This is a genomic window from Zoogloea sp., from assembly GCF_028689785.1.
GTDB lineage: Bacteria > Pseudomonadota > Gammaproteobacteria > Burkholderiales > Rhodocyclaceae > Zoogloea.
In genome coordinates this window covers 1-43,120 of record NZ_JAQVCN010000042.1, presented here as the reverse complement: position 1 = coordinate 43,120, position 43,120 = coordinate 1, and the positions used below count along the sequence as shown (strand labels likewise).

33 protein-coding genes and 1 pseudogene are annotated in these 43,120 nt (G+C 67.5%); 20 read left to right on the top strand and 14 right to left on the bottom strand.

Features of this window, described 5'->3' with window-relative positions; genetic code table 11:
- Both PHI64_RS16410 and groES read right to left on the bottom strand, forming a co-directional pair.
- Window positions 1–225, bottom strand: a 225-nt coding sequence (locus tag PHI64_RS16410; RefSeq protein ID WP_299884889.1) for a TCP-1/cpn60 chaperonin family protein, incomplete at its 3' end; no start/stop codon positions are given.
- A gap of 58 nt (window positions 226–283) precedes the next feature.
- Window positions 284–574 carry a co-chaperone GroES gene (gene groES, locus PHI64_RS16405; protein WP_296568564.1) on the bottom strand — a complete coding sequence of 97 codons (291 nt, stop codon included), beginning with the start codon at window positions 572–574 and terminating at the stop codon, window positions 284–286.
- A 432-nt stretch (window positions 575–1,006) separates the two neighbouring features.
- Between groES and PHI64_RS16400 the strand changes: the two genes are divergently transcribed.
- The 15 genes from PHI64_RS16400 to PHI64_RS16330 all read left to right on the top strand — a co-directional run bounded on the left by PHI64_RS16400 (window position 1,007) and on the right by PHI64_RS16330 (window position 22,984).
- A complete protein-coding gene (locus tag PHI64_RS16400) occupies window positions 1,007–2,203 on the top strand; it encodes a hypothetical protein (RefSeq protein WP_299884884.1) in 1,197 nt (398 codons plus the stop codon).
- A gap of 166 nt (window positions 2,204–2,369) precedes the next feature.
- Window positions 2,370–3,614 (top strand): TolC family protein, encoded by a 1,245-nt coding sequence (locus tag PHI64_RS16395; RefSeq protein ID WP_299884883.1) that lies wholly within the window; start codon window positions 2,370–2,372, stop codon window positions 3,612–3,614.
- Window positions 3,611–4,765: an efflux RND transporter periplasmic adaptor subunit gene (locus PHI64_RS16390; RefSeq protein WP_299884879.1), complete on the top strand. Its 1,155-nt coding sequence runs from the start codon at window positions 3,611–3,613 to the stop codon at window positions 4,763–4,765. The genes PHI64_RS16395 and PHI64_RS16390 overlap by 4 nt, the downstream gene beginning before the upstream one ends.
- Before the next feature lie 9 nt (window positions 4,766–4,774).
- Window positions 4,775–7,876, top strand: coding sequence for a CusA/CzcA family heavy metal efflux RND transporter (locus tag PHI64_RS16385; protein WP_299884876.1), 3,102 nt, complete (start codon window positions 4,775–4,777; stop codon window positions 7,874–7,876).
- A gap of 22 nt (window positions 7,877–7,898) precedes the next feature.
- Window positions 7,899–8,570 carry a response regulator transcription factor gene (locus PHI64_RS16380; protein ID WP_299884873.1) on the top strand — a complete coding sequence of 224 codons (672 nt, stop codon included), beginning with the start codon at window positions 7,899–7,901 and terminating at the stop codon, window positions 8,568–8,570.
- Window positions 8,567–9,943, top strand: a complete 1,377-nt coding sequence (locus tag PHI64_RS16375; protein ID WP_299884870.1) for a sensor histidine kinase — start codon at window positions 8,567–8,569, stop codon at window positions 9,941–9,943. Before PHI64_RS16380 ends, PHI64_RS16375 begins: the two co-directional genes overlap by 4 nt.
- Window positions 9,944–10,036: 93 nt before the next feature.
- Complete coding sequence (locus PHI64_RS16370) at window positions 10,037–13,717, top strand: PAS domain S-box protein (RefSeq protein WP_299884867.1); 3,681 nt, start codon at window positions 10,037–10,039, stop codon at window positions 13,715–13,717.
- Window positions 13,714–14,727 carry a two-component system response regulator gene (locus PHI64_RS16365; RefSeq protein ID WP_299884865.1) on the top strand — a complete coding sequence of 338 codons (1,014 nt, stop codon included), beginning with the start codon at window positions 13,714–13,716 and terminating at the stop codon, window positions 14,725–14,727. Before PHI64_RS16370 ends, PHI64_RS16365 begins: the two co-directional genes overlap by 4 nt.
- A 98-nt stretch (window positions 14,728–14,825) precedes the next feature.
- Window positions 14,826–15,626 (top strand): TIGR00266 family protein, encoded by an 801-nt coding sequence (locus PHI64_RS16360; RefSeq protein WP_299884862.1) that lies wholly within the window; start codon window positions 14,826–14,828, stop codon window positions 15,624–15,626.
- Window positions 15,623–16,771 (top strand): M48 family metallopeptidase, encoded by a 1,149-nt coding sequence (locus PHI64_RS16355; protein ID WP_299884859.1) that lies wholly within the window; start codon window positions 15,623–15,625, stop codon window positions 16,769–16,771. Before PHI64_RS16360 ends, PHI64_RS16355 begins: the two co-directional genes overlap by 4 nt.
- Before the next feature lie 48 nt (window positions 16,772–16,819).
- Entirely contained in the window at window positions 16,820–18,640 is a 1,821-nt protein-coding gene (locus PHI64_RS16350) for a PAS domain-containing sensor histidine kinase (RefSeq protein WP_299884856.1), read from the top strand.
- Window positions 18,637–19,017 (top strand): response regulator, encoded by a 381-nt coding sequence (locus PHI64_RS16345; RefSeq protein ID WP_299884853.1) that lies wholly within the window; start codon window positions 18,637–18,639, stop codon window positions 19,015–19,017. The genes PHI64_RS16350 and PHI64_RS16345 overlap by 4 nt, the downstream gene beginning before the upstream one ends.
- Window positions 19,010–20,512 carry an HD domain-containing phosphohydrolase gene (locus PHI64_RS16340; RefSeq protein WP_299884850.1) on the top strand — a complete coding sequence of 501 codons (1,503 nt, stop codon included), beginning with the start codon at window positions 19,010–19,012 and terminating at the stop codon, window positions 20,510–20,512. Before PHI64_RS16345 ends, PHI64_RS16340 begins: the two co-directional genes overlap by 8 nt.
- A 73-nt stretch (window positions 20,513–20,585) precedes the next feature.
- Entirely contained in the window at window positions 20,586–22,466 is a 1,881-nt protein-coding gene (locus PHI64_RS16335; protein WP_299884847.1) for an ATPase, T2SS/T4P/T4SS family, read from the top strand.
- Window positions 22,467–22,483: 17 nt separating this feature from the next.
- The gene (locus tag PHI64_RS16330; protein ID WP_299884844.1) at window positions 22,484–22,984 is read left to right on the top strand and encodes a response regulator; all 501 of its coding nucleotides are present in this window, start codon (window positions 22,484–22,486) and stop codon (window positions 22,982–22,984) included.
- A gap of 10 nt (window positions 22,985–22,994) precedes the next feature.
- On the opposite strand, the gene PHI64_RS16325 is transcribed toward PHI64_RS16330, so the two are convergent.
- The 4 genes from PHI64_RS16325 to PHI64_RS16310 form a co-directional block, all read right to left on the bottom strand.
- Complete coding sequence (locus PHI64_RS16325; RefSeq protein WP_299884841.1) at window positions 22,995–23,567, bottom strand: nucleotidyltransferase family protein; 573 nt, start codon at window positions 23,565–23,567, stop codon at window positions 22,995–22,997.
- Between the two features lie 3 nt (window positions 23,568–23,570).
- A complete protein-coding gene (locus tag PHI64_RS16320; RefSeq protein WP_299884838.1) occupies window positions 23,571–24,569 on the bottom strand; it encodes an XdhC family protein in 999 nt (332 codons plus the stop codon).
- 84 nt (window positions 24,570–24,653) lie between these two features.
- On the bottom strand, window positions 24,654–26,849 hold the full coding sequence (locus PHI64_RS16315) for a xanthine dehydrogenase family protein molybdopterin-binding subunit (RefSeq protein ID WP_299884835.1): 2,196 nt from the start codon (window positions 26,847–26,849) through the stop codon (window positions 24,654–24,656).
- Between the two features lie 13 nt (window positions 26,850–26,862).
- Window positions 26,863–27,321, bottom strand: a complete 459-nt coding sequence (locus PHI64_RS16310; protein ID WP_299884832.1) for a (2Fe-2S)-binding protein — start codon at window positions 27,319–27,321, stop codon at window positions 26,863–26,865.
- A gap of 209 nt (window positions 27,322–27,530) precedes the next feature.
- Here PHI64_RS16310 and PHI64_RS16305 point away from each other — a divergent pair, with 209 nt between their 5' ends.
- Complete coding sequence (locus PHI64_RS16305; RefSeq protein ID WP_299884829.1) at window positions 27,531–28,451, top strand: AraC family transcriptional regulator; 921 nt, start codon at window positions 27,531–27,533, stop codon at window positions 28,449–28,451.
- Here PHI64_RS16305 and PHI64_RS16300 read toward each other — a convergent pair whose 3' ends face one another.
- The 3 genes from PHI64_RS16300 to PHI64_RS16290 form a co-directional block, all read right to left on the bottom strand.
- Complete coding sequence (locus PHI64_RS16300) at window positions 28,452–29,651, bottom strand: DUF2252 family protein (RefSeq protein ID WP_299884826.1); 1,200 nt, start codon at window positions 29,649–29,651, stop codon at window positions 28,452–28,454.
- Window positions 29,652–29,756: 105 nt separating this feature from the next.
- Complete coding sequence (locus tag PHI64_RS16295; protein ID WP_299884824.1) at window positions 29,757–31,616, bottom strand: 5'-nucleotidase C-terminal domain-containing protein; 1,860 nt, start codon at window positions 31,614–31,616, stop codon at window positions 29,757–29,759.
- Window positions 31,617–31,706: 90 nt separating this feature from the next.
- Entirely contained in the window at window positions 31,707–32,351 is a 645-nt protein-coding gene (locus tag PHI64_RS16290; RefSeq protein ID WP_299884821.1) for a response regulator transcription factor, read from the bottom strand.
- A gap of 112 nt (window positions 32,352–32,463) precedes the next feature.
- On the opposite strand from PHI64_RS16290, the gene PHI64_RS16285 reads away from it, so the two are divergent.
- The 4 genes from PHI64_RS16285 to PHI64_RS16270 all read left to right on the top strand — a co-directional run bounded on the left by PHI64_RS16285 (window position 32,464) and on the right by PHI64_RS16270 (window position 37,852).
- On the top strand, window positions 32,464–34,551 hold the full coding sequence (locus PHI64_RS16285; protein WP_299884818.1) for a TonB-dependent siderophore receptor: 2,088 nt from the start codon (window positions 32,464–32,466) through the stop codon (window positions 34,549–34,551).
- A gap of 14 nt (window positions 34,552–34,565) precedes the next feature.
- Complete coding sequence (locus PHI64_RS16280) at window positions 34,566–35,474, top strand: ABC transporter substrate binding protein (RefSeq protein ID WP_299884815.1); 909 nt, start codon at window positions 34,566–34,568, stop codon at window positions 35,472–35,474.
- Window positions 35,471–37,363 (top strand): ATP-binding protein, encoded by a 1,893-nt coding sequence (locus tag PHI64_RS16275; protein WP_299884812.1) that lies wholly within the window; start codon window positions 35,471–35,473, stop codon window positions 37,361–37,363. Before PHI64_RS16280 ends, PHI64_RS16275 begins: the two co-directional genes overlap by 4 nt.
- A gap of 66 nt (window positions 37,364–37,429) precedes the next feature.
- The gene (locus PHI64_RS16270; protein ID WP_299884809.1) at window positions 37,430–37,852 is read left to right on the top strand and encodes a PhaM family polyhydroxyalkanoate granule multifunctional regulatory protein; all 423 of its coding nucleotides are present in this window, start codon (window positions 37,430–37,432) and stop codon (window positions 37,850–37,852) included.
- Window positions 37,853–37,878: 26 nt separating this feature from the next.
- Here the strand turns inward: PHI64_RS16270 and PHI64_RS16265 are convergent, their stop codons facing one another.
- The 5 genes and pseudogenes from PHI64_RS16265 to PHI64_RS16245 form a co-directional block, all read right to left on the bottom strand.
- The gene (locus tag PHI64_RS16265; protein WP_299884806.1) at window positions 37,879–38,799 is read right to left on the bottom strand and encodes an AEC family transporter; all 921 of its coding nucleotides are present in this window, start codon (window positions 38,797–38,799) and stop codon (window positions 37,879–37,881) included.
- A 158-nt stretch (window positions 38,800–38,957) separates the two neighbouring features.
- Window positions 38,958–40,193, bottom strand: a complete 1,236-nt coding sequence (locus tag PHI64_RS16260) for an AMP-binding protein (RefSeq protein ID WP_299884803.1) — start codon at window positions 40,191–40,193, stop codon at window positions 38,958–38,960.
- Window positions 40,194–40,500: 307 nt separating this feature from the next.
- Window positions 40,501–41,301 (bottom strand): ABC transporter ATP-binding protein, encoded by an 801-nt coding sequence (locus PHI64_RS16255; RefSeq protein ID WP_299884800.1) that lies wholly within the window; start codon window positions 41,299–41,301, stop codon window positions 40,501–40,503.
- 205 nt (window positions 41,302–41,506) lie between these two features.
- Window positions 41,507–42,832 carry an ABC transporter substrate-binding protein gene (locus PHI64_RS16250; RefSeq protein WP_299884798.1) on the bottom strand — a complete coding sequence of 442 codons (1,326 nt, stop codon included), beginning with the start codon at window positions 42,830–42,832 and terminating at the stop codon, window positions 41,507–41,509.
- Window positions 42,833–43,003: 171 nt separating this feature from the next.
- Window positions 43,004–43,120 (bottom strand): annotated as a pseudogene (locus tag PHI64_RS16245) (branched-chain amino acid ABC transporter permease); the annotation flags it as partial.

Sequence of the window (43,120 nt, the reverse complement as noted above, 5' to 3'; positions counted from 1 at the left end):
CTTGACCATCTGGGCGCCCATGTTGGCGAACTTGTCCTTCAGCTCGATTTCCTTGGCCACGGACACACCGTCCTTGGTCACGGTCGGGGCGCCGAAGGAGCGCTCGAGCACCACGTTGCGGCCCTTGGGGCCCAGGGTCACCTTGACCGCATCGGCCAGGACGTTGATGCCTTCGACCATGCGGGCACGGGCGGAATCGCCAAACTTGACTTCTTTAGCTGCCATTCTGTGTTTCTCCGGAATTCTTTAAAGCGGATTGGGGAAGTTCAGGGGGAACGGAGGCTCAGGCCTCGACCACGCCCATGATGTCTTCTTCACGCATGACCAGCAGTTCCTGGCCGTCGACCTTGACGGTCTGGCCGGCGTACTTGCCGAACAGGACGCGGTCGCCCACCTTCACATCCATCTTGCGGACTTCGCCGTTCTCAAGAATCTTGCCGTTGCCGACAGCCAGGATCTCGCCCTGATCGGGCTTCTCGCCGGCGGAGTCGGGGATGACGATGCCGCTGGAAGTGGTGCGCTCGGCTTCAACACGCTTGACGATCACGCGATCATGCAAGGGACGGATTTTCATGTAGTGCTCTCCTACTCGGTTCAAACCGGGCAAAACTGCCCGACCATGTCAAAAACGTTGGCCAGCCAAACACTGGCCTGGAGTGGCGGGGCGTCTGTTAGCACTCACCGCCAACGAGTGCTAATAATAGGGGCGAGCCGTGACCTTTTCAAGTGCGCCCGAGCCGATTCTTTTTTGCCCTCTCCGGCACTGCGCATTGCACTCACCGTCTCCGACATCTCCCCACGCACTTTGTCAAAATCCGTACAAACATCGAAAATATCCAAATCAACACCCACATTTAGGTCATACGGCATAAAATGGGCCCTGACAGACTGCAATGCACCCACTGGCCCGGCGGGCCCGCCCGGGCAGAGCAGATCGCCCACTACCGTCCAGGGTCTGGCCGGGCACTGCGCCTCGCCGCCCACGCCCCCAGGGAGAATGCCCGTCATGGCTGCCACCACGCTCCGCCTGTGCCACTCCGGCATGGACAACCGGGCGCTCTATGCCTTCGAAATTTTCCTGTCGCGCGTGGGTCCGGGGGCCTGCCGGATCGCTGCGGAAGACGCTGCCGATGTGGCCTTCATTGACGTGGACAACGACCTCGGCCCCTACCTGCTGGCCGGGCATCGCATGCTCTACCCGACCCGGCCGCTGATCGTCACCACCCAGACACCAGGCCGGCAGCCAGACCCGCTAACCGTGGAAGTCACCAAGCCGGTCGGCCTTGCGGCCTTCTCCGCAGCCCTGGAAAAAGTCCGCAGCCTGCTGCCCGCCAGGCTCCCCGAAGGAGGCGAGTTGCCCGACGCCGCCGACGAGCGGGCCGGCACCGTGGACAGCATCCCTGACGAGAGCGCCCTCGACGCCCTGCGCGACCCGGCCCCCAACCCGACCAATCTCCTGCGCTGCATCGAAGCCCGCATGGCGACGCTGCATGTCGGCTCACTTCCCGATGCCGACCTGGACGACCCGGTATCGCGAGCCACCGTTTTCTACGCCCCCGAGCACTTCCTGCAAGGCCTGGTGGCCCGTGCCATCGCCCATGCCCGGGAGATCGGCCGGCCTGTCCGCATCGACGACGCTGACGGCGCTGCCCTTGTACTGGACCCCCGCGCCGGCCAGGCCTGGACGGCGCGCAGCCCCAACGCCCTGCGTGCCCTGGCCCAGCTGCCCACCCGCGGCACCCTGCGCATGGCCAGCCAGACACCCGACGCGGCCCTGCCGGAAGGCGCCCACCCCCGCCAGCTGGAAGGGCTCGAGTGGGACCTGGCCCTGTGGGCCTCCCGCGGGCGTCTGCCCCGGGGCACCAGCCTGGAGCACCCCATCCGCCTCAAGAGCTGGCCCAATCTGACCCGCTTCGCGGCGCCCCCGGAAGCCATGCGCATCGCCGGCCTGTGGTCCCGCAGTAGCCTGAGCCTGCGCGACACGGTGCGCAGCCTGGGGGTTCCCCAGCGCTACGTCTTCGCCTTTTACAGCGCCTGCTCAGCCCTCGGGCATGTGGAGCAGATCGCGCCCGCGCCCGGCGAACCACGCGCCGCCCTCGCTCCCCCCGCGGCCGTGCCCATGGCGCCCCCCTCGCGCGGACGCATCAAGCGCCTGTTCGGCAAGCTCCTCGGGCCCCGTCAGGACGAACCCGGCCCGAACTGACGACATCGCGTGGTGGCCAGGCACCCCACTCCCCTCGTCGGCAGCCCCTCGAAGACGACAGCCACCTCTACGGCCCTCGGTCTGCAAGCTTGGCGCAAGAAAATATTCAGGTAATCGACAGGAAGCCTTCCTAGACTGCAGGCCTGTTCAACCGGGTCCGCATGGCATGCGCACATCCTTCCGACTGTTGCTGGCCAGCTGGCTTGTGCCTGCAGCCTGCCTGGCACAGACCAGCACCTCCCTCGGCCTGTCCGAGGCCGACACCCTGCTCCTTGAAGCGAACCCGGCCATCCTCCAGGCCCGTGCCGCGGTCGCCGGGGCCCGGGCCGGCATCGACATGGCCGGCGCCCGCCCCAACCCCCAGCTCAGCCTGGGTGTCACCAGCACCGACCCCGGCCGCCAGGGAAGCGGCAGCTTCTGGCGTCAGCCCACCGACAACACCATCGGCATCAGTCAGCTCGTCGAACGTGGCGACAAGCGTGCGCTCCGCCTGCGCGCCGCCGATCACGACCTGTCGGCCACCCGCCTCGATCTCGACAACACCATCCGCGTGGCACGCATGGAACTGGCCAGCCGCTGGATCGACCTGCGGGCAGCCCGGGAGACCAGCCGGATCGCCGCCGAGAACGCCACCCTGGCCCAGCGGGCCGCCAGTGCCGCCGAGCTGCGTGGCCGGGCCGGCGACCTCCCCGGCATGGACGTAGCCCGCTTCGCCGCCGACGCCGCCCGGGTCGCCAACGATGCGGCCCAGGCCGGGCTGGCCCTCGATCATGCCCGCATCGCCCTGGCCGAGCTCCTCGGCAACCGGGTGCCCGCCGCCAGCCTGAACACCTCCGACGACTGGCCGGGAGACGAGCCGGCCCCCGCCCCCGGCGAAGGTGAGCGCCCCGACGTGGCATCGGCCCGCAGTCGGCTCGCCCAGGCCGACGCCCTGCGCGACCTGGCCCGCGCCCAGCGCACCCGCGATGTGGCGATCGGCGCCCAGTACGAGCGCACCCCGGCCAGCGGCAACAACGCCTACACCACCAACGCCATCGGTCTCAGCATCTCGGTACCCTTGTTCATCGGCAACGATTACCGGGGCGACATCGCCCGCAGCGAGGCCGACTACCTCTCCGCCGAAGCGCAGCTCAAGGCCACCCGCAGCGCGGCCGATAGCGAATCAGCCAGGCTGCAGGCCAGCCGCGACGCCGCGGCGGCCCGCCTCACCCGCATCCGCGACGTGGTGCTGCCCGCCGCTGAACGGGCCGGCCGTGGCGCCGACATCGCCATCCAGAAGGGCGGCATGAGCCTCACCGACTACCTCGACACACAACGCAACCTGCGCGCGGCCCGGATCGAAACGATTCAGGCCCGCGCCGATCTCGCCCGCGCCGCCCTCATGCTGCGCCTGGCCGGAGCCGCCCAATGAAACGCCCCCTGCTCATCGCCCTGATCGCTGCCGTCATCGCCGGAGGCACCTGGTACACCCAGCGCCCGGCCGCCCCCGACAAACCCGAGGAGCCGGCCATTCAGCGCCCCTCCGCCGAGCCCGGCGTACTGCGCTTCCCCACCGCAGCCCCCCAACTGGCCCAGCTCAAGGTGGAGCGCACCGAGATTGCGCCGGTGCCCATGGACGAACCCCTGGCCGCCCGTGTGGCCTATGACGAGAACGCCACCGCCCGCCTCTTCGCGCCCATCGCCGGACGGGTAGTGGAAATCCGCGCCAATCTGGGCGATGCGGTGAAGGCTGGCGAGGTGCTCGCCGTGCTCGACGCCCCCGAGCTGGGCACCGCCGCCGCCGACCTGGCCAAGGCCCAGGCCGAGGCCCGCCAGAAGCAGTCCGCCCTGACCCGGGCGCACAGCCTGTTCGAAGCCGAAGTCATCGCCCGGCGTGATCTGGAAACCGCCGAGGCCGAGTCCCGCCAGGCCCAGGCCGAGGCCGAACGCGCCCGCCTGCGCCTCGCCAACCTGACCCCCGGTGGCAAAGCCGATAGCGGCAGCCAGCACTACGCCCTGCGCAGCCCCATCGCCGGCATCGTCGCCACCCGCCAGATCAACCCGGGCATGGAGATCCGCACCGACCGGGACGAACCCCTCTTCGTGGTCACCGACATGAGCCGTCTGTCGGTGCTGGTGGACGTGCCCGAGCGCGACCTGCCCGTCGTCACCGTGGGCAAATCGGCCAGCGTGGAAGTCTCCGCCTATCCCCACCGCAGCTTCGAGGGCAAGATCGTCCGCGTGGCCCCGACCCTCGACCCCCAGACCCGCCGCGTCCAGGCCCGGGTGGCGGTGGACAACCGGGAAGGACTGCTCAAGCCCGAGATGTACGCCAAGGTCGGCATCCTGGCCGACGCCAAGCAGGAGCTACCGCGCATCCCCACCACCGCCCTGCTGGTCGAAGGGGTCAAGAACTACGTCTTCGTGGAGCGGGAGCCCGGCGTCTTCGAGAAGCGCGAGGTCAGCCTCGCCGTGCAGACCCGCAACGACGCCTATGTGTGGAGCGGCGTGAAGCCTGGTGACAAGGTGGTGAGCGTTGGCGCCCTGCTGCTCAACGCCGAGCTGGCCAGCAACTCCCGCTGAGGACGCCCCATGTTCGACACCCTCATCACCCTGGCCCTGCGCCAGCGCGCCTTTGTCCTGATCGCTGCCCTGGTCCTCCTCGGCTACGGCCTCTACGCGGTCAACGAAATCTCCATCGAGGCCTTCCCCGACGTACAGGACGTCCAGGTCCAGGTGGTCACCCAGGCCATCGGCGTGGCGCCGGAGGAAGTGGAGCGCACCATCTCCCTGCCCATCGAGCGTGAGATGAGCGGCGTGCCGGGCATGACCCAGCTGCGCTCGGTATCCATCACCGGCCTGTCGGTGGTCACACTCACCTTCAACGACAAGACCGGCGACTACTTTGCCCGCCAGCAGGTGCTGGAGCGCCTGCAGAACATCAGCCTGCCCCCCGGCGCCCAGCCGGTGCTTGCCCCCCTGACCACCGCGGTGGGCGAGATCTACCGCTATGTACTCGAAGCCCCGCCCACCGCCGAACGCGAGGAGACCCGCGCCATCCAGGACTGGACGGTGCGCCCGGCCCTGCGCATGGTGCCCGGCATTGCCGACGTGGTGAGCTTTGGCGGCGCGATCCGCGAAGTCCAGGTACGCATCGAGCCCGAGCTGCTGCGCAAGTATTCGGTGAGCCTGGACGACGTAAACCAGGCCCTCGCCAGCGCCAGCGCCAACGGCAGCGGCGGCCTGCTGCGCCGGGGCGACGAAGCCCTGGTGATCCGAACCCTGGGCCTGTTCCAAAATCTGGACGACGTGCGCGACGTGGTGGTGGTGGCCCGGGAAGGCAAGCCGGTGCGCATCAGCGACGTGGCCGAGGTGGCCTACGGCTTCCGACCCCGCTCGGGCATCGTCGCCTTCAACGACCGGGACGACGTGATCGAGGGCATCGTACAAATGACCAAGGGCGGCAACGCCGCCAAGATCGTCGAAGCCCTTCGTGCCAAGGTGGATGAGGTTAACGCCCGCCTGCCCGAGGGCTACCGGATCGTCCCCATTTACCAGCGCACCGAGCTGATCGGCCACACCGTCGCCACCGTTGGAGAAAACCTGCTGGTCGGCGCGGTGCTTGTCACCGCCATCCTGCTGGTGTTCCTGCGCAACCTGCGGGCGGCGATCATCGTCGCCGCAGTCATCCCGCTGTCGCTGCTGTTCGCCTTCATCCTGATGCACGCCATGGGCGTCTCGGCCAACCTGATTTCCCTCGGCGCGGTGGACTTCGGCGTCATCATTGACAGCGCGGTGGTGATGGTCGAAGCGCTGATGGTGCGCCTCGCGGCGGACGCCCACGCCGAATACCACGGCATCAGCTCTCCGGTCGGGCGGCGAATCCACGCCCTGAAGCAGACCTGCGTCGAGCTGGGCTCACCGATCATGTTCTCGAAGGCCATCATCATCGTCGCCTTCCTGCCCATCTTCACCTTCCAGCGGGTCGAGGGGCGCATCTTCACTCCGGTGGCCCTGACCCTCTCCTTCGCCCTGCTGGGTGGTCTGATCCTGACCCTGACCCTGGTGCCCACCCTGCTCTCCTACGCCCTCAACAAAGACATGGCGGAGAAGGAGTCCCCCTGGCTGCACAAGCTTCAGGAAAGCTACCGGAATCTGCTGCTACGACTGCAGGCCCGCCGCCGCCTGGTGGTGGCTGCCTCGGTGGGCAGCCTGGTGGTGGCCCTGGGCCTGGCCCCGCTGCTGGGCTCCGAGTTCCTGCCCAAGCTCGACGAAGGCAACATCTGGCTCACCATCAGCCTGCCCCAGTCCTCCGGCCTGACCAACACCAAGGAGATCGAGCGCAAGGTCCGCGAGGTGGTGTCCTCCTACCCCGAGGTCAAGGCCGTGATCACACACGTCGGCCGCCCCGACGACGGCACCGACCCCAAGGGCCCCAATAACATCGAGATCCTGGTAGACCTGAAACCCCGCGGCGAGTGGCGCTTTGCCACCAAGGATGCCCTGGTGGACAGCATGTCCGGGCGCCTGGAGGCAATCCCCGGACTACCGACCAACTTCTCCCAGGTGATCCAGGACAGCGTCGAGGAATCCCTCTCCGGCGCAAAGGGAGAGATCGCGGTGAAAGTCTTCGGCCCCGACTTGAGCGTGCTGGAAGCCAAGGGGCGCCAGATCGCCAGCGTGCTCAACCGCATCGAAGGCTCCGCCGACGTGGCCGCCCTGCCCGTGGGTGGTCAGAGCGAAGTGGACATCCGCCTGCGCCGGGAAGCCCTGGCCCGCTATGACATCAACGTCACCGACGTTAACGCCATGATCCAGACCGCTCTGGGCGGCAGCACCGTCAATACCTTCTACGCCGGCGAACGCCGCTATGACGTCACCCTGCGCTTCGGCCCCCAGTTCCGCGACCAGGTGGACGACATCGCCAACCTGCCCGTGGCCCTGCCCGGTGGCCACGGCAGCATCCCCCTGGGCGATCTGGCCGACGTGGAACTGCGCCAGGGCGCCTCTCGCATCCAGCGCGAGGCCGGCAGCCGCAACGTGATCGTCAAGGCCAACCTCCGCGGCCGCGACCAGGGCAGCTTCGTCGCCGAAGCTCGCGCCAAGGTCGCCGCCGAGGTAGCCCTGCCGGCGGGCTACAGCATCACCTGGGGTGGCCAGTTCGAGAACCAGCAACGCGCCATGGGCCGCCTCAAGCTCATCGTACCGATCACCCTGGGCCTGATCTTCTCCCTGCTGTTCTGGGCCTTCCGCGACGTCCGCCCGGCCGTGCTGGTGCTGTCCATGGTGCCCTTCACCCTGATCGGCGGCTTTGCCGGCCTGGGCCTGGCCGGCCTGCATCTGTCGGTGTCGGCAGCGGTGGGTTTCATCGCGGTAGCCGGCATCTCGGTGCAGAACGGGGTGATCATGGTTGAGCAGGTCATGGAGATCGCCCGCCGTGGCGCCCCCCGCTCCGAGGCCATTCTCGACGGTGCCATGCTGCGCCTGCGCCCCATCGTGATGACTGCCCTGATGGCCGGCCTCGGCCTGCTGCCTGCAGCCCTGTCCCACGGCATCGGCTCCGAAACCCAGCGCCCCTTCGCTGTGGTGATCGTCGGCGGCATCGTCAGCGCGACGATCTTCACCCTGCTGCTGCTGCCCGTACTGCTCAGCTACGGCGGCAAAGACACCCCCACGCCGGACCCGGCCCCCTGACCCATACCCCCAGGCCCTTACCATGCGCATCCTCATCGTCGAAGACGACCCCCTGCTCGCCGACGGCCTGGCCCAGCTGCTGCGCGGCGCCGGCTTCACCGCCGACTACGTGGGCAGCGCCGAGCTGGCCGAGGCTGCGCTGGCCGCCGAGAAATTCGACCTGCTGGTCCTGGACATCGGCCTGCCCGGCATGGATGGTCTGGAGCTGCTGACCCGCCTGCGCGCCCGCCACAACGCCATCCACGTGCTCATGCTCACCGCCCGGGACGCCCTCAACGAGCGGGTGCGTGGCCTTAATCTGGGGGCCGATGATTACCTCACCAAACCCTTCGCTGCGGTGGAGCTGCTGGCCCGCATCAACGCCCTGGTGCGGCGCAGCCGCGGCCAGGGCAAGCTGCGCCGGGAATACGGCCCCCTGATCCTCGACGATGAGGCCCACCGGGCCTGGCTGGGAAACCAGCCCCTGGAACTACCCCAGCGGGAGTGGGCAATCCTGCAGTTCCTCCTCGATAATCCGGGCCGGGTGCTCAGCAAGGAGCGGATCGTCGCCGCCGTATGCACCTGGGACAAGGACATGAGCGAGAACGCCGTGGAAGTTTACGTATCGAGACTGCGCACCAAACTGGAGCCCGCCGGCCTGCGCATTCGCACCGTGCGTGGCCTGGGCTACATGCTTGAGGACCCGCCCACGTGACGCGCAGCCTGCGCAAGGCGCTGCTGCTGTGGCTGCTGCTGCCTGCCAGTCTGGTTTTTCTGACCTTCCTGCCCCTGGCCTACCATTTGGTTCATCAACCGGCCATGGAGGCCCTTGATCAGGCCCTGGCCGACGCCAGCCTGGCCCTCGTCCCGCACCTCGAAGTCATCGACGGCGAACCGAGCTTCGTCTTTCCCGCCGCCGCCGAGCAGGTGCTGCGCACCGACCGGGTGGACGACATCTACTTTCTGGTGCTCGGCCCCAACGGCCGCTTCGTGGCCGGCGACATGGGCCTGCCCCATGACCCACCCGACGGCGAGGTGGCCCATGGCGAACGGGTCAGCTTCAACTCCCACTTCCGTGGGCACCGCATCCGGGTCAGCGCCATCCACCGCAACATCGCCGGGGAACCCTTTGTCTTCATCACCGCCGAGACCACCCGCAAGCGCGACCAGCTGCGAGTCGACCTGGCCGTGGCCCTGGCCCTGCCCTTGCTGTTCTTCGCCGGCTTCACCGGGCTGACCATCTGGTTCGGCATCCGCCACGCCCTGCTCCCCCTTGAGGACATTCGCCGCGCCCTGCACGGCATGCAGCACCAGGCCCTGACACCGCTGGACTCCAGCTCGGCCCCGGGCGAAATCCGCCCTCTGGTGAGTGAATTCAACCAGCTCCTGAAGCGCCTCGAACAGGCCGCCAACGCCCAGCAGCGCTTCGTCGCCAATGCGGCCCACCAGCTGCGCACGCCGCTGGCCGGCATCCGCACCCAGCTCGAACTGATCCAGCGCGACCCCGACCCCGACCAGCGCAGCACCCGGACAGCCCAGTGCGTCGGTGCCATCGAGCGCCTGGGCCACCTGATCAACCAGATGCTGGTACTGCTGTCCGCCGAACCTGGCGGCCGCCAGGCCGACCTGGCTGAACACATTGACCTGCCGGAGCTGATACGGGACCGCAGCCCTGAGTGGATCCGCCTGGCCGAAAGCCAGGGGCTCGATCTGGGTTTCGAGCTGGAGAGCTGCCAAGTGACCGGCGACCGCCTGCTACTGGGCGAGATGATCAGCAATCTGGTCAGCAACGCCCTGATCTACACCCCGCCTGCCGGCGAGGTCACCCTGCGCTGCCGCAAGACCGGTGATCAGGCCATCATCGAGGTGGAGGACTCCGGCCCCGGCATCCCGCCCGAATTTCGTGAGCGGGTCTTCGAGCGCTTCTTCCGCCTGCCCACCGCCACCAGCCCGGGCGGCGGCCTCGGCCTTCCCATCGTGCGCGAGATCGCCCGGGGCTTCGGCGGGCAGGTCGTCGTGCTCACACCCGCCAGCGGGTGCGGAACCCTGCTCCAGGTCAGCCTGCCCTGCCACAATCCGGCGCCCTGACCCATTTCGGGCTCAAGTACGCCCATCTGCGTCCGTGAATAGCGAGACTCCCGCCGTGCAGGCGGTCCGCCCCTCCGTTTCCGACCCAGACCCGTGTTGCTCGACTCCTTCTTCATTCGCGATGGCGACCCAACGCTGCTCCTCTACGGCACCTACGATCCGGCCCTGGTCGCCCTATCACTGCTGATCGCGGTGCTCGGCTCGGCCATGAGCCTGCAACTCGCCGGCATGGCCCGCGCCGCAGCCCACGCTGCATACCGTCAGATGGCCCTCATCACGGGTGCCATCGCCATCGGCGTAGCCACCTGGGCAATGCACTTCATCGGCATGCTGGCCTTGTCCCTGTGCAACGAGATCCACTACGCGCCCGGCCTGACCACCTTGTCCATGGTTCCATCCATGCTGGCCTCCTGGGTTGCCCTGTCACTCCTGGCGCGTGAGGAGATCCATCCGTGGCAGCTGGTCCTCGGCGGCACCCTGGTCGGTGCCGGCATCGGCAGCATGCACTACGTGGGCATGGCCGCCATGGAGATGGACGCCCAGTTGCGCTACAACCCGGTCTGGTTCCTCGCCTCCATCCTGGTGGCCGTCATCCTCGCCGTACTGGCCCTGTGGATCCGCTTCGGGCTGGCCCGCAACCCGCGCTTCGGCGGTTTGCCCGGCGTACTCGCCGGCGGTGTGGTGATGGGCCTGGCGATCGCCGGCATGCACTACGTGGCCATGGCCGCCGCCCGCTTCATTGGCCTGCCCGACCCTGGATGCATCGGTAACGACGAGGGCAACACCCGCCTCGCCCTGGGCATCGCCGCAGTCACAGTGATCACCAGCCTGGTGGTGGTGGCCGCCAACGGTTTCATGCGCTACCGCTACCTCTACCAACGCCTGCTACAGGGCGAATCGCGACTGCGCGCCATGGTGGACACCGCTGTCGAGGGCATCATCACCATCGACGGCCGGGGCAGCATCCTGTCCTTCAATCTGGCTGCCGAACGCCTGTTCGGCTGGCAGGCCAGCGAGGTGATCGGGCGCAACGTGAGCATGCTGATGCCCGAGCCCGAGCGCTCCCGCCACGACGGCTACCTGGCCCATCACCTGCAAACCGGCGAGGCCCGCATCATCGGCACCGGCCGCGACGTGACCGCCATGCGCAAGGACGGAAGCCCGCTGCCCATGCGTCTGGCGATTGGACGCGTGCCCATCGACGGTGAGGATCTTTTCGTCGGCTTCGTCTCCGACATGAGCGAGCGCCAGCGCATGGAGAATGCCCTGCGGGAGCGGGAGCAACAGCTGCGCGGCCTGATCGACAACATGCCCGGCGTGTGCTTCCGCTCATGCCTGGACGAGCACTGGAGCATCCTCTTCATCAGCGACGCGGTCGAGCGGGTCACGGGCTGGCGCGCCGCCGACTTCGTTGCAGGACGGATCACCTTCGGCGAACTGATCCACCCGGACGACCGGATGCAGGTCTGGAACATGGTCAATGAGGCCCTCGCTGCCGACCGCCCCTACATGACCGAGTATCGCCTGCGCACCCGGAGGGAGGAAGAAATCTGGGTGTCGGAAACCGGGAGTGGAAAGCGGGACGCCCATGGTCAGCTGCAGTGGATTGACGGCGTACTGATGGACATCACCGACTCCAGACGCCGGGCAGCCGAGTTCGAAGGGCTGGCCAACGCCGTCAACCGGGCCCTGGCTGTGCTGGAGATCGACACCAACAGGCACATCATCACCGCCACCCCCCCCTTCCTCGAACTCACCGGCTACACCCTCGAAGACCTCTGCGGCCAGCCCCATGACATGCTGTGCCCACCCTCCGAACTGAGCAGCGAGGCCTACCGGCGCAATATCGACGAAGGGCTGCGCAACGGCCATTTCGTCACCAGCGACGTGCTGCGCCTGGGCAAGGATGGCCGACGCGTATGGATGCATGCCACCTACAACCCGGTCTTTGACGCGAACGGCGAGATCTGCAAGATCACCATGCTGGCCCAGGACATGACCGAACGCCGCGCCATGGAGCTGGCCCTGGTGGAAGCCAAGGAGCGGGCCGAACAGGCCGCCGCCGCCCGGGCTGCCTTTCTGGCCAACATGAGCCACGAGATCCGCACCCCCATGAATGCCATCCTCGGTTTCACCGAGCTGCTCATGGACACGCCCCTCGACGACGCCCAGCGCCGCCACCTGGGCACCGTGCGGGCCTCCGCCCGCTCCCTGCTCGGCCTGCTCAACGACATCCTGGACACGGCCAAGCTCGACAAGGGCGCCATGGAGCTGGAGCTGGCCGACTTCTCCCTGCGCGCGGTATGCGACCAGACCCTCGCCTCCCTGCGCCTGGGCGCCACCCGCAAGGGGCTGGAGCTGCGCCTCGACTACCCCGACACCCTGCCCGAACACTTCATCGGCGACGCCCTGCGCGTCCAGCAGGTCCTGCTCAACCTCCTCGGCAATGCCATCAAGTTTACCGAGCAGGGCGGGGTCACCTTGCAGGTGGGTCACGCCCAGGGGCAATTGCACCTGTGCATCTCGGACACCGGCATTGGCATCCCGGCGGACCGTCTGGACAGCATATTCGCCCCCTTCGCCCAGGCCGACGCAAGCACCTCCCGACGCTTCGGCGGCACCGGCCTCGGCACCACCATCTCACGCCAGCTGGTCGAGCTGATGGGCGGCCACATCCGCGTGGAGAGCGAACCCGGGGTGGGCAGCCGCTTCCACGTGCAGCTCCCCCTGGCCCCGGGCAAGCCCCAGGCCCCCCCTGAGCAGACCGATCAGGGCCTGCCGCCCCTCAGCATCCTGGTCGCCGACGACGTGGCCCAGAACAGCGAGCTGCTGACCCTGCTGCTGGGTCGGGAAGGTCACCGCATCGTCGTCGCCAGCGACGGCATGGAAGCAGTCAGCTGCTTCGGGCAGCAGGATTTCGACGTGATCCTGATGGACGTGCACATGCCTGGCATGGATGGCCTTACCGCCGCCCGAGCCATCCGCCAACGCGAAAGCCACGACAACCGGGCACCGACCCCCATCATTGCCCTCACCGCCAGCGTGCTCGAACAAGACCGGGTCGCCGCCCTCGCTGCCGGCATGAACGGGTTTGCCGTCAAACCCATCGAGCTCCCCCGCCTCAAGGCCGAGATCGCCCGGGTCTGCGGTATCGAGACCCTGCCGGCCAGCCCGCGAGCCAGTGCCATGGTCACCCCGGCCGACGGCGCCATCGACTGGCTCGCCGGCACCAATCGCTGGGGCAGTCAGAGCGCCCTCGAAGCCGCCATCCGCCAGTTTCTGGCAAACCGCGCCGAGCAGGCCGCAGCCCTCTCCGCGGCTAGCGCAAAGGACACGCTGCGCGCCCTCGGCCACCGCATCGCCGGCGCCGCCGCCAACCTGTCGCTGCCAGACGTGACGGCGCGGGCCCGCCAGCTCGAAACCTGGGCCAGCGGAAACGAAGGCGACGCCGAAGCCGGCAGCGCCCTGGCGGCCCGGTTGTGCCAGGCCCTCGACGCGGCCTGGGCCGCCCTGCCGGAGACCACCGCCACCAGCCATCAGCCGGCCGACATCGACATGGCCCGGCTCAGCGCCCCCCTGGAGCAGCTCGCTGCCCGCCTGGCCCACGGTGAGCTCGACGACGCAGCCCTGGCGGCCGTGGTGGCGGGGCTGCCTGCCGCCCTCACCGCCCGCCTCCAGGCTGCAGTGGATGACTTCGACTTCGACCAGGCCTGCGCCGAGCTCAACGGCCTGCGTGCGCACCTCAACACTCCCCCAGCGGATACCGCCCCATGACCCAAGACCGCCGCCAGCGCCTGCTGCTCGTGGATGACGAGCCGGCCAACCTCCAGGTTCTGCGCCACATCCTCCAGGACGACTACCGCCTGCTGTTTGCCCGGGACGGCGAGAAGGCCCTGCAGCTGGCCGCCCAGGAACGCCCACACCTGATCCTCCTCGACGTGATGATGCCCGGCATGACCGGACTGGACGTGTGCCGGCAGCTCAAGGCCGACGCAGCCCTCGCCCGCATCCCGATCATTTTCGTCACCGCCCTGGCCGATCCCCAGGACGAGGCAGTGGGCTTCGAAGCCGGCGCGGTGGACTACATCGCCAAGCCGGTGAGCGCGCCCATCGTCAAGGCCCGGGTACGCACTCACCTCTCTCTGGTGCGGGTGGACGAGCTCTACGAGACCCGCCTGCAGATCATCCAGCGCCTCGGCCGCGCCGCCGAGTACAAGGACAACGAGACCGGCCTGCATGTGGTGCGGATGAGCCACTACTCGGCCATCCTGGCCCGGGCCGCCGGCCTCGGCGACAAGGCCGCCGACGACATCCTGCACGCCGCGCCGATGCACGACGTGGGCAAGCTGGGCATCCCGGATGCGGTCCTGCGCAAGCCCGGCCCCCTCGACCCGGCCGAATGGGAGGTGATGCGCCAGCACGCGCGCATCGGCCAGGAGATCATCGGCGACCACGACTCGCCCCTGCTGCAGATGGCCGCCCGCATCGCCCTGTCCCACCACGAGAAATGGGACGGCAGCGGCTACCCCGAAGGCCTGCGCGGCGAGGACATCCCCCTTGAGGCGCGCATCGTCGCCGTCGCCGACGTGTTCGATGCCCTCACCAGCGTGCGCCCCTACAAGAACGCCTGGCCGGTGGACAAGGCCGTGAACCTGCTCCTCGAAGAGAAGGGCCGCCACTTCGACCCGGCCCTGGTGGACGCCTTCGTGGCCAGCCTGCCCGCCATCTGCGCGATCAAGGAACAGTTCTCGGAAAACCTGGCTGTCAGCCCCGCCCCGGCCTGAGTACAGCCCCCCTTCACCCACGCAACTTTCCTGTGGCAGCCTGTCTCAGGGCAGCGGACTGCTGCACCGCCTTTCATGCATTCAAGGGAGACACACGCATGGCCATGGACGTCGTTGATTACGAGATTTTCGGCAATGAAATGCAGTACGTGGAGGTGGAACTCGACCCGGGAGAAGCCGCCATCGGCGAAGCCGGAGTAATGATGTACATGCAGGACGGCATCCAGATGGACACCATCTTCGGTGACGGCTCGGCCCAGCAGGGCGGTTTCTTCGGCAAGCTGATGGGCGCCGGCAAACGCCTGCTCACGGGAGAAAGCCTGTTTACCACCGTGTATCACAACGAAGGCCGCGGCAAACGCCGGGTCGCCTTCGCCGCCCCCTATCCGGGCAAGATCGTCCCGGTGGACCTATCCACCGTCGGCGGCACCCTGATCTGCCAGAAAGACTCCTTCCTGGCCGCAGCCAAGGGCGTATCCCTGGGCATCGCCTTCCAGAAGAAGATCGGCGTCGGCCTGTTTGGCGGCGAGGGTTTCATCATGCAGAAGCTCGACGGCGACGGCATGGCCTTCATCCACGCCGGCGGCACGCTGATGGAAAAGACCCTCGCCCCCGGCGAAACCCTGCGCGTGGACACCGGCTGCGTGGTTGCCTTCCAGCCCAGCGTCGACTTCGACATCCAGTACGCCGGCAAGATCAAGACTGCCCTGTTCGGCGGTGAAGGCCTGTTCTTCGCCACCCTCAGCGGCCCGGGCAAGGTGTGGCTGCAGTCCCTCCCCCTGTCGCGCATGGCCGACCGCATCGTGATGGCCTCCCGGGCGGCCGGTGGTGGCGGCAAGGAGAGCGGTTCAGTGCTGGGTGGCATCGGCCTGGGCTCCCTCCTCGGCGACGACGAGTGAGCGCCGCCCCGGCCAGCACCGCCACCTCGCCTCCCATCCCGGCCCGTTACTATCCGGCCGGCGGCGACGCCCATGGCCACGCGGCGCGGCTAAGCTGGCAGGATGGCGCCCTGCACGTCACCGTGGACGACCTTCCGGCCCTCACGGTGTCAGCAGCCCGGCTGCGCGTCGAGGCCCGGGGCTTCAACCACAGCCAGTGGGCCCTGAACTGGGCCGGCGACGGCCACGACGCCCCTCACCTGTTGATCGTCGACGACGCGGTGGCAGCCCCCTTGCGGGCGGTCATGCCCGGGCACTTCACCGGGGGCGATCGCCAGCGCAGGGGCAGCCGGCACCGATTCGGCCTCGGCGTGGGCCTGCTGGTGCTCCTGCCTCTGCTGTTCGTCGCCGCGCTGCTGCTGTCCCTCGACCCTCTCACCGACCGGGTGGTCAGCCACATCCCCCCCGAGGTCGAGCGTCACATCGGCGAGGCGGTGCTGGCGCGCACCCGCCTGGAGGGCCCGCTGATCGAAGCCGGTCCGGCCCACGAGGCCCTGCAGACCATCGGCAGACGCCTGGCAAGACCAGACGAAGCACTTCAGTTCCATCTGGCCGAGCGCCCGGAGATCAACGCCTTTGCCGCCCCTGGCGGCGTGGTGGTGGTAAACAGCGGCTTGATGGCACGGGCAGCCTCTGCCGAGGAGGTAGCCGGCGTGCTGGCCCACGAAATCGCCCACGTGGAGCTGCGCCACAGCCTGCGCCAGATCGTGCGCAGCGCTGGCCTGCGCGTCATCGTCGCAGCCCTCTTCGGCGACTTTGGCGCCCTCGGCGGCGGGGCCGCCCAGATGGGCGAACTCAAGTTTTCCCGGGACGCCGAGCGGGAGGCCGACCGCCGCGCCCTGGAACGCCTGGCGGAGGCCCGCATCGCGCCCCACGGGCTGCTCGACTTCTTTCGCACCCTGTCCAGCCTTGAGGGCGGCCAGGGCACGCTCCCCGCCCTCTTTTCGACTCACCCGGCCAACGCCGAGCGGATCGCCTGGATCGAGTCCGCGCTGGCCCGGCAGGCCCCGACCACGGTGCAGCCCCTGGGCATCAACTGGTCGTCCATCCGCCAAATAGCCGACAACGCATCGCAGGAGAAAGGCACCCGCAACCCTAAAGAATGACGCCCCGCATCCGATATTCAAATCAGGAATTATTCCGGATGCCTCCCTGTGCCCCCTCCCCACTCCAGCTCCACTGACCGTGCAGGCCTGTTCGTTCTCTGCGCCTGCATCGTTGCGGCTTTGCTGATTGCCTATCTGTCCGTCCGCCATCAGACCGGTGAGCAAAGCCGCGAACAGCAGGAACAGGGCACCCGGCTGGTCAAGGCCCTGACCGCCATCCCCATGGACGGCCTGAGCCCCTCCCCCGGTCGCCCCAACCCCCTCGCCGCCGTGCTGCGCGCCCATGGCAGTGCCAACCTGGCCTACGGGGTGGTCACCGATGCCCACGGCAGCATCCTTGCCGAAGTCACCGCCCCCGGCCTCGTCCCGGTCATCACGCCCCTGGCCGCCGACCGGCCGGCCGACTGGTTCGGCCACGGCCCCGTCGACAGCGGCGTGGCCGGCCTTGAGCTCACCGAGTTTCACGGCCCGCTGCTGCGCGACGGGCACCTCGAAGGTTTTGTCCGCATCGCCTTCCGCAGCCCTAGCATGGCTTTCAGCAACACCCAGCTACCCTTCCTGGCCGGCCTCGCCCTGCCGGTGCTGCTGCTGGTCCCCGTCTTCTTCCTGCTGCTGCGCAGCCAGCTTCGCCCGCTGCAAGCCCTCAGCAGCCGAATGGAGAACCTGGCCAGCCACACCGGCACCGACACCGCGGCCCGAGACGTGGTGAGCCGATTTGCCCGCTTTCTGGACGCCACCGAACAACGCATTCGCGAACTCGAAGCCACCCGCAGCGACTCCGAAACCTCGGTCAAGCTCCTGGGTTACAAGAAAGAGAAAGTCGAAAGCGCCCTGGAAACCCTGCCCGAGGGGGTGCTCGTTCTCGACGAAAGCGGTGTCGCGGTGTTCGCCAATGCCAAGGTCGGCCCCCTGCTCGGCGTCGAACCCGCCAGCCTGCTGCAGAAAGAACCGGCCGGCTGGGCCCTCGCCCCGGACATTCTGGGCGTGCTCGCCCCTCTGGTCAGCGGCCACAGCCCGGCCCACCACACCGCCAGCTACCCGCCGGGCGGCGACGACAACCGGCGCGTCAGCGTGTGGGCCCTGCCCTTGTTCGCCCCCCGCGATGCCACCCGCCGCCTGGGTACCCTGCTGGTCCTGCGGGAGACCACCGACCAGCTCCTCGCCGCCCGCGCCCGCGACGAGTTCATCGCCCACGTCGCCCACGAACTGAAGACACCGCTGGCCAACATCAGCCTCTACGGCGAGCTGCTGCGGGACGAGCCCGAGCTGGCCGAGGAGACCCGGGTCGACGCGATCAATACCCTCTGCGACGAAGCCGAGCGGGCCGCCACCCTGATCAACAACCTGCTCAACATTTCCCGCATCGAAGCCGGCAGCATCGTCATCGACCGCCAGTGGGCGCGCCTCGGCGACCTGCTCAATGACTGCATGGCCCACCTCGCCAACAGCGGCTGCGCCCAAGGCCTGCAGCTGCGCGTCGATGTGCCCGCCGAGCTGCCGCCGGTGGAGCTGGACAAGGACCTGCTGCGCATCGCCCTCAACAACCTGCTTACCAACGCGGCCAAATACAACAAGGCCGGCGGCGAGATCATCCTGTCCGCCGAAGAGAGCGACGAGCGTATCGTGATCGCCGTCCAGGACAGCGGCATCGGCATCCCCGCCGCTGATCTGGAACGGATCTTCGACAAGTTCTACCGCTCCGCCGATCAGGAGGCCGTGTCCCGCGGCGGCCATGGCCTGGGCTTGTACCTGGCACGCCAGATCGTCGAGATGCACCAGGGCCAAATCAACGTGGTCAGCCAACCCAACCAGGGAACCCGGGTCAGCCTGAGTTTCCGCAAACCCCATGTTCTGCTGAGAGCCGCATGAAACGTCTGCTCGTCGTTGACGACGAACCCCACGTAGCCCGGGTGCTGCGCGTCAGCCTGGCCCGGGAAGGCTGGAGCATCGAAGCCGCCCAGGACGGCGCCGAAGCCCTGCGGGCCATCGCCGCCAATCCCCCCGACGTAATGATCACCGACATCCAGATGCCCGGCATGGGCGGCGAGGCCCTGTGCCACGAACTCCATGCCCGCTACCCCACCCGCCCCTTTCCGATCCTGGTGATGACCTCGATGACCGCCCGTGACCAACGCGCCTGGGCCCAGGCCCTGGGGGGCATCGAGTTCCTCGAAAAACCGGTCAGCCCACGCCGCATCGCCGCCCTTCTCGCCCAGATGCTCAGCCCGGAGAAGAAGCATGTCTGACGCCCGAACCGCCGGCGTGGCCCGCTACGGGCGCTGGCTCCAGCACAGCGCCGGAGAGCGCTTCACGGTGGGCATCGGCAGCCCCGAGGCCGGCCTGGTGTGGCCCGGCAGCAGCGACGGCCGCCTCGCCGAGGCCCTCGCCAGCCTGTCCGCGGCTCCCCCGGCCCGCCCCCCCGGCATGCAGCGCCAGCCGACCCCGGCCGGTGACCTGTTCACCCGCAGCGTAGCCCTGCCCGAGGCTGGCGGCGACGGCTGGCTGCTGGCCATGGCGAAGGCCGGCGAAGCCCCCACCGACATCGAACTCGACGCCCTCTCCGACGCCATGGACGACGTGGCCGCCGCCCTCGACGACGCCACCCACCTCAACGCCGAGATGGACCAGCTGGCCGGCGAGCTGGCCGAGCGCTACGAAGAACTGCACCTGGTCTACGAGATCGACCGGCACCTGGCCAACCAGGACTTGGGCACCGAGGTGCTGCAGGATCTGCTGCAGAGCTGCGCCGAGCAGCTCAACGCCGATGTGGCCTGTTTCGTCCGCCCGGCGGACAACGTCACCATCGCCGCCACCAACCTCAGCAAGCCCATCCACAACCTGGACCTGGTTCTGGTGGAAATGCGCGGCGACCTGTTCCGCTTCGTTGCCTCCAGCCGCACCACCATCGTCATCAACGACCGGCCAGACCCACGGCGCGCCTACATCTTCACCGACATGCCCTACAAGGTGCTGGCCTGCCCGGTGTTCCAGGGCCTCGACATGCCGGCCATGCTGGTGCTGCTCAACCACGACGACAAGACCGACTTCTCCAACAGCGACCGGCGCCTGGGCGAGGTGATGGCCCACCAGATCGCCAACGTGATGCACATGCAGGGCATGTTCGCCGAGATGCGGCGCTTCACGGAGCAGATGGCGGCAGCCCTCATCGAAGCCGTGGAGGCCAAGGACCCGTACACCCGCGGCCACTCCGAGCGGGTGCACCTGCTGTCCATGCGCCTCGGCCAGGGCCTCCGCCTGCGCAGCGAAGAGATGGAGAACCTGCACTGGGGCTCCCTGCTCCACGACGTCGGCAAGATCGGCATTCCCGACGCGGTGCTGTGCAAGCCTGGCCGCCTGACCGCCGACGAATACACTTTCATCAAGGTACACCCCGAGCGCTCCTACGAGATCCTGCGCCACGTGGACCGCCTCAAGGGCGCCATCGACGGCGCCCGGCACCACCAGGAAAAGTTCGACGGCACCGGCTACCCCCATGGCCTGCGGGGCACCAACATCCCCCTGTTGGCGCGCGTCATCGCCGTTGCTGACACCTACGACAGCATCACCAGCTCCCGCGCCTACCGGGCCGGCAGCACCCACGAAGCGGCGGTCAAGGAGATGACGCGGGTCAGTGGCACCCAACTCGACCCGGAGCTCCTCGACGTCTTCCTGCGCATCTGCGACGACGATCCGGCGCTGCTGATGCGCCTGGGCGTGCGACGGGAGTGGGACGATCAGTAAGGACATCGTCCGCACCCGCGCGGGCACCCTCACCTACCTCGCGCCCGAAGGCGCACTGCACGACGGCGGGGCCGTGGGCAACCTCGGCACGGCCATCGAGGCCTGCATCACCAGCCACGAACTGCGGGTGGTGCTCGACCTGGGCAAGGTCACCCTGCTGTCCAGCCAGGCCCTCGCTCAGCTCCTCGCCTGCAGCGCCCGTGTGGCCGGGCTGGGCGGCTGGCTGCGCCTGAACGCGCCCAACCCGCTGATCGCCGACATCCTGCTGGCCACCGGCCTGAACCAGCGGCTCGAAGTCTTCGACAGCGGCACCAGCGACGCCGCAAGCACTCCGCCAGTCACCAGCGGCAACCCGCGCCTCGGTGACATCCTGATCGAACGCGGCCTGGCCACCACCGAGCAACTGGCCGAAGCTGCCCGCCTGCAGCGCCAGCTCGGCCTGCGCATCGGGCGCATCCTCATCGAAAAGGGCTGGGTCCCCGAACACGAACTGCTGCAGGCCCTGTCCCTGCAACTGGGCGTCCCCTACCTGGCCATGCGCCCGGGCCTCTTCGACCCCAGCATCGCCGAAGCCCTGCCCCAGGACATGGCGCGCCGCCTGGGCGTGCTGCCCATGTTCCGGGTCGGCAACGAGCTCACCCTGGCCACCACCGACCCCCAGTCGATGCCGGTGGCCGACGAGATCGAGCGGGCCAGCGGCTGCCGCTTGCGCTGGGTGCTGGCCGCGGCCGACGCCATCCAGAAGAGTCTCTTCGAGGCCTACTCGGGCTCGGCCTACGACCCCGACCTGATCGACGGCAAGGCCATGGACCTGGAGCTGGTGGAGAACGGCGGCCACGCCGGCGACGCCAACACCATCGACGAGCTGGCCGCCGGCAGCCCGGTGATCAACCTGGTCAACTCCATCATCCAGCGCGCCATCCACGACAACGCCAGCGACATCCACCTGGAGCTGTTCCGGGCCAAGGCGCGGGTGCGCTTCCGAATCGACGGGGTTCTCTACGAGGTCATGAACCCGCGGCCCGATCTCTTTCCGGCCCTGATCTCACGCCTCAAGGTGATGGCCAATCTGGACATCGCCGAACGCCGCCTGCCCCAGGACGGCCGCATCCAGGTGTCCACCCAGGGCCGCACCGTAGACCTGCGCTTCTCGTCCCTGCCCGGCATCTATGGCGAAAAGGTGGTGCTGCGGGTGCTGGACAAGGGCAGCACCGTGCTCGACCTGCACCGCCTCGGCCTGGCCGAAGGCAACCTCGGCCGCTTCCGCCGCCTGCTCGGGCGCAGCCATGGCCTGCTGCTGGTCACCGGCCCCACCGGCAGCGGCAAGACCACCACCCTCTACGGCGCCATCGACCACCTGCGCAGCATCGAGAAGAACATCGTCACCATCGAAGATCCGGTGGAGTACCAGCTCGACATCATCAATCAGAACCAGGTGAACGAGGCCGTCGGGCTGACCTTTCCGCGGATCCTGCGCCACGTCCTGCGCCAGGACCCGGACATCATCATGGTGGGCGAGATCCGCGACCGTCAGACCGCCGAGATCGCCGTACAGGCCGCCCTCACCGGCCACCTGGTGCTGTCCACCCTGCATACCAACGACGCCATCGGCGCGGTGGCGCGGCTGGTGGACATGGGCGTCGAACCCTACCTGCTGTCCTCGGCCCTGATCGGCGTGATGGCTCAGCGCCTGGTGCGGCGCATCTGCCCCGAGTGCCGCAGCACCTACATCGCCCCCCCCGAGCTGGTGGAGCGCTTTGAATGGCAGCGCCGCGGCCAGGTGATGCTGGCCCGCGGGCGCGGCTGCCGCAACTGCTACGACAGCGGCTACAAGGGCCGCGTTGCCATTCACGAACTCATCGACATCGACCGCCCGCTGCAAAGCCTGATCGTCGCCGATGCGAGCTACGAAGCCCTGCGCGAACACGTGCGCCGCGGCCCCTGGCCCGCCTGATGGGGGGTGACGCCGGGATGGACAGCACGCCCGGCGTGGGCAGCACCTTCTGGTTCACCGCTCGCCTGGGTCTCGGCGAACAGCCGGCCCCGGGCCCGGACCTCATCTGCGCCACCGCCGAGGAGAGTATCCGGCGCCTGCACGCCGGTGCCCGGGTGCTGTTGGTCGAGGACGATCTGGTGAACCAGGAAGTGGCGCTGGAGCTGTTGAGCGAATCCGGCCTGCAGGTGGACGTGGCCGCCAACGGCCGGCTGGCCGTGGAGCGCGCCGCCGGCACCCACTACGCCCTGATCCTGATGGACATGCAGATGCCGGAGATGGGCGGCCTAGAGGCCACCGCGCTGATCCGCACCCTGCCCCACCACCAGACCACACCGATCATCGCCATGACGGCCAATGCCTTCGACGAAGACCGACAGCGCTGCCTGCAGTCCGGCATGAATGATTTTGTCGCCAAGCCGGTCGAGCCTGACCTGCTGTTCGCCGCCCTGGCCCGCTGGCTGTCGACTCCGGGCTGAACGCCCGGGCTCAGCCCGGAGCGAGATCCTGCGGCGTATCCACGTCGCGCAGCACACCGGGGTCGGTGGTGTCGATCCTCCGCAGGGCCTCGGGATGCCCACCGAGGATGTCCCGGGCGCCGGCGTCGCCGGCCAGAGCCAGCAGGCCCTCACGCCAGCACGCAGCAAAACCCACCGGATGGCCGCGCTGCCCCTTGAACCAGGGCGCCGCCAGGGTGGCGCCGGCCTCCAGCGCGCCGGCCACCTGGCGCAGGGTGTGAGGTTCGATGAAGGGCATGTCGCCCAGGGCCACCAGCCAGCCGCCAGCGGCGGGGCTGGCGGCCACCCCGGCCGCCAGGCTGTGGCCCATGCCATCACGGGCATCGGCGCACAGCACCGTACCCAGCCCTTCCGCGGCCAGCAAGTTGGCCAGCACGGTCTGCTCCGGGCGCAGCACGGCAATGCAGCTCGGGCAGGCGGCCTTCAGACGACGGGCTGCCGCCAAGGCCATGGGTGTGCCGTCTGCGAGCGGGTGCAGCAGCTTGTCACTGCCGAAACGCCGCCCCTGCCCGGCCGCCAGCAGCAGGCCGATGATCGGCCCCATGCCTCAGCGCACGCCGCAGCCGGCGCTGGCCGGGCAGGCCGGCTCCGTGCGGGCGACGCTCACACCGTTCTTCACGGCGGTCATCTCGGCCAGGATGGAGATGGCGATCTCCGGCGGAGTACGGCTGCCAATGTGCAGCCCCACCGGGCCATGCAGGCGCCCGACCTCATCCTCGGAGAGGTCGAAGTATTCGAGCAGGCGCGCCTTGCGGGTGGTGTTATTGACCCGTGAGCCGAGGGCCCCCACATAGAAGGCCGGCGACTTGAGGGCCTCCAGCAGGGCCATGTCGTCGAGCTTGGGGTCGTGGGTCAGGGCCACGATGGCACTGTGGGGGTCGGGCGCCATGGCAATCACCACGTCGTCGGGCATACCGGCCACCAGGGTGGCGCCGGGCACGTCCCATTCAACGGAATATTCCTCCCGCGGGTCGCACACCGTCACCGCGTAATCCAGGGCCTGGGCCATGGACGCCAGATAGCGGGAGATCTGCCCGGCACCGATGATGAGCAGGCGCCAATGGGGGCCATGCAGGGTGGCCAGGCGCTGGCCGTCCCAATGCATGGCCTCACCCCGACAAGCATCGAAAATGCGCACCTGGCCATCGGCCAGATCGACCTCCCGGCGCACCAGCTGGCCCCCTTCCAGGCGCGCGGCCAGATCGGCCAGCAGGGCGTGGTCCGGGGCCGGTTCGACCACCAGCTCCAGGGTGCCGCCACAGGGCAGGCCAAAACGGTTGGCCTCGTCCCGGGTGACTCCATAGGTGAGCACAAAGGGCTGTCTGCCGCCGATGCGACCATCCAGCATGCGAGCGATCATGTCGTCCTCGATGCAGCCGCCCGACACCGAGCCCTGCACCCGACCATCATCACGCAGGGCCATCCAGGCCCCCGCCGGACGGGGCGCCGAGCCCCAGGTGCGGGCCACGGTGACCAGCGCCACCCGGTGCCCCTCGGCCCGCCAGCGGCGCACCGCCGCCAGTACTTGCAGATCCTGGCTATCCATCAGGCCTCCCGCCGGGCCGTCCCAAGGAAGGCCTGCGCCCCCTCGGGGGGCAGCGAACACAGTGAGCGTGGGGGCTGAAGCATCTCAGGCCTTCAGCGCATCGGTGAGGAAAGGCATGCGGGTGACCCACTTGCCGGTGGCCGCGGCAATGGCGTTGGCCACCGCCGGTGCCGTGGGGGGCACGCCGGGCTCACCGATGCCGGTCGGCTTTTCGGCGGAGGCGACGATGTGCACTTCCACCTTCGGCATCTCGTTGATGCGGATCGGGGCGTACTCGCCAAAATTGCCCTGCTCCACCACACCGTCCTTGAGGGTGATCTCGCCATGCAGGGCCGCCGACAGGGCAAAGCCCACCGAACCTTCCACCTGGGCCCGCACGTTGTCCGGGTTGATGGCCATGCCGCAATCCACGGCGGCGACGATGCGGTCTACCTTGATGCTGCCGTCCGCCGCCACCGTCACCTCGGCCACCTGGGCCACGAAGGAGTGGAAGGATTCATGCACCGCCACCCCGCGGCCGCGGCGCTCGCCGAGCTTGCCCTTGGCCAGGGGCGTGCCCCAGCCGGCCTTGTCGGCGGCCAGACGCAGCACGGCCGAATGGCGCGGGTGCTTTTCGAGGAGCTTGAGGCGCAGGGCCACCGGGTCCTGCTTCCCTGCGGCGGCCAGGCGGTCGAGGAAGGTCTCGGTGGAATAGGCAGTGTGGGTCGAGCCCACCGAGCGCCACCACAGCACCGGCACCGGGATGTCGGCCGGGGTGGTCAGCTCGACCTGCAGGTTGGGGATGGCATAGGGCAGGTTGGAGGCCCCCTCCACCGACAGACCGTCCACGCCATCCTTGATCATGAAGGCCTCGAAGGGCGAGCCCTTGGCAATGGACTGCCCCACCAGGCGGTGACGCCAGGCCTGGATGTTGCCCGCGGCATCGAGGCTAGCCTCAAGGGCGTGGTGGAACATGGGCCGATAGTAACCGGCCTTGGTATCGTCCTCACGCATCCACACCAGCTTGACCGGTGCCGTGGTGCCGCTGACCTTGACAATGGAAGCCGCCTCGCGAATGTAGTCCACCTGGGTGCTGGCGCGCCGACCAAAGCTGCCGCCGGCATACAGCATGTGGATGACGACTTTCTCGGGGGGAAGGCCGAACATCGCGGCCAGGGCGCCCTGGTCGACGGTCTGGAACTGTTCTCCATTCCACACCTCCAGACCATCCGCCGTGCGCTGGACGACGCAGTTCATCGGCTCCATGGCAGCGTGGGCCAGATAGGGGAAGTCATAGCTGGCCTTGATGGTGCGGGTGCCGGCGGCAGCCAGTGCGGCGGGAGCATCGCCCTCCTTGCGGGCGACCAGGCCGGGGTTCTGGGCCAGGGCATGATAGAGGGCCTGCATCTCGGCAGTGCCAAGCTTGAAGGCGGTGCTGTCGTCCCATTCCACGCTCAGGGCATCGCGGCCCTTCTTGGCCGTCCAGGTGTCGGTGGCCAGCACCGCAACGCCGGTGGGAACGGCCACCACATCCACCACGCCCTTGATGGCCTTGGCCTTGCGTGCGTCGAAGGACTTGAGCTTGCCGCCGAATCGCGGCGAGTGAGCCACTACTGCAACCAGCATGCCGGGCAGGTGCACGTCCTGGGTAAACTTGGCGCTGCCGTTGGTCTTGGCGAAGCTGTCCTTGCGCGGGGCGTGCTTGCCGATGAGGCGGAAGTCCTTCGGGTCCTTGAGGCTGACCTTGGCGGGCACGGCTTCGGCCGCGGCGGCTTCGGCCAGCTCGCCGAAGGTGGCCTTGCGCTTGCTGGCGGCGTGGCTGAGCACGCCATCACGGACAGTGATCTCGGCGGCGGGCACGTTCCAGCGCTTGGCTGCAGCCGACACCAGCATGGCCCGGGCAGTGGCGCCGGTCTGGCGCAGCTGTTCCCAGGAGTTGGCCATGGCGGTGCTGCCGCCGGTGCCCTGCATGGGGCCAAAGGCCAGGTTGTTGAAACGCTTGGCGTCGGCCGGGGCGCCCTCGACCTTCACCTGCACCCAGGCGGCGTCGAGCTCTTCGGCGACGATGGTGGCCAGGCCGGTGTAGGTGCCCTGGCCCATTTCCAGGTGCTTGGAGAGCACCGTCACGCTGTTGTCGGCGCCGATGCGCAGGAAGGGCGTGGGCTCGAAAGAGGTGGCGGCGGCCTGGGCGGAAGCAGCACCGGCCTTGGCGGCGAAGGCCGGCAGGGACAGGCCCAGGGTCAGGCCGGCGGCACCTTGCAGGAAGCCACGGCGGGAGAGGTTCTGGATGGGGTTGTTCATGATCGTCGGCTCCTTACGCCAGCGCCTTGGCGGCTTCGTGGATGGCCGCCCGGATGCGCACGTAGGTGGCACAGCGGCACAGGTTGCCGGTCATGGCGGCGTCGATGTCGGCGTCGGTGGGTTTCTTCTTGGTGCTGAGCAGATTCACGGCAGACATGATCTGACCCGACTGGCAGTAGCCGCATTGCACCACGTCGAGCTTGCGCCAGGCGTCCTGCACGGCCTTGCCGACGCGAGTGGTATCGACGGCCTCGATGGTGGTGATCTTCTTGCCCGCCACATCGGACACCGGGGTGATGCAGGAGCGGGTGGGCTGGCCATTCACATGCACGGTACAGGCGCCGCACAGGCCGGCCCCACAGCCGTACTTGGTACCGGTGAGCAGGAGGGTGTCGCGCAGGGCCCACAACAGGGGGGTGTCGGCGTCGACATCCGCCTTGTGGGCCTTGCCGTTTACAGTGAGCTGGATCATGGTCAATCTCCCTTGGGGGACACAGTGTTGTCTGATCGGCCAGCATGAAAGCGGTGGCCTCTACTTGCGGAAATGTAGCCCACGGCACGCCTTGCGGCATTGCAGAATCCTGTGAGATTCTTGCCTGATTGTCCGGAGTCGTGTCTCAGCCCTGCCATCGCCGCCCCGGAAGGCGATAATTCCGGACAAGCCCGCAACAGGAAGAAACCATGACCGAATCAGGACTTTCCGCCCGCAGTTCATCCTTCAGGCTTGAGGCGGCGAGCCTGGCGCTGGCCGATCTCATTGAACGATATTGCACCAGCGACGGGCCCAACCCGACTCCTATCCCGGGTCTCAGCCTGTTTCGGGCGTCCAGCACGAGCACACCGATCTGCGCCATCTATCGCTCGATCCTGGCAGTGGCCGCCCAGGGCTGCAAGCGCTTGAGCCTGGCCGACGAGACCTTCCACTACGACAGCCGGCATTATCTGATCACCTCGGTGGATCTGCCGGTGATGGGGCAGATCACCGAGGCCTCGCCGGAGCGCCCCTACCTGTGCGTGGCCTTCGACATGGACCCACGCCGCATCGCCGAGCTGGCCAGCAGCATGCCGGCGGCCGTGCTGCCGCCGGCCAGCGGCCCCCTCGGCCTGGGGGTGAGCCCGATGAGCACAGCGGTGATGGACGCGGTGCTGCGCCTGGTCGGGCTGCTCGACACACCCCAGGACATCCCGGTGCTGGCCCCCCTGTACGAGCAGGAGCTGCTTTACCGACTGCTCACCGGCATGCAGGGCGCCCGCCTGCGCAGCATCGCCGCGGCCGATGGCCAGGGGCAACGTACCGCCCGGGCCATCGACTGGATCAAGGGCAATTTCGACCAGCCGCTTTCCATCGACGCGTTGGCCGAGGCCGCCAACATGAGCAAGTCGTCCCTGCACCATCACTTCAAGGCGCTGACCGCCATGAGCCCGCTGCAGTACCAGAAACAGCTACGCCTGCAGGAGGCGCGCAAGATCATGCTGACCGAAGCCGTGGATGCCGCCACGGTAGCGCGCCGGGTGGGCTATGAGAGCCCGTCCCAGTTCAGCCGGGAATACCGGCGCCTGTTCGGCGCCCCGCCCATGCGCGACGTGACGCGAATGCGCTGATCAGAGTTTGAAGGCGCCGTCGTCGTAGGCTTCCACGTAGGCCTCCCAATCCTGCCGGAGCTGGGCGGCGCATTCCTGCGCAGCATCCAGCAAGGCCTTGCGCTGGCACTCCCCGGCATAGCCGATCAGGGTATCGGCAATGGCCGAACCATCGCGCCCGCTGCTGCGCAACTGGGCCGAAGCGACGATGGCCCCCATGCTGGCCAGCACTTTGGCGACGGCCCCCTCGCCGGAACGCGCCACATCAAGGCTCACCCTGTCTTCGCTGGGCTGCAGGGCCCGCAGCATGTAGGAGCGCTTGCGAAAGCGCACGGGCTCGAGAAAGGCCATCGGCACGGCCTGCATACGACGCTGAATGGCCACCACCCGCTCGGCCTCGGCGCGCCAGGCAGGCTGCGCCGTTACCACTCGCGGCAACACCGCCGAGGGCAGGGCCTCCTTGAGATCGAGCAGTTCGTTGCCGTCCGGTGAGCCCTTGCCGCGGACGAGGATCACGTAGCGATCCACCCCCAGGCTGCCATTGCCGGCAATCCGCCGGGCCACATCGAGCACCTCGAAGAAATCCGGATCGGCGTGCTGGCGGGCGAGCCCGGCGATCAGGGCACAGACCCGTTCCCGCCTGGACTCGGTGACGGGCAGAGCCTTGCCGTTGTCCAGGCGCAGGCGCCGATGCTTGCCCTTGAGCGTGGTGCGCCCGTCGAGAAAGGCCGGCCGCTGGCGGCCATGCAGCCCGGCCAACAGGTTGTGGACCAGGCCTTCCGCGGTGTCCCGCTCCACCCAGTTGGCGCGGCCGGAGGCAAGGGTTGCCAGGTAAGCATCCAGAAAGGCCGCCCCCAAGGCACGGGCCCCCTTCTTGCCCACGCCCAGGTCCGGTGCTGCCACCAACACGCTGCACAGGAAACGCACCAGGTCCAGGCTGGCCGGCGCCAGCAGGCCTTCGTCGAAGTCGTTCAGATCAAAATAGACCAGCCGGTTGTCGCCCTTGTAGCTGCCAAAATTCTGCAGATGCAGGTCACCGCAGGACCATACCGGCGGCGCTGCGTCGAACAGGGCATCGGCGGGGAGCCGCCGATAGAACAGATGGCAGGTGCCGCGCAGGAAGACAAAGGGGCTGGCCCGCATGTTGCGGTACTTGAGGCGCAGGCGCTCCGGATCACGGCCGGCGTTGAAGGCAAGAATTTCGTGGGCAACATCGATCATGGGACGCGCTCGTGGGTTTCCATTCCGGCCATGCTAACCCGGCCGCATGCAAAAAGCCCCGCCGGAGCGGGGCATGAAGCAAGCACCTATCCCTGGGGAGAGCGCTTAGGGGGTTTCGCTGTACTGCTGGGTGCTGCGATCGGCAGCCGCCGGCTTGGCCAGAGGCGACTTGCTGCGCACGTACTGCAGGAAGGAGTCGGCGTAGTCCAGGAAGGTGTCCTCGCGCTGAGCGGCAGGGATGGTCTTCAGGGTGTCGTACTTGTCACCCCCGTCGGCGGTGAAGTTGTTGGTGATCACCTTGTAGCTGGCGGCCAGGTCGAGGGGCTTCCAGGCACCCGTGCTGTCACGCAGCTCCAGCCGGCTGACACGGCTGCCCTTGGCCTGGTTCATGTCCACCGCGAAACGCAGGCCGCCGGTGTAGGGGTAGGCGCCGGAGCCGGTGCCGTTGAGCACCGAATCCACCCCGTCCTCCAGGGCCGATTTGACCTGGGCGCCAGTCATGACCAGGCGGTACAGGGTGTTCTTGAAGGGCAGCAGGGTGTACACCTTGCCGACAGTGATGTTCCCCGCCGGTATATCCACGCGCACGCCGCCAGCGTTCTGCAGGCTGATGTCGGCACCACCGAAGCGCTGGCCCTGCTCCAGGAAGGCCTCGGCCACCAGCTGCTGGATGTCGCCGCCGTGGGCCACCACGGTGGAGTCCAGGTTGCACACGTCGCCGAGGGACGAACGGCTGGTGTCACGCTTGCTACCGGGCACCCGGCGCAGGCACAGGTTGTCGGTAGTGGTTCCGGCCACCTGCAGGCCGAGGGCATCCTTGGCCGCCTTGAAGGGCGCCAGGGCTGCGGTGGCCGCCGCCGCGGGCGTGGTGGTCAGGAACACGCCGGAGGCATCGAGCTGGCTGCGATAGGCCGCGGCATCAGCCGCCGAGGCGGCTGCGGTGCCCACCTTGTAACTGTCGCCCACCAGCACCTGGGGCTTGCCCGAACAGGCGGTGACCTTGCCGCTGGCGTCGAACTTCACGTCGAGGGCGCCGACGGCGTAGGAATACTGCCAGGCCTGGGCGATGCAGACCTTGCTGCCGTCCTTGTCGACGACCTGAGTGGGGTAAGCTCCCGACGGGGTCAGCCCGTAGCCGGCCATGCTATCGGGCCCGAGCAGGGTGTGGGAGTCGCCACCGATGATCACGTCGACACCGGACAGTTTGGGGGCAATGGCCTTGTCGGCGGCATAGCCCAGGTGGGACAGCAGCACGATCTTGTTCACACCGCGCAACTTGAGCTCGTTGATGACTGTCTGGGCCGCAGTGGCTTCATCCAGAAAACGGGTGCTGGCGTCCGGACGCGAGGCAAACTGGGTTTTGTCCTTCACCGTGAGGCCGACCACGCCGATCTTCTCGCCGCCTTTCTCGATGATCTTGTACGCCCCCATTCGGCCCGCCAGGGCAGTCCCTGCCGCCGGCTCAATGTTGGCCGACAGCACCGGCGTCTGGCAGGCGCCAGCGTGGAGGTAGTCGATGAACTTCACCAGGCCGGCGTCGGCGCTGTCGAACTCATGGTTGCCGATGGCAAAGGCGTCGAAGCAAACGGTGTTCATCAGCACCGCGTCAGCCTGACCTTCGCTCTGGGTGAAGTACAGATCACCGGTAATGGCATCGCCGGCGTGCAGTTTGAGAACGTTGCGGCCCGGCGTGGCCAGGGCCTCCATGGCCGCGGTGACCCGGGCGAAACCGCCCAGATCCACCGTCACCGAACGTGGGGTGCCGGTGGCATCCTTCAGGGTCAGCGTGGTGGTTTCTGCGTCCAGATGAGAGTGGTGGTCGTTGATGTGCAGGATGGTCAGATCCAGGGCACGGGCGCCACCATCACTGCCACCACCACCACCACAGGCGGAGAGGGTCAGGGCGCAGGCGGAGAGGGCCAGGGACTGGGCCAGCACGGTACGGGAGCTTCGCAGAAAGGACATGGCAGTCGCCGGGAGTTTGAATGCCCGGCAGACTATTCAGCTTGCGTTAAACGCGCATGAACAGCCGATGACAGCCGTGGTAGACGCCCCTCAGACCCGCAGGCCGGCCCGGGTCATCATCAGCAGGGCCTGGGCCCGGCTGGTCACGCCGAGGGCACGCAGGATGGCCGACACGTGCACCTTGACGGTGCCTTCCGACAGGCCAAGGAACTCGGCGATGTCCCGGTTGGACTTCCCCTGGGCCACCAGCTCAAGCACCCGCCCCTGGGCCGCGGTGAGCTGGAAGCGCTCGGCAAATGCCTGGCTGGCACGCCGGTTGCGGTTGCTCCCGTCACTTCCGATGGCCGCTTCGGGCGTGAACACGCCGCCAGACAGGATGGTGCGCACAGCCTCGATGAGGGTGTTGCTGGGGCTGGCCTTGGAGACGAAGCCCGAGGCACCGGCTTTCATCGCCCGATGCACCGACTCCCTGTCGTCCAGCGCCGACACCACCAGGGCCGGCACGGCAGGAAAGCGCTTGGCCACGACCCCCAGCAAGGAAAAACCGTTGATCTCCGGCAGCATCAGGTCCACCACCACGAGGTCGCAATCGGAGTCGGCCTCAAGTAGGGCCAGCGCGTCGGTGGCATTGCTGGCCTGCTCGCACACCACGTCTTCACGCACCTGGGCCAGGGTCAGAGCCATGGCCTCACGCACCAGAACGTGGTCTTCAACAATAAGAATGCGTGTCTGCATCAGTGTCGCTTGCTCACGGGTATCTACCTGAATTGGGTAGCCCCCAGTTTAGCCTACCCAGCCCCGGGCAAAACGGAGAAAATTAGCATCCCGGGCCGCCACGGCGCAAATCATGCCCATTTCCCACCCCACGCCACACGCCATCACCCTTCGCGCCCTGGTCGCGCTGACCCTGCTGTTCCCCTCAGCCCTGCCGGCCCGGGCCCAGCTCCAGACACCGGACAACAGCCCCGACGAAGCCGCCTACCTGGCCGACCTGCCGGTAGTGCTGTCGGCCACCCGGCTGCAGCAGGCCAGCGCCGACGCCCCTGGATCGCTGATGGTCGTTGACCGCCACATGATCCGTGCATCGGGAGCCCGCAACATTCACGAGCTGTTCATGCTGGTGCCGGGCTTCCAGGTCGGCCTGCATACTGGCAACCAGCCCCTCGTCACCTATCACGGCCTGTCCGACGAAGCACCCAGGCGCATGCTCGTGCAGGTGGACGGGCGCTCGGTGTACTCGCCCTACTTCATCGCCGGCGTGGAATGGAACCAGCTGGGCGTGGATATCGACGATATCGAGCGCATCGAGATCTTTCGCGGCACCAACTCGGCCGCCTACGGCAGCAATGCGTTTCTCGGCGTTGCCAACATCATCACCCGAGCCCCGTCCGAGACTCGCGGTGGCAGCCTGCGCTACCGAGCCGGCAGCGGTGGCATCAATGACGTAAAGGTGAGCGTGGGTGAGCGCCTCGGCAACGTGGACCTGCGCATCACCGCGGCACGCAACCATGACCGCGGTCTCTCCGCCATCAATGACTGGCGCACGTCCGAGCTAGCCACCCTGCGAGCCGACTGGGCCATCAACCACGACCATGTGCTTGAGTTCCAGGCAGGCTGGAGCAACAACGACCAGGGCACAGGCAAAGACGGTAACCCCACCGACCCGGAACGCACGGCCCGCATCGCCAACACCTTCGGCCTTCTACGCTGGCGGCATGCCCCCGCCCCCGACGAGGAACTCAGTGTCACCTGGTACCACCAGGAAGAAAACGGCCGTGACCGCTTTGCCCTGAGCGTCCCCATCCCACCCCGGCAATCCGGCCTGGCAGTGACCATCGGCCTCCCTTTCGACTTCGATTACGGCTTCCGGACGGTGCGTGACGACCTGGAGATCCAGCGCATCACCCGCCCCGCCCCCACGCTGCGGGCGGTCTTCGGGGCGGGCATGCGCGAAGACAAGCTCGACGCGCCGCTGCGCTTCAATTCGGACGAAAGGGTACGCCACGGCGTCAATCGCGCCTTCGGGACTCTGGAATGGCGCGCTGCGCCCGACTGGCTGTTCAATGCCGGTTTCATGGCCGAAGACAACTCTCTGACCGGAACTTCGCTAGCACCGCGGGCATCAGCCAATTATCATATGACGGAAAACCAGACCCTGCGTCTCGCCATCAACCGTTCATACCGGAGCCCCACTGCCTTCGAGCAGAAGTCCAGCATGATTTTTTCCACCTCCGCACCGGTCGTCACCCCCCTCATGACGATCCCCGCGGGCACCCCTGTCTCCCAGACCTTCCGGCCCTCTCCCGACCTGCGGGCCGAGCGAATCACCACCTACGAGGTGGGCTACCTGGCAGAGCTGCACCCTCTCCACGCCAGCATCGACACCCGCCTGTTCCTTGAGCGCGCCCGTGACCTGATCGAGATGCGCCTCGAAAACTCCAGCGTCGGCCTGATCCCCCGCAACAACACGCGCTACTTCGCCAACAGCGGCGAGGCGGACATCCGTGGCTTCGAGGTGCTCGCCACCTGGCGTCCGGCCACCGGCACCTGGCTGTCGCTGCATCACACCGAGTTGCGGGTGGACGGCCCCGGCGACCCTGCCGCCGCCAGCGGCGCACAGCCCAGCGGCTGGGTGGCCAACTCCGCCCCGCGGCACAGTTCCGGGCTCTTCGGCGCCTGGGAGTTCCACCCCCAATGGCAGGTCAGCATCGCCCGCCGCTGGGTAGGCGGGATGAGCTGGTACGCTGATGCAGAGCATCGCATCCGCATGTTCCGCCAGCTCGACCTGCAACTGCGCCACCGCCTGCCCCCCGAACTGCTTCGCGGCGAAGTCGCCCTCACTGCCCGCAACATCGACGGAGACGACGAGACCTTCGCCCCCCGGGCCTCCTGGTGGGGCCGCCAGGTTTTTGCCACCCTCCAGCTCGAACTCTGATCCGGATGGGTCTTGTGCTGCGCCTCCTCCTCCTTCTCGTGCTGGCCGTGGGCAACAGCTGGGCCCTCGCCGGGCAGGCATGCCTGGTGATGTCGGAAGAAGGGAGCGCCTTCAGCGAGGCGGCCGAGGCCCTGGGCGCAGAACTGCGCAGTGCCGGGCACCGCCTGCAGACCCTTCCCACTCCCCTGCGCAGCGACGACAGTACCACTCTCAGCAACTGCGCCCTGATCATCACCCTGGGCGCCCGGGCCGCCCAGAGCATCACCGCCCTCGCTCCACGCAGCCTCGTCCTCCACACACTGCTGCCGCGCAGCACCTACGAGCGCCTCCCCCTGCGCGCCGAGGACGCCCGCCGGGTATCAGCCGTCTTCATCGACCAGCCGCCGCCCCGGCAGATCGAACTTCTGCGCATCGCCCTGCCCGAGTGGTCGCGGGTAGCCCTGCTCGTCGGACGTGAAAGCCTTGAGCTCGGGCAACGCCTGCAAAGCGCGGCCCGGGAGCGGCGCCTGCGCCCCACCCTGGCCCAGCTCAGCGAGGAGAGCGAGCTCTACCCCACCCTGCAGCGCGCCCTGGCCGAACCCAGCATCCTGCTCGCCACACCCGACTCCACGGTCTACAACAACCGGACCATCTCCAACATTTTGCTCACCGCCTACCACCAGCGCTCCCCCGTGGTCGGCTTCTCGCCCGCCTACGTCAAGGCCGGTGCGCTGCTGGCCCTGTACAGCACCCCGGCCCAGGTCGGCCAGCAGGCCGGCGAAGCCGCACGCCAGGGGCTCGCCTCCGGCACCCTGCCGCCGCCGGCCGCACCACGCCATTTCCGCGTCAGTACCAACCCCTACGTGGCCCGCTCCCTGGGCATCGTCCTCGACGAACCCGGCGTCCTGCGCGAACGCCTTGAACGGGCCGAGGGCACCCCATGATCACCCCCAACGACTGGGATATCCGCCCCCGCGCCGTCCTGATCGCAGCCTTGCCCACCACGGTGATGGCACTGGTGCTGATCGCCTACTTCACTTCGTCCCGGCTCTCCGATCTCGAAGACGCCCATTCCCAGCGCGGCAAAGCCCTGGCCCGCCAGTTGGCCGCCGCCAGCGAGTACGGGGTTTTTTCCGGCAACCTGGAGAGCCTGCGCAAACAGGCAAACTCCATCCTCCAGGAGCGGGACGTGGTCCGCGTGGCGGTGTTCAGCCCCCTTCAGGAAGTGCTCGCCGACAGCACCCGCGGCACCCCCACCAGCGCAGGCCTGAGTGCCCGGGAGCACAGCCGCCCCCTGCTGTTCCGCGAACAGGTCACCGGGCCCGGCATTGCCCTTGACGACACCTTCCTCGAGACCGGCAGCAGCGGTGCGGCACAGGCTCAGGTCCGCCACGGCGAAGTGCTCGTCGAGATGAGCCGCGACTCCCTGCGTGCCGAAGAGTCCCGCCTGCTGCGGAACGCCATCCTGATGGTGGCTGCGGTATTGTTTGCCAGCGTGGCCCTCGCCCTGCGCATGAGCCGCGGCATTTCGGGCCCCATCCTGCGCATCGCCTCAACGGTGGCCAGCTTCGGCCAGGGCAACCTGAGTAGCCGGGTGCCCGTCGAAGGAGGCAAGAGCCTGCGCACCCTCGCAGAGGGGGTCAACGACATGGCCGACAAGCTCAGCGCCTCCCGGGAAGACCTGGAGCGGCAGATCGCCGCCGCAACCCGGGAACTGATGCAGAAAAAGGAAGAAGCCGAGCGCGGCAACCAGGCCAAGACACGCTTCCTCGCCGCCGCCAGCCACGATCTGCGCCAGCCCATGCATGCCCTCGGCCTGTTCGTCGCCGAGTTGGGTCAAAAGCAGCACGCCCCCGACACCCGCAGGCTGGTCGAACGCATCGCCGTATCGGCCGAGACCATGGAGAACCTCCTCGACAGCCTGCTCGACATCTCGCGCCTCGACGCTGGCGTGCTCGACCGCCAGATCAAGCCCTTCCCGCTACAGCCCCTGTTCGAACGCATCGACGTGGACTACCGCCGGGAAGCCGAGCTCCACGGCCAGCGCCTGCGCCTGCGCCCCACCAGCCTGTGGGTGGAGAGCGACCCCCTGCTCCTTGAGCGTATCCTCCACAACCTCATCAGCAATGCCCTGCGCTACGCCCCTCGCGGAACGGTGATGCTGGCCTGTCGCAAACGCGGCCAAAAGGTACGCATTGAAGTCCGGGACAACGGCCCGGGCATCTCTCCTGACGCCCAAGAGGCGATATTTCAGGAGTTCGTCCAGCTCGACAACCCGGAGCGCAACCGGGCCAAGGGCCTCGGCCTCGGCCTGGCCATCGTGCGCCGCCTCACCGACCTGCTGTCCCACCGCCTGGCGCTACGCTCCACCCCCGGCCACGGCGCCCTTTTCGCCCTCGAACTGCCCCTCGCCACGGCCAGCGTGATCCCCGAGGGCGCTCCGCCACCACCACCCCACTCCCTGCACGGGCTGCATGTGCTGCTGGTCGATGACGACGAACTGGCGCTGGCCAGCACCACCGGCCTGCTGGAATCCTGGGGCTGCACCGTGACCGCCACCGACACTCCGGACACGCTCTTTTCCACCCTCGCCGGGCACACCCCACCCGACATGATCGTCTGCGACTACCGGGTCGGCAGCACCGTGGACGGGCTCGCCGTCATCCGGGGCCTGCGCCAGCATTTCGGCAGACAGGTGCCGGCCATCATCCTGAGTGGCGACACCTCGGCCACCACCACGGGCGATGCCCAGCGCGCCGGCATTCCCCTGCTCCACAAGCCCGTCCGGCCCGCCCGGCTACGCGCGCTGCTGCAACGCAAAACCCAAGCCTGATGCAGGCGGGAAGTGCATCGGGTACTATCGAAGCGTCAATAACCAGTTGAAACAAAGGGGAGAGCGATGAGCACCGAAAACAACGCACAGGATCCGATGGAGTTCATGCGCAGCATGTGGAGCAAGATGGGTTTCAGCCTGCCCGGCATGGTCACGCCGACCCTCGACGTGGATGAACTCGACAAACGCATCTCCGACATGAAAGCCGTCGAGAACTGGCTCAAGATGAACCTCAGCTCCCTGCAGATGGCCACCCAAGGCCTTGAAATGCAGCGTGCCACCATCGCCGCCATGCAGGCCATGAGCAAGGTGGCCGCCGAAGGGGGCCGCAAAGACGGCGACGACAGCGCCCAACCCAACCCCTTTGCCAGCGGCATGTGGCCGTGGAACCTGATGCAGAATGCCGCCGAACAGAGCGCTGCTGCGGCCGCAGCAGCAGCCCCGACCCCGGCAGCACCGGCCAAGGGCAAGCCGAAGGAAGCCAAGTAATCCGCCCCCGGAGCTGGGCGCCAGGTTCAGGCGCCCCAGCCCGTCAGCAAGGCCAGCCAGGCGGTCAAGCTTACCGCCGCCGCCACCGTGGTGGCCGAAATCAACCAGGCCACCCCTGGCCCGTCTCCCCCCATGCGCATGGCCAGAATGTAGGCCGATGACGCTGTGGGCAGCGCTGCAAACAACACCGCCGTGGCAAACGCCGTTCCGGTCAAGCCCAGCAGACCGCCCAGCCACCAGGCAATGGCCGGTAGCGCCAGCAGCTTGACCACACACAGGTAGACCGCCCCCAGACGCCCCCCCTCACTCCGACCGCCCCGCAAGGCGGCCCCCACTGCGAGCAGGCCAAGGGTCACCGCCGCATCGGCCAGACGTTGCAGGAAGGGCAGCACCGGCTCCGGCAAGTGCAGGCCAGAGAAGCTGAAGGCCATGCCCGCCAGCGTGGCGACAATCAGGGGGTTCCGGGCCAGCTCCTGCCAGAGCCGCCCCTGCCCGTGGTGAGCCAGAAAACCCACCGCCGCCATGTTGGCAAAGGGCACCATCGCACCGCACAGCGCCCCCATCGCAGCCACCCCCGCAGCACCGCCAAACTTGCCGGCCACCGCGATCCCGATGTAAGTGTTGAAGCGATAGGCACATTGCAGCCGCGAAGCGAAGGCCATCGCCCCCAGGCCCATCAAGGGCCGCCCCAGCAAACCCAGCACCAGGCCACTGCCCATGGTCAGCAGGCCCACCGCAAACAGGGGCGCGAAGGTGTGCAGGTGGATCTGCGCCCGGGCCAGCGCATTGAACAGCAGGGCAGGAAACAGCACGAAGTAGACCAGCTTCTCCACCCCCTGCCAGAAGCCATCTTCCAACCTTGCGTGACGGCGCAACACCACCCCGAGGGCTATCAGGGCAAAATCAGGCAGGAGAAGCAGGAAGCTCTGCACGGCGGGCACACCCATCGGGAACAGGCAGCGAGTGTGCCAGAAGCCCTCCGCCCCCGACCATGCGGGTTAGCCACAAGCCCACCCGGCAAGCCCCGGCGATCCTGCCGCGGGGGTCAAAAAAAGCGCCGGGAGAGGCCGGCGCTGTCAAAACACATCCTCCTGAAGGATTCGCTTCACTCGTACTTGCGTACGTCGTCGATCACCTTGCCGTCATTGGCCAGGCTGCCCGGAGCACAGAACAGCACCTCGCCCCGCAGCTTGGTCAGCTCGCGGATGGACACGGCGACCGCCTCCGCCAGCCCCTCTTCCGGCCCCGCATGCTCACAGTGCAGAGTCATGCGGTCGCTGTGGTCCGGGTTGTCCGCCACCAGGCGCCCCCGGCCGATCTCCGGGTGACGCTTGAGCACAGCCGCCACCTGGCCCGGGTGCACGAACATGCCCTTGACCTTGGTGGTCTGGTCGGCGCGGCCCAGCCAGCCTTTGATGCGGATATTGGTCCGGCCGCAGGGCGACGCCCCCGGCAGCACCGCTGACAGATCGCCGGTACCAAAGCGGATCAGGGGGTAATCGGGATTGAAGGTGGTCACCACCACCTCCCCCACTTCACCGGGCGCTACCGGGTCGCCGGTGCCTGGGCGGACGATTTCCAGCAGCACGTCCTCATCCAGCACCAGCCCCTCGCGGGCCGGGGTCTCGAAGGCGATCAGACCCAAATCGGCAGTAGCGTAGGCCTGATAGGCCTGGATGCCGCGAGCAGCCAGGGCTTCACGCTGGCTGGGGGGAAAGGCCTCACCGGAGACGAAGGCCTTCTTCAGACTGTCGATTTTCACCCCCAGCTCGTCGGCCTTGTCGAGGATGATGCGCAGGAAGGACGGCGTGCCGGCATAGGCGTCGGGGCGCAGATCCTGCATGGCCGCCACCTGCTGTTCGGTCTGCCCCACTCCGGCTGGAAACACCGTGCAACCCAGGGCATGGGCGGCAGTCTCCATCATCGAACCCGCCGGGGTGAAGTGATACGAGAAGGTGTTGTGCACCAGGTCGCCGCTGCGAAAGCCCGCCGCATAGAAGGCCCGGGCCAGACGCCAGTAATCCTTGCGCGCGCCCTCCGGTTCGTAGATCGGGCCGGGCGATGCGAACACCCGGGCGCAGCCCGCTCCCCACTGCACCGCCGCCAGGCCACCAAAGGGCCGGGCCGCCTTCTGCAGCTCCGCAAGATCCGACTTGCGGGTCACCGGCAGGGTGGCGAGGGCTTCGCGAGTGGTGATGGTGGCCGGATCCACATCTTTCAGCAAGGCAGAGAAGGCCGGGGCATGCGCCCTGGCATGGGCCACCTGGGCTGGCAGACGGGCCAGCAGGTCACGCTCCCGCTCGGCGGGGTCGCGGGTTTCACGGGCGTCGTAGTAGTTCATGGTTTCTCCGCGAGCGGAAAGTTGTTCTTCTGGGGGCCGAAGCGGATCCGGCCTTGTTTTTCAGCTTTACCTGGACGGCGCGCCCTTGTTCCACCTCAGGCTGGCGGGATCGCGCCTTTCGGGATGGCCTGACTCTCCCGGGGGGTCAAACTTATCCGGCCGCGGACTTTGCCCAAGGGCTTGCCAGTGATCCGGCGGGCGGAGGTCGAATGAATTCGACCCCAAGACGCCTTCCACAACTGTGATGCGGTAGAACCACGGCCCGAACCGATGCGCGTCTGAGCCTCCGCGCAGCACAAGGGCACCCTTACGACAACCAGCGCTTCCGCCGCCGGTAGTGCTTCACTTCCCGGAAACTCTTCCGCCCTTCCGACGACAGTCCCAGGTAGAACTCCTTCACATCCTCATTCGTCCGCAGATCGGCGGCCTCCCCCTCCATCACCACTCTCCCGTTCTCCAGGATGTAGCCAAAATCCGCATAGCGCAGGGCCACCATGGTGTTCTGCTCGGCCAGCAGGAAGCTCACGTTCTCCTTGCTGTTGAGGTCCTTCACGATCTCGAAGATCTCCTCGACGATCTGCGGCGCGAGGCCCATGGAGGGCTCGTCAAGCAGGATCATCTCGGGCTTGGCCATCAGGGCGCGGCCGATGGCGCACATCTGCTGCTCGCCGCCGGAGGTGTAGCCGGCCTGGGACGTCCGCCGCGTCTTGAGACGGGGAAAATAGTTGTACACCTTGTCCAAGCTGTCCTTGAGCTCGGCGCGGGACTGGCTTCGGGTGTATGCACCGGTAAGCAGGTTCTCCTCGATGGACAGGTGGCCGAAGCAGTGCCGGCCTTCCATCACCTGGATCACACCCTTCTTCACCAGCTCGGCTGGTGTCTTCTGGTCGATGCGCTCACCCTTGAACTCGACGCTACCCTTGGTCACGTCACCGCGCTCGGCGCGCAGCAGGTTGGAGATCGACTTGAGCGTGGTGCTCTTGCCGGCACCGTTGGCACCCAGCAGCGCCACGATCTTGCCCTGGGGCACCTGCAGGGAGACACCCTTGAGCACAAGGATCACGTGGTCGTAGATGACCTCGATGTTGTTGATGCTGAGGTAAGACATGGCAGCGGCCATCCCCTTTTTACGGGTGACTCACATCACCCTCGATCTTGTTCTATCGCGAAAAACCCATCTGCCGCAGCCTGAGGTGGCGATAAACCGTAGCGAGCACCCCGAGGTCGCAAGGAGGAACGGAGCTGTACTGTGGAGTACAGCAAGTACCGGACTTGCGAGATCGGGGGCGCAGTAGGTTTATCGCCGCCCCAGGTCAGCTTTCTTTGGAGCAGTCGCGGGGCTTGATGCCCTTTTCCTTGGCATAGGTGGCGGCGGACTCTTCGATCATGCCGCGCACCAGCGGGCGATCCGAGTCAACCCAGTCGGTGATGACCTTCCACTGGCTACCGTCCCACTGCTGAAACTTCACCTTGCCCGGACCTTCGTGGTCGGCACAGGTGATCTTCAGCGGCGGCATGAAGCCGGTGGCACCCAGGGCCTTCAGCCGGGCGTCATCCAGGTTGAGGTTCTCGAAGCCCCAGCGCACCTGCTCGCCGGTCAGGGCCTTGCCCTTGCCGTACTTCTCCTGGGCCTTGCGGATCGCCTCGACGGTGATGATGCCGTGCACCACGCCGCGGTTGTAATACACCGAGCCGACACGGGTCTTGTCTTCCATGTTGCCCTTGTTCTTGCCGTACACATGCTTCTTGATGTCGGCCACGACCGGGTAGTTGGCGCCCGCCACATTGAAGCCGGCGGCAATGAAGCCCTTGGCAGCGGGGCCCGCGGGGATGGTGTCTTCCTCGGCGCCGGACCACCACACACCGATCAGCTTCTCGCGGGGGAAGCCCGTCTTGGCGGCGGCCTTGATGGCGGTGGGGTTCATCACACCCCAGCCCCACAGCACCACGTAGTCAGGCTTGGCCTGGCGGATCTGCAGCCACTGGGACTGCTGCTCGTTGCCCGGGTGGGCCACGGCGATCTTGATCACTTCAAAGCCATGCTTGGCCGCCAGCTTGTCCATGATGGCGTGGGACTCTTTGCCGTAAGCGGAATCATGGTAGAGCAGGCCAATCTTCTTGCCCTTCAGCTTGTCCATGCCGCCTTCCTTCTGGCCCATGAAGTTCACGATGGCGGAAGCCTGGGACCAGTAGGTGGTGATCATCGGGAAGACCCACGGGAAGACCCGGCCGTCCGCCGCATCGGTGCGACCGTAGCCGATGGTGACCATGGGGATCTTGTCCTGAGCGACCTTGTCCAGAACCGAGTAGGTGATACCGGTGGAGACGGGCTGGAACACGGAGTTGCCGGTACTGCCCTTCTTCTTCAGGCGCTCGTAACACTCGACGCCCCGGGCATTGTTGTATTCGGTCTCGCACTCTTCCCAGATCAGTTTGACGCCATTGACGCCGCCATCGCGCTCATTGACGAGCTGCATGTAATCGATCCAGCCACCAAACAAGCCCGAACCACCCGCCGCATAGGGGCCGACGCGATAGCTGGGCAGGCCGATGAACTGCTCCTCGTTGGCGCTGGCCATGGAAGAACCCAGCAGTCCGGCGATGACGGCGCCGAGCAGAACGGTTTTCTTCAGTTTCATGTGTTTGTCTCCTCTTTTATGGTGTGGATGCAGCAACAACTCTAGACCGGACCTCCGTGAAGAAAGCGTGGCGAGCAGGCCCGAGGCTGAAACGAGGAGCGGAGCTGTACTGAAGTACAGCGAGCACCGGAATTGCAGGATCGGGACGCGCAGTAGCTTTATTCATGAAGGTCAATGGGGGAAGGGCCACAGGCGCAGCTTCTCTTTGGCGATCTGCCACAGGCGCGCCAGGCCGTGGGGCTCGACGATCAGGAAGAAGAAGATCAAGCCGCCAAAGACGATGAGCAG

What these genes read in the sequence shown, in the direction of transcription:
- PHI64_RS16330 (WP_299884844.1), top strand. Translation starts at nt 22,484, where the DNA reads ATGGACAGCACGCCCGGCGTGGGCAGCACCTTCTGGTTCACCGCTCGC.
- PHI64_RS16340 (WP_299884850.1), top strand. Translation starts at nt 19,010, where the DNA reads ATGTCTGACGCCCGAACCGCCGGCGTGGCCCGCTACGGGCGCTGGCTC.
- PHI64_RS16310 (WP_299884832.1), bottom strand. Translation starts at nt 27,321, where the DNA reads ATGATCCAGCTCACTGTAAACGGCAAGGCCCACAAGGCGGATGTCGAC.
- PHI64_RS16290 (WP_299884821.1), bottom strand. Translation starts at nt 32,351, where the DNA reads ATGCAGACACGCATTCTTATTGTTGAAGACCACGTTCTGGTGCGTGAG.
- PHI64_RS16295 (WP_299884824.1), bottom strand. Translation starts at nt 31,616, where the DNA reads ATGTCCTTTCTGCGAAGCTCCCGTACCGTGCTGGCCCAGTCCCTGGCC.
- PHI64_RS16260 (WP_299884803.1), bottom strand. Translation starts at nt 40,193, where the DNA reads ATGAACTACTACGACGCCCGTGAAACCCGCGACCCCGCCGAGCGGGAG.
- PHI64_RS16265 (WP_299884806.1), bottom strand. Translation starts at nt 38,799, where the DNA reads ATGGGTGTGCCCGCCGTGCAGAGCTTCCTGCTTCTCCTGCCTGATTTT.
- PHI64_RS16285 (WP_299884818.1), top strand. Translation starts at nt 32,464, where the DNA reads ATGCCCATTTCCCACCCCACGCCACACGCCATCACCCTTCGCGCCCTG.
- PHI64_RS16320 (WP_299884838.1), bottom strand. Translation starts at nt 24,569, where the DNA reads ATGGATAGCCAGGATCTGCAAGTACTGGCGGCGGTGCGCCGCTGGCGG.
- PHI64_RS16345 (WP_299884853.1), top strand. Translation starts at nt 18,637, where the DNA reads ATGAAACGTCTGCTCGTCGTTGACGACGAACCCCACGTAGCCCGGGTG.
- groES (WP_296568564.1), bottom strand. Translation starts at nt 574, where the DNA reads ATGAAAATCCGTCCCTTGCATGATCGCGTGATCGTCAAGCGTGTTGAA.
- PHI64_RS16325 (WP_299884841.1), bottom strand. Translation starts at nt 23,567, where the DNA reads ATGGGGCCGATCATCGGCCTGCTGCTGGCGGCCGGGCAGGGGCGGCGT.
- PHI64_RS16255 (WP_299884800.1), bottom strand. Translation starts at nt 41,301, where the DNA reads ATGTCTTACCTCAGCATCAACAACATCGAGGTCATCTACGACCACGTG.
- PHI64_RS16365 (WP_299884865.1), top strand. Translation starts at nt 13,714, where the DNA reads ATGACCCAAGACCGCCGCCAGCGCCTGCTGCTCGTGGATGACGAGCCG.
- PHI64_RS16400 (WP_299884884.1), top strand. Translation starts at nt 1,007, where the DNA reads ATGGCTGCCACCACGCTCCGCCTGTGCCACTCCGGCATGGACAACCGG.
- PHI64_RS16390 (WP_299884879.1), top strand. Translation starts at nt 3,611, where the DNA reads ATGAAACGCCCCCTGCTCATCGCCCTGATCGCTGCCGTCATCGCCGGA.
- PHI64_RS16315 (WP_299884835.1), bottom strand. Translation starts at nt 26,849, where the DNA reads ATGAACAACCCCATCCAGAACCTCTCCCGCCGTGGCTTCCTGCAAGGT.
- PHI64_RS16300 (WP_299884826.1), bottom strand. Translation starts at nt 29,651, where the DNA reads ATGATCGATGTTGCCCACGAAATTCTTGCCTTCAACGCCGGCCGTGAT.
- PHI64_RS16360 (WP_299884862.1), top strand. Translation starts at nt 14,826, where the DNA reads ATGGCCATGGACGTCGTTGATTACGAGATTTTCGGCAATGAAATGCAG.
- PHI64_RS16380 (WP_299884873.1), top strand. Translation starts at nt 7,899, where the DNA reads ATGCGCATCCTCATCGTCGAAGACGACCCCCTGCTCGCCGACGGCCTG.
- PHI64_RS16395 (WP_299884883.1), top strand. Translation starts at nt 2,370, where the DNA reads ATGCGCACATCCTTCCGACTGTTGCTGGCCAGCTGGCTTGTGCCTGCA.
- PHI64_RS16305 (WP_299884829.1), top strand. Translation starts at nt 27,531, where the DNA reads ATGACCGAATCAGGACTTTCCGCCCGCAGTTCATCCTTCAGGCTTGAG.
- PHI64_RS16250 (WP_299884798.1), bottom strand. Translation starts at nt 42,832, where the DNA reads ATGAAACTGAAGAAAACCGTTCTGCTCGGCGCCGTCATCGCCGGACTG.
- PHI64_RS16385 (WP_299884876.1), top strand. Translation starts at nt 4,775, where the DNA reads ATGTTCGACACCCTCATCACCCTGGCCCTGCGCCAGCGCGCCTTTGTC.
- PHI64_RS16270 (WP_299884809.1), top strand. Translation starts at nt 37,430, where the DNA reads ATGAGCACCGAAAACAACGCACAGGATCCGATGGAGTTCATGCGCAGC.
- PHI64_RS16275 (WP_299884812.1), top strand. Translation starts at nt 35,471, where the DNA reads ATGATCACCCCCAACGACTGGGATATCCGCCCCCGCGCCGTCCTGATC.